We start from the raw sequence: 57,671 nt of genomic DNA on the forward strand, positions 1-57,671 counted from the left end.
GTCAGCGTCGGCGACCCCGAGGCGAGCGCCGCGGCGCTGCTCGCCGTCGTCGATGCCCCGAACCCACCTCTGCGTGTGTTCTTCGGTGAGGCGCCCCTCGCCATCGCCACCCACGACTACGAGCAGCGGCTCGCGACCTGGCGGGAGTGGGACCACGTGGCCCGGCTCGCGCACGGCACGCCGGCCGCGGCGACGGAGGCACGATGACCACCACGACCACCCGCTCCACGACGGCGGCCCGAGCCGCGTCGGCCACTCGCCCCACGAGCGCCGTCGACCGCGCGACCACCCCTGCCGACGCGCCGACCGCCGCCCGCGCGACACCCGTCGCCGCGGCTGCAGCCTCCGCGACGCCCGGTCCGGCGCCCGCCCCGGCCTTCCACGGGCTCGCCTACGACGCGTTCGACGCGCGGGCCGCCGCCGAGTTCTGGGCCGCGGTGCTCCGCGCCGAGGTCGCCCCGGGAGCGAGCGCGCTCGGTGCGGAGCTGCTGGACGGCTCCGCGGCGGGGATGCCCCGCCTCGTCTTCCGCCAGGTCACGGAGGGCCGCGAGCTGCGCACGCCCGTGCACCTCCAGCTCACGACCGGTGACCTGGACGGCGAGGTCCGCCGGCTCCAGGGCCTCGGCGCGCGCCGGCTCGGCGCGCTGACTGCGGGCGGACGTCGGTCCGTGACGCTCGTCGACCCGGAGGGCAACGCGTTCGACCTCGTCGCGACCTGACCGCCCGCCGGCACGCCCTGCTCCCGTCCGTCCTGCCGGCCCGCGCCGGCAGGTGGGGGACGGGCAGGGCGACGTCGCTCCCGGTGCTGATCCCGTCCGGCCGTCCGGCGGCCGGCTCGTGTGCGTTCGACCACACGAGCCGGTCGCCGTCCTGCGCTGCGGTTAGCCTCGATCGGTGCACCACCGCGGTGTGCGGCGACGATCGGAGCCCCGTCTTGACCTCCCAGCCTGGCAGCGCGAGCGCGAGCCGCACCCCCTCAGCAGCGCGCACGCTGCCCGCGGCGGTCCTCTGGGACATGGACGGCACGCTGATCGACACCGAGCCGTACTGGATGAGCGCGGAGACGGAGCTCGTCGAGGCGCACGGCGGCGTGTGGACCCGCGAGGACGCGCTCGGGATGGTGGGCAGCTCCATGGCGGTCTGCGCCCGGACCCTGCGCTCGCGCGGCGTGGCGCTGCCCGACGAGGAGATCAGCGGGTTCCTCAACGCGCGCGTCGCAGCCGGCGTCGCCGCGGGGATCCCGTGGCAGCCCGGCGCGCGTGAGCTGCTCGACGAGCTCGTCGCCGCGGGGGTGCCGCTCGCGCTCGTCACGTCGTCGTTCGCCGAGCTCGCCGAACCGTTCGCGCGTGCCGTCGGCGTGTTCGAGGTCGTGGTGAGCGGGGACGAGGTCACCCACCCCAAGCCCCACCCCGAGCCGTACCTGACGGCGGCCGCGAGGCTCGGCGTCGACGTCCAGGACTGCGTCGCGGTCGAGGACTCCCGGTCGGGCGTCGCCTCCGCGCACGCCTCGGGCGCGCGGGTGCTGGCGGTCCAGGTGCTCGCGCCGGTCGAGCCGCTCGACGGCGTGAGCATCACCGGGTCGCTGCGCTCGGTGTCCCTCGACGTGCTCGCGGCGATCGGCGGCGGCGAGGTCGTGGACCTGCGCGGCGCCGCGACCGCAGCGACCGCCGAGGGCTAGGCGGGGAGCGGCCCCGAGCCGGTCGCGGCGGCGGGGGAGCCCACGGCCCCGACCGGGGTGCCCACGGCGGGGATGGGGGCAGCGGAGCCGGAGCCCGACGGGACGACGCCGAGCACGAGCTCGACGGCCCCCTCCGGCACCTCGGGCGCCGTGCCGCCGAACGCCGGGCACCGGTCCTTGAACGAGCACCACCCGCACAGCTTCGACGGGCGGGGGCGCCAGTCGCCCGACCGCGCGGTGTCCTCGATGCCGGCCCAGATCGAGCGGACCCGCTGCTCGAACGTGACCATCTCGGCCTCGCTCGGCGCGTGCCGCACGATCTGCTGGTCCCCGAGGTACACGAGCTGCAGGAGCGCGGGCAGCACACCCCGCTCCCGCTGGATCACGTACGCGTAGAAGCGCATCTGGAACAGCGCCGAGCTCTCGAACCCCGGTCGCGGCGAGCGACCGGTCTTGTAGTCGACGACCCGGACCATCCCGTTCGGGGCGACGTCGATGCGGTCGACGATGCCGCGCAGCTGCGGGCCGTCCTCGAGCTGCGTGCGCACCATGAGCTCGCGCTCGCGGGGCTCGAGCCGGTTCGGGTCCTCGAGCGTGAAGTAGGTGTCGAGCAGCGTGCCCGCGCTCGCGAGCCACTCGGTGCGCTCCTCGTCGGAGGTGAACAGCTCCCGGTACGCCGGCGACTCCTCGAGGAGCGCAGCCCACTGGCCGTCGACCATCGCGCGCGCCGCCGCGGGCGTGCGCTCCCCGGCGGGGAGGTCGTAGAGCCGCTCGAGCACCGCGTGGACCAGCGTGCCGCGTGCGGCGGCCGGGCTGGCGGGCTCGGCCAGCCGGTCCACGACCCGGAGGCGGAAGAGCAGCGGGCACTGCAGGAAGTCGTTCGCCCGGGACGGCGACAGCCCGGGGACGGAGCGGCGCTCGGCCGGGGCCGGGACCTCGGTGTCGGTCGGGACGATCCCCGCGGTCTCCGCGTCGCCGACGGTCTCCGTGCCACCGGCGGCGTGCACCTCCCCGACGGTCACGGCTCCCGCGGACACAGCGCCGCCGACGTCACCCGCGACCTCGGCCGGGCCTCCCTCGGGCACGGGGAGCGGCGCGGCGAGGTCGGCCGCGTCGAGATCGGTCAGGTGGGTCGTCACAGCACGAGCGTAGGCGGCCCCACCGACACGACGACCTAGGCTGGCGGGCGTGAGCACCGCGGAGCGTCGGCAGGGCACCCAGGGCTGGGTCGTGGGCCGGGCCGCCGGCGCGCCGGTCGTCGTCACCCCGAGCTGGTTGCTCGCGGCCGTGGTGCTCACCGCGGTCTTCGCCCCCACGATCCAGGCCCGCGCGCCGGAGCTCGGTGGGCTCACGTGGGTCGTGGCCGGCGGGTTCGTCGTCATGCTGTTCGTCTCGGTGTTCGTCCACGAGCTCGCGCACGGCTTCGTCGCCCGGGCCCGCGGCCAGGTCGTCCGCGAGTTCGCGCTGACGCTCTGGGGCGGGCACACCGCGTTCGGCGGTGCCGCGCCGACCCCGGCGACGAGCGCGCTGGTCGCCGTCGTCGGCCCGCTCGCGAACGTCGCGATCGCCGCCGTGTGCTGGGTCGCCGCCCAGGCGGTGCCCTCGTCGGGCCTGCTCGGGATGCTGCTCTGGGCCGGCGCGTTCTCCAACGGCTTCGTCGCGCTCTTCAACCTCGTGCCCGGTCTGCCGCTCGACGGCGGGCGCGTGCTCGAGGCGCTCGTCTGGCGCGTCACGGGCGACCGGCACTCCGGCACCGTCGCCGCCGGGTGGGCCGGCCGCGTCGTGGCCGTCGGCGTGCTCGCGTGGGCGCTCGCCCTGCCCCTGCTCGAGGGCACGAGGCCGTCGCTGCTCACGGTCGGCTGGGCCGGGCTCGTCGGGGCGTTCCTGTGGAGCGGGGCGAGCGGGGCGATCCGCGAGGGGCGCACCGGGCGCCGGCTCGACCTCGTCACCGTGGCGAGCGTGGGGCTGCCGGCCACGGCCGTCCCGGCGGGCGCGACGCTCGCGGACGCCGACCGCGCCCGGAGCGTCGCCGGGGTCGACGACGTCGTGCTCGTCTCGCCCGACGGACGTCCCGAGGCGTACGTCGACCGGGCCGCCGCCGGCGGCGTGCCGTCCGAGCAGCGCGCGTCGACCCCCGTCGCCGCCGTCGCGGTCGTCCTCCCACCCGGTGCGGTCGTCGACGGGACGCTGCGCGGGGCCGAGCTGGTCGGGGCCGTGGGGCAGGCGACCCGCCTCTCGCCCGTGATGGCGGTCGTCGCCGACGGGCGCGTCACGGCGCTCGTCCGGGCCACCGACGTCGTCGCGGCGCTGCGCCACGTGGGCCCGGGTGCCGCGGCGCGCTCCTAGACTCGACCCCTGTGACCCACGAGACGATCCCCCCGACCGCGCCGACGAGCAGCACGGGAGCCGCGATGCGGCGCGGCCCGCTGCGCGAGGGGGACCGCGTCCAGCTCACCGACCCGCGCGGCCGCCTGCACACCATCACGCTGGCCCCCGGCGCGTCGTTCCACACCCACAAGGGGTACTTCACGCACGACGCGCTCATCGGGGCGCCCGAGGGCACGGTCGTCCGGAACACCGCCGGGATCGAGTACCTGGCCCTGCGGCCGCTCCTGAGCGACTACACGCTGTCGATGCCGCGCGGCGCCGCCGTCGTCTACCCCAAGGACGCGGGCCAGATCGTCGCGATGGCCGACATCTACCCGGGCGCGCGCGTCGTCGAGGCGGGCGTCGGGTCCGGGGCGCTCACGATGTCGCTCCTGCGGGCCGTCGGGGACGGCGGTGCCCTGCACTCGATCGAGCGTCGGGAGGACTTCGCCGCGATCGCGCGCGGGAACGTCGAGGCGTTCTTCGGCGCGCCGCACCCCGCATGGACGCTCTCGGTCGGGGACCTGTCGGACGTGCTCCCCGTGGCCTCCGAGCCGGCGTCCGTCGACCGCGTCGTGCTCGACATGCTCGCGCCCTGGGAGAACCTCGACGCCGTCGCGACAGCCCTGGCGCCGGGTGGCGTGCTCATCGCCTACGTCGCGACCACCACGCAGCTCTCGCGCCTCGCCGAGGACATCCGCGCCGACGGCCGCTACACCGAGCCCGAGGCGTGGGAGTCGATGGTCCGCGGCTGGCACCTCGAGGGCCTGGCCGTCCGGCCGCAGCACCGCATGATCGGTCACACCGGCTTCCTGCTCACGACGCGCCGGCTCGCGGACGGGGTCGACGCGCCGCTGCGCCGTCGTCGTCCCGCCAAGGGCGCCTACCCGGACGCCGACGCGGTCGAGGGCGTCGCGAGCGCCGCCGCGGTGCCTGACGAGGCGTGGTCACCCGAGGCGCTCGGCGAGCGGGCGATCTCCGACAAGAAGATCCGGCGCGTGCGGCGCGACGTCGGCCAGGCGCCGACGGCCGACTGACCTGGTCGCCCGCCCGCCTCGGGACGCCCCGGCCGACACGGACGCGCCACCTGGTGGCGCGCCGTGCGAGCGATTGACACGTGTGGTTAGGGTCGCTGCAAGCGCACACCGGCGTGCACCGTGGACGACTGCCAGGGCCCGCCAGGGTCAGGGGACGGAGGCTGACGCGATGACCGACTCGGGAGCACCAGGCCGGGACCTGCAGCGCGAGCTCGCGCTGCTGTCGGCCCGGAACGAACGGATCGCGGAAGCCCTCGTGGCCGCGCGCGAGCAGATCGTCGAGCTCAAGCGCCAGCTCGACGAGCTCGCGAAGCCGCCGGGCACCTACGCCATGTTCCTGTCCGCGCGCGAGGACGGCACGGTCGACATCGTCTCCGCCGGCCGCAAGATGCACGTCGGCGCCAGCCCGACGCTGGACGTCCACCGGCTGCGCCCCGGCCAGGAGGTCATGCTCAACGAGGCCCTCACGGTCGTCGAGGCCGGCGGCTACGAGGAGGTCGGGGAGCTCGTCACCGTCAAGGAGCTCCTCGGCACCGGTCGCGCGCTCGTCGTGGGCCGCGGCGACGAGGAGCGCGTCGTGCGCTTCGCCGGGCAGCTGCTCGAGGCGTCGGTGCGGGTCGGCGACGCGCTGACGATCGAGCCGCGCAGCGGGTTCGTGTTCGAGCGGATCCCGCGCGCCGAGGTCGAGGAGCTCGTGCTCGAGGAGGTCCCCGACATCGAGTACACCGACATCGGCGGGCTCGGGCCGCAGATCGAGACGATCCGCGACGCGGTCGAGCTGCCGTTCCTGCACCCGGAGCTGTTCCGCGAGCACGGCCTCAAGCCGCCCAAGGGCGTGCTGCTCTACGGCCCGCCCGGGTGCGGCAAGACGCTCATCGCCAAGGCAGTCGCGCACTCGCTCGCCGCGACCGCCGCCGCGGCACGCGGGGAGGACGCCGACGAGACCAAGTCGTACTTCCTCAACGTCAAGGGCCCGGAGCTGCTCAACAAGTACGTGGGGGAGACCGAACGGCACATCCGGCTGATCTTCGCCCGCGCCCGCGAGAAGGCGTCCCAGGGCCACCCCGTCGTCGTGTTCTTCGACGAGATGGAGTCGCTGTTCCGCACCCGTGGCACGGGCGTCTCGAGCGACGTCGAGACGACGATCGTCCCGCAGCTGCTCTCCGAGATCGACGGCGTCGAGCGCCTCGAGAACGTCATCGTCATCGGTGCCTCGAACCGCGAGGACATGATCGACCCGGCGATCCTGCGGCCCGGCCGCCTCGACGTGAAGATCAAGATCGAGCGGCCCGACGCCGAGGGTGCCCGCGAGATCTTCGCCAAGTACCTGACCGAGGGCCTGCCGATCCACGCCGACGACCTCGCCGAGCACGGTGGCAGCGCGCGTGCGGCCGTCGACGCGATGATCACCCGCGTCGTCGAGCGCATGTACACCGAGAGCGAGGAGAACCGCTTCCTCGAGGTGACCTACGCGAGCGGCGACAAGGAGGTCCTGTACTTCAAGGACTTCAACTCGGGCGCGATGATCCAGAACGTCGTCGACCGCGCGAAGAAGTCAGCCATCAAGGACTTCCTCGCGACCGGCCAGCGCGGCATCCGCGTCGACCACCTGCTGACCGCGTGCGTCGACGAGTTCAAGGAGAACGAGGACCTCCCGAACACGACGAACCCCGACGACTGGGCGCGCATCTCCGGGAAGAAGGGCGAGCGGATCGTCTTCATCCGGACCATCGTGCAGGGCAAGAAGGGCGCGGACGGCTCGCGCACGATCGAGACCGTCACGAGCACCGGCCCGTATCTCTAGGCGCCGGCCCGCTGCGTCACGGCGCGCCACCCGAGGTCCCCGCGGGGCGGACGGCGCACGGGCCCACCTCGGCGAGCACCGTAGGGTGGGCCCGTGAGCGTGCGCCGGGTCATGGGGATCGAGACCGAGTACGGGATCCTCCAGCCGGGGCGACCGAATGCGAACCCGATGCTGCTGTCGAGCCACGTCGTCGCCGTCCACGCGGCGGCGCGCGAGGGCGGCCGCACCCGGGCCCGCTGGGACTACGACGACGAGGACCCGCTGCACGACGCGCGCGGGTTCCGGCTGCAGCGGACCGCGGCCCACCCGTCGATGCTCACGGACGACCCCGAGCACGCCGCGCCGTCCGCCGACGGCCCGCAGGAGCTCGCCCGCCCTCTGGTCGAGGAGTACGAGGACCCGGGCGCCGCGAACGTCATCCTGACCAATGGCGCCCGCCTGTACGTCGACCACGCGCACCCCGAGTACTCCTCGCCCGAGGTCCGCGGCCCGCTCGACGCGGTGCGCTGGGACCGCGCGGGCGAGCTCGTGATGCTGGCCTCGGTGCGCGCGCTCGCGTCGACCTCCGCCATGCCCGACGTGTCGCTCTACAAGAACAACGTCGACGGCAAGGGCGCGACGTACGGCACGCACGAGAACTACCTCGTCGACCGCGCGGTGCCGTTCGCGGAGCTCGCAGCCCGGCTCATCCCGTTCCTCGTGACCCGGCAGGTGTACACCGGCGCCGGGCGCGTCGGGATCGGCCAGCGCGGCGAGGACCCCGGCTTCCAGCTGTCGCAGCGCGCGGACTACATCGAGGCCGAGGTCGGGCTCGAGACGACGCTGCGGCGCCCCATCGTCAACACGCGCGACGAGCCGCACGCCGACCCGGCCCGGTGGCGACGGCTGCACGTGATCATCGGCGACGCGAACCTGCTCGAGGTCGCGACCTACCTCAAGCTCGGAACGACCTCGCTCGTGCTGTGGGTGCTCGAGCACGCCGCCGGGGAGGGGCCTGCGGCGGCCGCCGCGCGGGCAGCCGTCCACGCGTGGGACCACCTCACGCTGCGCGACCCGGTCGAGGCGGTCCACACCGTCAGCCACGACCTCACGCTGACCGTGCCGCTCGAGCTCGCCGACGGCCGGCGGCTCACGGCGCTCGAGGTGCAGGGCGAGTACCTCGCGGCCGTCTCCGCGGTGCTCGAGGCCGTCGGGGGTGCGCCCGACGACGAGACGCAGGACGTCGTCGCGCGCTGGGGCTCGCTCCTCGGGCGCCTCGCCGACGACCCGGCGAGCTGCGCGCGCGAGGTCGAGTGGCTCGCGAAGCTGCGCCTGCTCGAGGGGATGCGCCGGCGCGACCAGCTGGACTGGGACCACCCGCGCCTCGCCGCCGTCGACCTCCAGTGGTCCGACGTCCGGCCCGAGCGCGGCCTCTACCACCGGCTGGCCGCGGCGGGCGCCGTCGAGCACCTGGTCCCCGCCGACGCCGTCGAGGAGGCCGTCGGGCACGCGCCGCACGACACCCGTGCCTACTTCCGGGGCGAGGTCATCGCTCGATTCGGGTCGCAGGTCTCCGCGGCGAGCTGGGACTCGGTGATCTTCGACGTGCCCGGCGCGCCGACGCTCCAGCGGGTGCCGATGAAGGACCCGACACGGGGGACCCGCGAGCACGTCGGCGGGCTGCTCGACCGCAGCGCCGACGCCGCGGAGCTCCTCCGCGCCCTCGGGGCCTGAGGCGCGGTCTGCCGCAGCGGGTCGGGTCGCATCGGTTCGGGTCGCCCCGGGGTCAGCGCATCGCGGCCACGAAGCGTGCGGCCTCCCGGGCCTCGCGCAGCCGCCGCTCGTAGGTCAGCCCGAGCCCGAGCAGCACCGCGCCGCCCAGCGCGAGCACGACCCACCACTCGACGACCTGCATCGCGGCGACCGCGGCGGGTGACGCCTGGACGACGGCGACGACGGCGAGCGCGGCGGCGCCGAGCACGAACGGCGCCTGCCAGCGTCGCACCGCGCCGACCACGACGGCGGCGGTGGCGCCCACGAGCACGAGCACGAGCCGCCACATCGTGGGCTCCCACCACCCGGTCGTGACGGGGACGACGAGCGCGAGGAGCAGCCCGGGCGCGAGGCACGCCCACGAGCTGGCGCCGGCGTCGCTGCGGAGCGCGAGGACCCCGACCGCCAGCAGGGTCGCGCCGAGCAGCACGAGCGGCGCGTCGACCGGCACCGTCCCGCCGCGCACGGCGGCCAGGAGGGCCGCCGCCGTCGCGAGCACGACACCGACGGCGCGCACCTGGACGGCCGGCACACCCCAGAGGGCAGCGGCGGACGAGGACGCGCCGGCACCGGCGGACGCCGAGACGCCGCTCGACCGTCCGGTGGTGGACCCGGCGGTGACGGCACCGGATCGTGCGACGCTCGTGTCGGCGGTCGAGGCACCCGGGTTTGCGCCGCTCGCGTCGGCGGGAACGGAACCCTGCCCGGCGACACGTGCGCCGGCGGGAACCCCTCCCAGTTCTTCGGTGCCCACCCCGGGAACCACAGCACCCGCGCGGAGCCCAGCCCCACGGTCGGCTCCCGCGGGCGCCACCGGGGCCGCCACGACGCGGCGACCTCGGGCTGCACGGGCCGCGCCCACGACGGCGAGGCCGGACCCGACAGCGAGCACCGCACCCGGACGAGCGAGGTCAGCGGGGGCGTCGACCGCGGCGGCGAGGCTCGGGGCGGCTGCGGCGAGGGCCACCGGCCAGGCGCCCCACGAGCGGGGCGACGGACCGGCGAACGGCCAGGACCAGGCCAGGAGCGCCGCGGTCGCGGCGAGCACCAGGGCGGCGGCGAGCGCGAGCAGCTCGACCCGGGGACCCGGCGCGGCGCTCGCGGCGTCCCCGGTGTGCCGCAGCGCGACCGCGGCCGCGAGCAGACCGGCGACCGCGAGCGGCACCGCGCGAGCGCGAGCGGTGACGCCGGCCCGCGCCAGACCCCGGCCGGCACCGAGCGCGACGGTCGCGACGAGGAGCCCCGCCACTGGCCCACCCCACGGGGCGGGCGTGAGGACGAGCGGCAGGACCAGGAACGCACCGAGGAACGCCCAGCTCGCGTCGCGGTCGGCGCGTGCCACGAGGACCGTCCCGACGCCGGTCACGAGCAGTCCTACCGCGGCGAGGACCACGCTCGGCGGCGGGTCGGACGGCGCTGCGGCGGCGGACGCGAGCCACGCGAGCCCGGCGACCGTCAGGCCGAGCGGGACGAGCGAGGTGGCGAGGACCCGACGGGGCGGGGCGGCGCCGGTCACGCCCACGACCGCGACGGTCGCGCCGACGGCGAGCAGGGCGAGCGTCCGGCCCAGCGACAGCGACGACGAGGTCGGTGCGGTGACGGCGACCGCGGTCGGTACGACGGCGACCGCGGTGACGAGCCAGACGCCGGGGCGGCGGGCGATGGCGGCGACGGGTGCCGCCTGGCGGGTGAGCTCACGCAGCGCTCCCGCGAGCAGCAGGGCCGCAGGCAGGGACCACATCTCGACGCCGGCGAGGGTCGCGCCCGGTCCGCCCGCAGCGGCCGTCGCCAACCGCGCCGGACCGAGCAGGGCCAGCGCGCCGGCGGTCGCGAGCAGGAGGACGTGGGTGTTCGGCGTGATTCCGCGCGACGACGTGCCCGGCGCCGCGGAGGCCGGGGCCGTCGGACCCGGTGTCCCGTCCGCTCCCGCCGGGTCGGCGCCTCCGGTGCGGACGAGCGCCGCGCACCCGACCAGCGCCGCCGCGACCCCGCCGGCCGTGACACCGCGCCAGACGTCGTCCTGGAGGGCGACGGGGAGCACCAGGAGCGCGCCGGCGCTGCCCCACCACGGGGCGGTCCCGGCGGCGGCGCGGCGTACCGCCACGGCGAGCGCCAGCAGGCCGAGCACCGCCACGAGCACGTCACCCGGCGGCTGGGTCAGTGTCGCCGCCCCGGCGAGGGTGGCGAGGCCGGCGATGACCAGACCGACGACGGCGAGATCGGCACGCTCGCGCGCCGCCGACGTCCGGCGGGCGGTCCCGAGCGCGAGCGCAGCGCCGACCGCGAGCACCACGAGGGTGCGCACCAGACCGGCTCCGGAGTCGCGCACCGCCACGACGGTCGGGACGACGGCGGCCGCGGCCACGACCCAGGCGCCCCACGCCGCGACGCGCAGGTGCGCGGCCGACGGGTCGCGTGCCAGACGCCAGGCGGCGGCCGCGACGACGGCTGCAGCGGGCAGCGACCACGCCTCGACGTCGACCATCAGCGGGTCGGCCGAGCCACCCACGGCGGGTGGCTGGGCGACGGCGAGGACGTGCCCCCACGGGCCCAGGAGGGCGAGCAGCGCGCCGAGGAGAGACAGGACGTGCCGGGGCTGCAGGGCCGCCGTCCCCGCCCCCGGTCGGCTCCGCACGGCAGGGACCTCCACGAGCCCGACGAGCACGGCGCCGACGAGCCCGGCGACGGCGTCCCGGGGGAGTCCGGCGGCGAGCTCGCCGCCGAGGAGCGCGCTCGGCACGCTCGCGAGCGCGAGCCCGGCACCCAGCAGCGCGACGTCACCGTCCGCAGCCGACCTCCAGCGCCGCGCGCCGACGACCGCGAGCACGAGTCCTGCCGGTGCGAGGTAGGCCTCGGGCGTCCCGACGTCCCCCGCGTCGAGGAGCACCCAGGACGCCACGGTGCCGAGCGCGAGCGTCCACCAGCGTGCCCATCGGCGGCCCGGCGCGAGGGACCAGGCACCGGCGGTGATCGCGGCGACCAGAAGCGCGAGCGCCGCCGTCGACGCCGACCCGGCCGGGGCAGGGCCGGACGCCGTCGCGACGGCGGCGGCCAGCACGGCCCACCCGCCGGCCTCGGCCGCGCGGCGCGCGTGCTCGTCGTGCCCGGACGCCTCGGCCGCCGCCCCGAGCCGCGGCGCGTCGTCCGCCGCAGCCCCCCGGGCGAGCACCGGGGCGAGCAGCACGCCGACCGCGCCCGCCGCGGCGACCCCGACCGCGAGCGTGCTGCCCTGAGCTGCGGACCCGAGGGCACGCTCCAGACTCACGACGGCGAGCGCGCCGAGCGGCGCGACCGCCCCGGCGGCGACGCGCGCCGAGCGCGGCACCACCCGGCGGCCGCGCACGGCGACCAGCACGGAGCCGGCGACCGCGAGCACGGCGAGCAGCACGAGCAGCACGCGCCGCGGGCCCGAGCCGTCCGGTGTCGACGCGGTCCACGCCCACGGCCACGCCGTGACGAGGGCGACGGCCGCTGCCGCCAGCCACGCCACCCGGTCCGCCGGCGCAGCCGCGTGCCGCCGCACGGCGAGCAGCGCGCAGCCCGCGACGACGACGCACGCCGTGGAGGTCCGCGCCACCGTCGGGTCGAGCCCGGCCGCGACGAGGGCGACGATCGCGGCGGACCAGCCGAGCAGCGCGCCCGCGGCGAGCGCGGCGGCGCGCAGGGCCACGGGGCGCGCGAGCCACCGCCGGGTCCCCACGCCGAGCGCCGCCGCCGCTGCGAGCGCCGCGGCGAGCGGCCCGAGCACCCCCTGGGACGCGGCGAGGGCGCCGAGCACCGCCACGACCACCACCGTGCGCGCGGGGGCGCTCACGTCGAGCACAGGCCGCACACCCGCCGCGTCACCCGCGAACGCGAGCGCCGCCAGGGCCAGCAGCAGGACGACGAGACCGGTGCCGACGAGTCCGGGCCACCCGCTCGCCAGCGCGACGGGGGTCGCGACGAGCACCACGACAGCGATCCACGACCCGGCCCGGGCCTGCCCGCCCGCAGCTCGTGCGAGGGCGACGGTCGCGCCCGCGCCGAGCACGAGCGCGACCACCGTCGCCGGCCCCGGGGAGACGTCCGGGTCGACGAGGAAGCCTGCGGTGACGAGGGGGAGCGCGAGGACCGTCGGGACGCTCGCGACCAGCGCGACCGCGTGCGCGCCCTGCACGGCCCACGGGCCGCCGCCGAGCCCGCCGCGAGCGAGGCGAGCGCGACGAGCGAGGCGCAGGCCGAGCGTGACCAGCGTCGGAGCCAGCGGCACCAGCGCCCACAGGGCCGCGGCCTCCACCACCCCGGCCCGGGCGAGCAGCACGACCACCGCGAGCGCGGCGACCGCCGCGAGGGCGCCCGACACCGTCGCCCAGGCGCGCGCCCCACCTCCGAAGCCGGCGAACGTGGGCGACGCAGAGGACGCTGCCGCGACGGTCCACGGCCCGGAGCCCGGGTCCGCGACGGTCCACGGCCCGGAGCCCGGGTCCGGGGCGGACGGCGCCGTCGCGCGGGTCCCGTCGGCCGGCGTCGCCGCGGCCGGGTCGTGCGCCGGCTCGGTGGTCGAGCCGGCATCGGCTGTGGCTCGGTGCTCGGCGACCGAGGGTGCGGTCCCGAGCACCTCGTCGGCGAGTGCGGTCGGGGTGCCAGGCGCACCGGACCCGGCGCTCCCCGACTCCGTACCGACCGGCGCGACCGGCCTCGCGCCGGGGCTCGCGACCGGGTCGCCGTCCGCGTGCACGGTGACCCGGGTCGCCGCGAGGCGGGCCTGGACGGCGGCGAGCACCGAGGCAGCCACGAGGGCCGCGACGGACCCCCACGCAGGGGCGTCCGGGGCGTCCCAGCCCGCGCCGTCGACGAGTGCTGCGACCGCGGCGACGAGTGCGACGACGGCGACGAGGGCCCAGGCCAGCGCGCCGAGGACCGCACGCTCGACCGCGTGGCGCTTCGAGGCGGTGGCCCGGCCCGCGAACCGGGCGGTGGTCAGCGCGAGCGCCACGCAGGCGAGCCCGGCGAACCCGGCCACCGAGGGCACGAGCGGTGCGAGCAGCAGCGGCGCGACCGGGACGAGGACCGCGCCGGAGAGCGTGCCGACCCGCAGCCGCGCGCGCACGCCCCACACCCCGAGCGCGGTGCCGCACACGAGCGCCGAGACGCCCGCGTACGCGGCCGGCTCGGCCGGTCGCACGAGCCCGGTCGCCGGCACGGCCCACGCGTCGAGCAGCAGCAGCACGGCGGCCAGCCCGCCGACGGCCTCGGCGCTCGACGTCAGGCCCGACCGGCGCAGCCGGCCGGCGACGGCGAAGACCACGACGGTGGCGACGGCGACGGCGAGGGCGCGGCCCGCCAGCGGGATCCAGCCCCAGCTGAAGAGGAGGAACACGATGCTCGCCGCCGCGAGCAGGCTCGCGCCGAGCACCTGCAGCACGGTCTGCACCCGCCAGCGCGGGCGCGGTGCACGCGCCGGCGGGGCGGTCCGCCGTGGCGGCCCGGCGTCGGCGGCACGGACCGGCACGCCCGCGGGCGCGGTGGGCCGGGGAGGGGCGGTCCGGGCGCGGGGTGGAGCGGGTGGTCCCGAGTACCCCAGGCGAGGCCCCGAGGGAGCGACCGAGGGCTGGTGCGCGGCGGACCGGGCCTGCGCCGCAGCGCCGCGACCCGCGGTCGCGTGCGCGGCCGCGGCTCGTCGCCGCGCGTCCGCCGCGGCCTGCTGCTGGCGGCCACGCATCCCGGCGAGGTGCGCCTGACGGGCGTCCAGCGCACCCACCGCACGCTGCGAGAGCGACCAGAGCTCGCGCGCGTCCGACCCCGCCAGGTCGAGCCCGCAGCCGCTGCAGCGCGCGGTCGTGAGCGTCGCGGCGCACGAGGGGCACGCGGTCGCGTCGGCCAGGAGGCGCCGGACGACGGCGTACGGGTCGGGGCTCGGGCTCGGGCCCTGCGCGAGAGGCATGGCGGCATCCTGGTCCATGCCGGGTCGCCGCCCGCGCCTGTGCACAGGCGCGGGCGTGCGCGTCCCCCGTCCGTGCCGCGCTCCCTCGGTCGGCCGCGCGTCCGGGGCAGGGCCTAGGGTGGAGCGAGCGGGCCGCACGCGGGGCGCTTCGGCACCTGCACGCGCACGACCCGTCCGAGCACGATCGAGACACACGGGAGGTCACGATGGCTGGTCAGGAACACGGGCGGGCCCGTCGCGAGGACGACGAGCCGGTCGACGCCCCGGAGCCGGCGCCCGCGACGCCCGCCGCGCAGGCCCGCGACGCCGAGGTCGACGCGCTGCTCGAGGAGATCGACGAGGTCCTCGAGTCCAACGCGGAGCAGTTCGTGCGCGGGTTCGTGCAGAAGGGCGGTCAGTGAGCCTCGATGGGTCCGGATCACGCTGCCTCCCCGGGGCGGCTCCCGAGCGCGTTCCTCACGCCCGGGTCGCCGTCCTTCGTCGACTTCCTCGCGGGGCACGCCCCGTCGCTCCTCCCCGGTAACCGCCCGCTGCCGCCCGCGGACGTCCCCGCCGCCCCGCACGCGACGACGATCGTCGCTCTGACGTTCGACGGCGGCGTCGTCATGGCGGGCGACCGTCGCGCCACGATGGGCCCGACGATCGCGAGCCGCGAGATCGAGAAGGTCTTCCCGGCCGACGAGTTCTCCGCCGTCGGCATCGCCGGCACCGCGGGGCTCGCGGTCGAGCTCGTCCGGCTCTTCCAGCTCGAGCTCGAGCACTACGAGAAGATCGAGGGCACGCTGCTCTCGCTCGACGGCAAGGCCAACCGCCTCGCGACGATGATCCGCAGCAACCTCGGCCTCGCGATGCAGGGGCTCGCGGTCGTCCCGCTGTTCTGCGGCTTCGACCTCGACCGCCTCCGTGGGCGGATCTTCTCCTACGACATCACGGGCGGGCGCTACGAGGAGCACGAGCACCACAGCGTCGGCTCGGGGTCCGTGTTCGCGCGCGGCTCGCTCAAGAAGCTGTGGCGCCCCGGGCTCGACGTCGCCGGCGGCGTGCGCGTCGCGGTCGAGGCGCTCGTCGACGCCGCGGACGACGACTCCGCGACGGGTGGGCCCGACGAGAGCCGGCGCATCTGGCCCGTCGTCGCGACCGTGACCGAGGCCGGCTACGTGCGGGTCCCGGACGACGAGCTCGCGCGTGTCGTGGCGGACGTGACCACCGCACGCCGGGCCGAGCACGACCGGAGCCGTCTCGCACGAGGAGGTGAGCAGCGATGAGCATGCCGTTCTACGTCTCGCCCGAGCAGCTCATGAAGGACCGCGCGGACTACGCCCGCAAGGGCATCGCGCGCGGGCGGTCGGTCGTGGTGCTGCAGTACGACGACGGCATCGCGTTCGCGACCGAGAACCCCTCGCGCGCGCTGCACAAGATCTCCGAGATCTACGACCGCATCGCGTTCGCGGCCGTGGGCAAGTACAACGAGTTCGAGAACCTGCGGGTCGCTGGCGTGCGGTACGCCGACCTGCGCGGGTACTCCTACGACCGTCAGGACGTCAACGCGCGCGGGCTCGCGAACGCGTACGCGCAGACGCTCGGCACGGTCTTCACCACGGAGTCCAAGCCGCTCGAGGTCGAGCTCGTCGTCGCCGAGGTCGGCGACCGCGCCGAGGCCGACCAGGTGTACCGCCTGTCGTACGACGGGTCGGTCGCCGACGAGCACGGGTACGTCGTGATGGGCGGCGAGGCCGAGCGGCTGGGCGCGCTGCTCGCCGACGGCTGGCGTCCCGGGCTGCCGCTCGCCGAGGTGCTCGACCTCGCGGTGCGCGTCCTGGGCACCCCGGCCGAGGGAGAGCCCCGGCGCATCCCCGCGAGCCAGCTCGAGGTCGCGGTGCTCGACCGGACCCGCCCCCGCCGGGCGTTCCGCCGGCTGTCCGGCGTCGCGCTGGAGGACCTGCTCGGAGCGGTCACGCACCCCTGACCGGGCCGGCCGGGCACGCCGTCCGCACGGCGTCCGGCGCCGCTCGCCGAGCGGCTGCGGCGGACCCTGAGGGACACTGACGACGAGGAGGCACCCATGGACCGTCGCATCTTCGGTCTCGAGACCGAGTACGGCGTCACGTGCGCGTCGGACGACGGGCGCGGCCTGTCCGCGGACGAGGTCGCCCGGTACCTGTTCCGCAAGGTCGTGGCGTGGGGGCGCTCGTCGAACGTGTTCCTGCGCAACGGCTCGCGGCTCTACCTCGACGTGGGCTCGCACCCCGAGTACGCGACCGCCGAGTGCGACGACGTGCGCCAGCTCGTCACGCACGACCGCGGCGGCGAGCGCATCCTCGAGGGTCTCGTCGCGGACGCGCAGCAGCGGCTCGAGCACGAGGGCCTCGCGGGGCGCATCCACCTGTTCAAGAACAACACCGACTCGGCGGGCAACTCCTACGGCTGCCACGAGAACTACCTCGTGCGCCGCCAGGGCGACTTCTCGCGGCTGTCGGACGTGCTCGTGCCGTTCCTCATCACGCGCCAGGTCCTCACCGGCGCGGGCAAGGTCCTCTCGACGCCGCGCGGCGCCGTGTACTGCCTGTCGCAGCGCGCGGACCACATCTGGGAGGCCGTCTCGAGCGCGACGACCCGGTCCCGGCCGATCATCAACACGCGCGACGAGCCGCACGCCGACGCGGAGCACTACCGGCGCCTGCACGTCATCGTCGGGGACTCGTCGATGTCGGAGACGACGACGATGCTCAAGGTCGGCTCGACCGACCTGATCCTGCGCATGATCGAGGCCGGGGTCCCCATGCGCGACATGGCGCTCGAGAACCCGATCCGCGCGATCCGCGAGATCTCCCACGACATGACGGGCACGCAGCCGGTCGCGATGGCCAACGGCCGGTCGATGACGGCGGTGGACCTGCAGGAGGAGTACCTCGCGCGCGTCAAGGAGTTCGTGGACGCCGAGGTCGACGCGACGCCGGTCGTCAAGCAGGTCCTCGACCTGTGGGAGCGCGGGCTCCGCGCGATCCGGACGGGCGACCTGTCGCTCGTCGAGCGCGAGCTGGACTGGGTGATCAAGTACCGGCTCATCGAGCGGTACCGCGCGAAGCACGGGCTCGAGCTGTCGGACGTGCGGGTCGCGCGGATGGACCTGGCGTACCACGACATCTCGCGCACCGAGGGGCTGTACAACCTGCTCGCGGCGCGCGGGCTCGTCGAGCGCGTGACGACGGACCTCGAGGTGTTCGAGGCGACGGCGGTCCCGCCGCAGACGACCCGCGCGAAGCTCCGGGGCGACTTCGTGCGGCGCGCGCAGGAGGCCCGGCGCGACTACACGGTCGACTGGGTGCACCTCAAGCTCAACGACCAGGCCCAGCGGACCGTGCTGTGCAAGGACCCGTTCCGCAGCGTCGACGACCGGGTCGAGAGGCTCATCGAGTCCATGTGAGCGCCGGCGCCGTCGCGCCGACCCCGGGTGGGCCGTCCTGCAGCGCGCCCCCCGGGCCTGCCCCGGAGCCGTCGGAACGGGCGGTCCCGGGGCGCGAACCCGTTCCCGGGCGCGCGGCGCGGCCCCGTACAGTGTGGGCCGACATGCGAGCGGAGAGGAGCGTCGTGCGACGTCTGGGAGCCGTGGCGGTGGCGGTCGCGCTGCTGGTCACCGGGTGCACGGCACCCGAGGAGGAGACGCTCGACGTGGTCGTCTCGGGCGAGCCGGGGGAGCGCCCGACCGTCACCTACCGCACGCCGCTCAGCGTCGACGAGACCGTCTCGACGGTGATCTGGCCGGGGTCCGGCCCCGAGCTCGTCGAGGGCCGCCCCGCGCTGGTCGACTTCTGGCTCGAGGACGCGACGGACGCGACGGTCGTCAAGGAGAGCTACTCGACCAACCCGACGGCGCGCATCCTCTCGGCCGAGGACCTCGGGGAGGACCTCTACGAGACGCTGCGCGGCCAGCGGGTCGGGGCGCGGCTGCTGCAGGTCAGTCCGGCGCCGGGCAACGGCGCGGCGGACTTCCCCACGGTGACGGTCCTCGACGTGCTCCCGACGCGCGCCGCCGGCGAGGCCGTGCCGCCGCGCGAGGGTCTGCCGACGGTCGCGCTCGCCGACGACGGCTCGCCGTCGATCACCCCGTCGGCCGCCGAGCCGCCCGCCGACCTCGTGACGCAGCAGCTGCTGCGGGGCACCGGCCGGCAGGTCGCCGAGGGCGACGTCATCACGGTCCAGTACACGGGGTTCTCGTGGACCACCGGCGCGCCGTTCGAGTCGACGTGGACGAGCGGCAGCCCGGTGTGGTTCTCGCTCGACAGCGTCCCGGCGTGGTCGGCTCTCGTCGAGCAGCCCGTCGGTAGCCAGGTCATGCTCGTCGTCCCGCCGTCCTACCCGCTCGGCGTCACGCAGAGCGAGGAGCTCCAGGGGCAGACCGTGGTGTTCGTGATCGACCTGCTCGCGAGCCGCGCGGCCACGACGCCCGAGGGGTCGGCACCCGACGCGACCGCTCCCGCCGGCGGCACCGACCCGACGACGGAGGGCTGAGCCGTGACGCTCGCGCTGCGCGTGATCCCGTGCCTCGACGTCGACGCGGGCCGCGTCGTCAAGGGGGTCAACTTCGAGAACCTGCGCGACGCCGGCGACCCGGTCGAGCTCGCGCACCGGTACGACACCGAGGGCGCCGACGAGCTGACGTTCCTCGACGTGTCGGCGTCGTCGGGCAACCGCGAGACCACGTACGACGTCGTGCGCCGGACCGCGGGGGAGGTCTTCGTGCCCCTGACGGTAGGCGGGGGCGTCCGGTCGACCGACGACGTCGACCGCCTGCTGCGCGCGGGCGCGGACAAGGTGGGGGTCAACACCGCCGCGATCGCCCGGCCGCAGCTCATCGCCGAGATCGCCGAGCGGTTCGGCAGCCAGGTCCTCGTGCTGTCGGTCGACGCCCGCCGGGTCACGGGCGGCACGCGCACCGACTCGGGGTACGAGGTGACGACGCACGGCGGCCGGCGGGGGACCGGGATCGACGCCGTCGCGTGGGCCGCGCAGGCGGCGGAGCTCGGCGCGGGGGAGATCCTGCTGAACTCCATGGACGCCGACGGGACGACCGCCGGCTTCGACCTCGAGATGCTCGGGGACGTCCGCCGGGAGGTCCGGGTCCCGCTCGTGGCGAGCGGCGGCGCGGGGATGCCGGAGCACTTCGTCGAGGCGGCCCGGGCGGGCGCGGACGCGGTGCTGGCCGCGAGCGTCTTCCACTTCGGGACCCTCACGGTCGGCCAGGTCAAGCAGGCGCTGCGCGACGCGGGCGTGACCGTCCGCTGAACGCCGCGCCCCGGCGTCGGACGGGCCGCGCGAGCGCCCCGTCCCCCCGCGGCCCGCGCCACCGGGCGCCGAGCGGCACGCTCCGCGGGACCGTCAGCGGAACGGCAGCGCCTCGCGCACGGCGTCGACGTCCTGCGCGGCCCCCTCGACCGTGACCTGCGTGGCGGTGCCCCGGCCGAAGCCGTGCAGCAGCAGGTCCGCGACCGACCCGCGCACGACGACCGTCCCGAACCCGCGCGCCGGCCGCTTGACGACCCGCCGCACGCCGTCGGGACGCACGAGCACGACGCCGGCGGCGACCTTGCGGTAGGTCAGCCGGGCCGCGCGCAGCAGCTGCGACCACAGGGCGTGCTCGCGCTCGGGCTCGAGCTCGCGGTCCGTCACGGTCCCGGACCCGCGCCGCACGTCCTCGGTGTGCACGAAGAACTCGACGAGGTTGGCCGCGTCGCCCGCCCACGTCATCGGGTGCCAGGCGGGCGGCTCGGCGGCGACGCGCGCGACGAGGTCACGGAACCCGCCCTCGCTCAGCCCGGCCTGCGCCAGGTCCTCGATGGCCCGCTCGGCGCGGCCGGCGAGCGGCGGCACGGCGAGCCCGGCGGGCACGACGAGCGAGCTCTCGCGCAGCACCACGTGCGCGGCCAGGTGGCGCGCCTGCCACCCCTCGCACAGCGTCGGGGCGTCGGGACCCGCGTCGGTCAGGGCCTGCGCGAGCTCGCGTCGTTCGAGGGTGTGCCACGTCATCCGGGCATCGTCGCACGTGCGTGAGACGATGGTGCGATCCCCGCCCGCCCCGGAAGGACCTGCTGTGCCCACGCGTGCCCGACCCCCCGCCGGGGTCGCCCTGACCGGTTCCGTCGCGCGCCGGTCGGTCCAGCTCCTCGTCCGGGGCATGGTGTCCCAGCCCTGGACGTACACCTGGGCGGTCCTGCTGTCCGCCGCCTTCGGCACGCTGACCGTCATGGTGAGCCGGGTGCTCGGCTGGGTCACCGACGGCGTCGTCGTCCCGGCGATCGACGGCTCGGCGGACGCGCGCGGACGGATCTGGCAGGCGGGCCTCGCGCTCGCCGCGGTCGCCCTCGCCCTCGCCCTCGCGGTGGCGGGCCGGCGCATCTTCGCGGGGATGGGCGTCGCGGACCAGCAGGCGACCAGCGCGTGCGGGTCACGCGTCAGTACCTGCGCCTGCCGATGTCGTGGCACCGCCGCCACCCCACCGGCCAGCTCCTCGCGAACGCGAGCTCGGACGTCGAGGCCTCGACGTCGGTGTTCAACCCGCTGCCGTTCGCGCTCGGGGTCGTCGTGATGATCCTGGTCGCGGCCGTCGGGCTGCTGCGCACCGACGTGTGGCTCGCGCTCGCGGCGCTCGTCGTCATCCCGCTCGCGGTCGTCGCGAACGTCGTGTTCCAGCGCCGGATGTCGCCGGCGATCACGCGCGCGCAGCAGCTGCGCTCCGAGGTCTCCGACATCGCGCACGAGAGCTTCGAGGCGGGCGTGCTGGTCAAGTCGCTCGGGACCGAGGACCGCGAGGTCGTGCGGTTCGCCGAGCGCGCGGGGCAGCTGCGGGACGCGAACATCCGGGTCGGTGTGGTCCGGGCGCTGTTCGACCCGGTGATCGACGTGCTGCCCGGCATCGGGACGCTGCTCGTGCTGCTCGTCGGCGCGGTGCGCGTGGCCGACGGCGCGGTCGGCACGGGTGACGTCGTGGCCGCCGCGTACCTGCTCACGATGCTCGGGGTGCCGGTCCGCGCGTTCGGGTGGGTGCTCGGTGAGCTGCCGCGCTCGCTCGTCGGCTTCGACCGCGTCGCGCGCGTGCTCGACTCCTCGGCCGTGCCCGTCGACGGACGCACGGAGCTGCCCCGCGGGGCGGCGGGCGCCCACGCCCGGATGCGGGGCGTCGGGGTCCGGGTCGGCTCGGGCGAGACCGCGGCCGACCTGCTCGTGGACGTCGACCTCGACGTCGCGCCCGGTCGGACGGTCGCGGTCGTCGGCTCGACGGGTGCGGGCAAGACGACGCTCGTGTCGCTGTTCAGCCGGCTGTCCGACCCGACGACGGGGACCGTGCTGCTCGACGGGCAGGACCTGCGCGACGTGCGGCCCGCCGACATCGCGGCGCAGGTGGCCCTCGTCGCGCAGTCGACCTTCGTCTTCGAGGACTCGGTGCGCGCCAACGTCACCCTGTGCGACGACGACGACCCCCAGGCGCCGACGGACGCGCAGGTCTGGGCGGCGCTCGCCGCCGCGCACGTCGACGACGTGGTGCGCGCGCTGCCCGGCGGGCTCGACGCCCGGCTCGGGGAGCGCGGGTCCAACCTCTCGGGCGGCCAGCGCCAGCGGATCGCCCTCGCGCGTGCCCTCGTGCGGTCCCCGCGCCTGCTCGTGCTCGACGACGCGACGTCCGCGGTCGACCCCGGCATCGAGCAGGCGATCCTCACGGGCCTGCGCCCGCGGGAGGGCGGCGCGCCGGGGTCTGTGAGCGTGCTCATGGTGGCGTACCGCATGTCGTCGGTGCTGCTCGCCGACGAGGTGGTGCACCTCGAGAACGGCCGCGTCGTCGACCAGGGGACGCACGGGGAGCTGCTCGCGCGCGACCCCGGCTACCGGGCCCTGGCGACGGCGTACGAGCAGGAGTCGCTGCGCCGTGCGCGCGCGGCGGCCGACGCGCTCGACGACGAGGCCGACGCGGGGGTGGCCCGATGAGCCCGCGGGGGCGTGCGCCCGAGCCGGGCCCGCAGGCGTCGGCGCGCGGCATCTCCGCGACCGAGCTCGGCGTCCTCGCGACCCTGCGCCGCGGTGTCCAGGTCTCGCCGCAGCTGCTCGACGGCCTCGCGCTGACCGTCGTCCTCGCGGTCCTCGCCGCACTGGGCCGCGTGCTCGTGCCCGTGACCGTCCAGCAGACGATGGACACCGGGATCCTCGCCTCCGGCGGCCCCGACGTCCGGCGCGTCGTGATGCTCGTGGTCGTCGCCGCGACCGGCCTGCTGCTCGGCGCCGCGTGCTCGGCGCTGGTCAACGTGCGGCTCTTCCGCGCGAGCGAGCGGGGCCTCGTCGCGCTGCGCGTGCGTGCGTTCCGGCACGTGCACGACCTGTCGGCGCTCACGCTCGACGCCGAGCGGCGCGGTTCGCTCGTCTCGCGCGTGACGTCCGACGTCGACACCATCTCGATGTTCGTGCAGTGGGGCGGCATCATGCTGCTCGTCTCGCTGCTGCAGATCTCGGTCGCGACGGTCCTCATGGCCGTCTACTCGTGGCAGCTCACGATCCTCGTGTGGCTGTCGTTCCTGCCGCTCGTGCTCGTCCTGCGCCCGCTGCAGAAGCGGGTCAACGCCGCGTACACGCTCGTGCGCGCGCGGGTCGGCGCGATGCTGGGTGCCGTGTCGGAGGCCGTCGTGGGCGCCGAGACCGTGCGGGCCTACGGGGTCCAGGAGCGCACCGGCCGGCGGATCGACGCGTCGGTCCGCGCCACGCGTCAGGCGATGGTGCGCGCGCAGAACGTCGTCGCCGTCGTGTTCTCGAGCGGGGTGCTCGTCGCCAACCTCGTGCTCGCGGTCGTCGTGGTGGCCGGCACGTACCTCGGCGTCGCGGGCGACCTGACGGTCGGGCGGCTGCTCGCGTTCCTCTTCCTGGTCCAGCTCTTCACCGGCCCGGTCCAGATGGCGACGGAGATCCTCAACGAGCTGCAGAACGCCGTCGCCGGCTGGCGGCGGGTGCTCGCCGTGATCGAGACGCCGGTCCTCGTCCCCGACCCGGGCGAGGACGGCGTCGACTCCCCGCGCGGGCCGGCGACCGTCGAGCTGCGGGGCGTCGGCTTCGCCTACCCGGAGGGTCCGCCGGTGCTGCACGGCATCGACCTGACGATCCCCGCGCGCACCTCGGTCGCGGTCGTCGGTGCGACCGGCTCGGGCAAGACCACGGTCGCGAAGCTCGTCGCCCGCCTCATGGACCCGACGACCGGGCAGGTGCTGCTCGACGGCGTGGACCTGCGCCGGATCCGGTCCGCGAGCCTGCGCGAGCGCGTCGTGATGGTGCCGCAGGAGGGCTTCCTGTTCGACGCGACGCTCGGGGAGAACCTCGCGTACGGCTGGCGCGGCGGCTCCGGGCCCGACGGCGTCGACGAGGTGCACCTGCTCACGGCGCTCGACGACCTCGGGCTGCGCGACTGGCTCGCGGAGCTCCCGCAGGGGCTGGCGACGCCGGTCGGCCAGCGCGGGGAGTCCCTCTCGGCGGGGGAGCGCCAGCTCGTCGCGCTCGCCCGCGCCTATCTCGCGGGCGCCGACCTGCTCGTGCTCGACGAGGCCACGTCGGCGGTCGACCCCGCGACCGAGGTCCGCATCGCGCGCGCGCTCGACTCGCTCACGCACGGGCGCAGCACCATCACGATCGCGCACCGGCTCTCGACCGCCGAGGCCTCCGACCTCGTCGTCGTGGTCGACGCGGGGCGCGTCGTGGAGACCGGGTCGCACGCCGAGCTGCTCGCGCTCGGGGGCGTCTACGCGGGCATGCACGGCTCCTGGGTGGCCCAGACGCGCTGACCGGGACGTGCGTCCGCAGGCGCGGCCGCTGCGGCGGCGTCGCGCGGCGTCGTGGGAGGATTCCGGCGTGGTCGCCTCGTCCGCGCCGTCCGTCGGCGCCCCCGTCCCCCCGTCCGCGCTGGACCCGCAGGTCGCCGCGCGCCTGAGCCGTGACGGCGCGGGTCTCGTCGCGGCGGTCGTGCAGCAGCACGACACCGGCGACGTCCTCATGGTCGGGTGGATGGACGACGAGGCGCTCGCCCGCACGCTGACGTCGGGCCGCGTGACGTTCTGGAGCCGGTCGCGCCAGGAGTACTGGCGCAAGGGCGACACGTCCGGCCACGCGCAGTACGTGAAGTCCGTCAGCCTCGACTGCGACGGCGACGCCCTGCTCGTGCAGGTCGACCAGGTCGGCGCGGCCTGCCACACCGGGACCCGCACGTGCTTCGAGGCGGGCGGCCCGCTGCCCGCCGTCGTCGGCGTGCGCCCCGACACCACCCCGAGCACCGGAGGAGCGCGATGAGCACCGCCACGACCCCGCCCCAGGCACCTGCGGTCCAGGTCCCGTGGGGCACGACGTGGCCGGTGCTCGAGGAGTTCCGCGCGCTCGCCGCGGACCGGCGGGTCGTCCCGGTCGTGCGCCGCCTGCTCGCGGACGACGTCACGCCCGTAGGGCTGTACCGCACGCTCGCGCAGGGCCGCCCGGGCACGTTCGTGCTCGAGTCGGCCGAGTCCGACGGCACGTGGTCGCGCTACTCGTTCGTCGGGGTCCGCTCGCGCGCCACGCTCACCTCGCGCGACGGCCGTGCGGTGTGGACGGGTGACGTGCCCGTGGGCGTCCCGCTCGACGGCGCCCCCCTCGACGTCCTCGCCGGGACGCTCGAGGTCCTGCGGACGCCCGCCGTCCCCGGCCTGCCGCCGCTCACGGGCGGGCTGGTCGGCGCGCTCGGCTGGGACATCGTCCGGCAGTGGGAGCCGACGCTGCCCGCCGAGGCGCCCGACGAGCTGGGCGTCCCCGAGCTCACGCTGTGCCTCGCGAGCGACCTGGCGGTCGTCGACCACGTCGACGGGTCGGTCTGGCTCGTGGCGAACGCCATCAACTTCGACGACACCGACGAGCGCGTCGACGAGGCCCACGCCGACGCCGTCGCGCGCCTCGACGCGATGCAGGCCGCGCTGGCGACCCCCGCGCCCCCCGCGACCGCGGTGCTCGCCGACCTCGCCGAGCCCGAGCTCGAGTTCCGCTCGACCCGCGAGGAGTTCGAGCAGGCGGTGCGCGTGGGCCAGGAGGCGATCCGCGACGGCGAGGTCTTCCAGATCGTCCTCTCGCAGCGCCTCGACCTCGACTGCCCGGCGGCCCCGATCGACGTCTACCGGGTCCTGCGGACGATCAACCCGAGCCCCTACATGTACTACCTGCAGCTGCAGGACGCCGACGGCGGCGACTTCGCGGTCGTCGGCTCGAGCCCGGAGACTCTCGTCAAGGTCACGGAGGGGCGCGTCGTGACGTTCCCCATCGCCGGGTCCCGGCCCCGCGCCGCGACGCCCGAGGCGGACCGCGAGCTCGGCGAGGAGCTGCTCGCCGACCCGAAGGAGCGGGCCGAGCACATCATGCTCGTCGACCTGTCGCGCAACGACCTCGTGAAGGTGTGCGAGCCGTCGAGCGTCGAGGTCCTCGAGTTCATGGCGGTCAAGCGCTTCAGTCACATCATGCACATCTGCTCGACGGTCGTCGGGCAGCTCCGCGCGGGCGCCACGGCTCTGCAGACCCTCACGGCGACCTTCCCCGCCGGCACGCTCTCGGGGGCCCCGAAGCCCCGGGCGATCGCCCTCATCGACGAGATCGAGCCCGCGCGGCGCGGGATCTACGGCGGGACCGTCGGGTACTTCGACCTCGCGGGCGACATGGACATGGCGATCGCGATCCGCACCGCGCTCATCCGCGACGGCCGGGCCTCCGTCCAGGCCGGCGGTGGCATCGTGGCCGACTCGGTGCCCGCGCTGGAGTACGAGGAGTCGCGCAACAAGGCCGCGGCTGCCGTCCGCGCCGTGCAGGTCGCGGCCCGGCTCCGGCCGGCGACCGGTGGCTGACGCGGGCCCCGGCGCGCCGGGGGGCACGGGGGACCGGGCGGGACGCGCGCCCGACGGCGCCACGCCCGACGCCGGCGCGCCCGCCGGGACGCCGTCCGGCGCGCACGAACCGGACCCGGCCACGACCGCGGCGAAGCCAGGGGCGCGACGGCGCGGGCGCACCGCGGGCCTGCTGGTCCTCGCCGCGCTCCTGACCGCCGCGTCGAGCGTGCCGGTCTGGTTGCGGGCGACCGGCTCGAGCGCCGTCCGGGGAGAGGTCGACGTCCCGGTGACGGGCACGCAGGCGGCCCCGGCGGTGCTGGCCGCCGCCGTCGCCCTGCTCGCGGCCGCCGCTGCGGTCGGGCTCGTCGGTCGCGTCGGCCGGTGGGTCGTCGCGGGCGTCGTCGCGGCGGCCGGGGCCACCGTGGTCGTCTCCGCGCTCACGGTGCTCGGCGACCCCCAGGGCGCCGCGCGCACGGTCGTCGCCGCGGTGACCGGCGTCGGTGCGCTCGCGGGCCCGGCGACCCCGACGCCCTGGCCCGTGGTCGCGGTCGTCGTCGGCGTCCTCGACCTGCTCGCCGCGGCCGTCGTCGTGGTGTCGTCGCGACGCTGGGCCGCGCCGACGGCCCGGTACGGGACCGCCGAGGCGCGCGGCCGGGGGACCGCCGCCCCGCCGCCGGGCCCCGACGACGACCGCTCGGCGTGGGACGCGCTCAGCCGGGGCGACGACCCGACCTGACGGGAGCCGTCGTCGGGCGGCCCCGGACCCCTGTCCCGCGGGTCACCCGGACGAGCGCCCGCGCACCGGCCCGCCCCGCCCGGGCACGCGTCCAGCCTGCTCAGCAGCGGCGTTCCGCTAGGGTTGACCGCAGAAACACGATCGAAAGGCGCTGGCATGGCCGAGCACTCCGTCGAACGCCGGCACACCGGCTCGACCCCCACCGGGACCCACTCCAACGAGGTCGCGTACCTCCCGCTGAGCAGCCCTCCGCGCAACCACGGCCACACCACCGCAGCCTGGACGCTCGTCGTCCTCGTCCTGGTCGGCTTCACGATCTCGGCGCTCGCCGTGACGTTCGCCGTCGTCTGGCTCTTCTGGGCCGGCCTGGGCGTGTGCCTCCTCGGCATCATCGCCGGCAAGGTGCTCCAGGCCATGGGCCACGGGCAGGGCGGGGCAGCGACCCTCGCGAAGCAGTCCGGCTCCGGTCACTGACACCCCTGAGCCCGCGCACGACCCCCGACCCGGCGGACCCCCCGCCCGGCCCGACCCCTGGAGAGAGCGATGTCGACCCCGAACGAGCCGCAGGACCCGTACGCCGCCGGCAACCAGCCCGAGCAGCCGACGACCCCCGGCTCGCCCCAGTACCCGTCCGCCCCGCAGTACGGCGCGCCGCAGTCCGGCGGCTACCCGCAGGCGCCGCAGTACGGCAACGCGCCCGCGTACGGCGGCGGCTACGGCGGCACCTACCCGAAGAACAACCTCGGGGTGTGGGCGCTCGTCCTGGGCATCGTCTCGTTCTTCCTCTGCTCGATCCTCACCGGCATCCCGGCGATCATCGTCGGCAACAAGGGCCGCAAGGCCGCCGCCGCCGGTGAGGCGAACAACGGCGGGCTCTCGCTCGCGGGCGTCATCCTCGGTTGGGTCTCGGTCGCGTTCTTCATCCTGACGCTCATCTGGCTCTTCGCGCTCGGCGGCTTCGCGGCGTACATGGAGAGCATCGACCAGCTCAGCACGAGCACCTACTGAGCGAGGACCTGCCGGTGCACGGCACCGTCCGACCGCACGGCCCGGCTCTCCACGCAGGGCCGGGCCGTGCGTCGTCGTGGGGCGCGGGACGGTCCCGCGGCAGGGCGGTGCTCCCGCCGCTCGCCGTCGGGGGGCTCACGGCTGCGGCGGTGCTCGTCGTGGGGTCGGTGGACCCGCACCGGCCGGGCAGCTACGGGGTGTGCCCGGTGTACGCGCTCACGGGCATGCTCTGCGCCGGCTGCGGCGGGCTGCGGGCCACGCACGACCTCGCGCACGGTGACCTCGCGGGCGCGTGGGCCATGAACCCGCTGTGGGTCCTGCTCGTCCCGGTGCTGGTCGCCGCCTGGGCGACGTGGCTCGCGCGGCGCTGGCGAGGCGTGCCGGACCCCGCACCGGGGCCGGCGGGCCCGGCCGGCGCGGCGCGGACGACCCGGCGCGCGGCACCCGGGGTCCTCCTCGTCGTCGTGCTCGTCTACTCGGTCGCGAGGAACGTCCCGGCGCTCGCTCCCTGGCTGGCGCCGTGACGAGCCCCGCCGAGCCGTGCCGGGGACCGCTCGGTGCGCCGGTAGAATCGCGCCGCCCCGTCCGCACCACCGTGAGGAACCACCATGACGACGCCCGTTGAGCCGACGCCCGACGAGCGGGCGACAGGGCCGGCGGCTCCGTCCGGGCCGTCGGGCTCCGCTCCGGACGCCGCACCCGTGGACCTCTCGAAGCCGCGCGCGGCCGAGCAGCAGCCCGCCGCACCCGGCGCCGAGCCCGCCGCACCCGGCGTCCAGCCCGCGCCGTACGGCGCCGCCGCGCCGCCGTACCCCGCGCCGGCGCCCTACCCCGCGCAGCCGTACGCGGGTCAGCCCTACCCGGGTCAGCCGTACCCCGGCCAGCCCTACCCGGGCCAGCCGTACCCGCCGGCGTACGCGTACCCGAAGAACCAGCTCGGCGTCTGGTCGCTCGTGCTCGGGATCGTCGGCATCGTGGTGGGCTGCGTGTTCCTCACCGGCATCCCGGCGGTCATCCTGGGCAACAACGCCAAGCGGGCCGTCGCCGCGGGGGAGGCCAACAACCTCGGCGTGGCCCAGGCGGGCATCGTGCTGGGCTGGATCTCGATCGCGCTCGGCGTGGTGGCCGTCGGCTTCTTCGTCCTCTACCTCGTCGGCATGGCGGGCGTCCTGGGGCTGTCCTTCCTGTCGACGGGGAGCGGGTACTGAGCCTCCTGTCCGCCCGGTGACGTCGGGTCCTGGCTCGACGGTCGAGGACCCGCGCCGGCGGCCCGGCGGAGCCCCGCCGGGACCGGTCGCGCGGTCCTGCACGGTCCCACGACCTGGCGCGTGGTCCTTTCGTCCCGTGTGCGCCCCTACGATGACCTGAAGACCACCGGTCGCCCCGGCGACGAGGCTCGAGGGAAGGTGACGAGACGATGACCGTGCTCGACGACATCGTCGCCGGCGTCCGTGAGGACCTCGCCCAGCGCGAGGCGGCGACGCCCCTGGCCGCACTCAAGGAGCGGGCGGCACGTGCGCCCGAGGCCAAGGCGTGCGTGAACCGGCTGCGCGTCGCCGACGCGGTGACCGTGATCGCCGAGGTGAAGCGCTCGAGCCCCAGCCGGGGAGCGCTCGCCTCGATCGCGGACCCCGCGAAGCTCGCGGCGGAGTACGAGAAGGGCGGCGCGTCCGTCATCTCGGTGCTCACCGAGCAGCGGCGGTTCAACGGCACGCTCGCGGACCTCGACTCCGTGCGCGCGGCGGTCGACATCCCGGTGCTGCGCAAGGACTTCGTCGTCACGCCGTACCAGGTGTGGGAGGCGCGGGCGCACGGCGCCGACCTCGTGCTGCTGATCGTGGCGGCGCTCGAGCAGACGGTGCTCGAGTCGCTCGTCGAGCGGGTGCACTCGCTCGGCATGACGGCCCTCGTCGAGGTGCACGACGCCGAGGAGGTCGCGCGGGCGGTCGACGCCGGGGCGACGGTGATCGGCGTCAACTCCCGCGACCTCAAGACGCTCGACGTCGACCGCGGCACGTTCGCGCGCGTCGCGCCGTCGATCCCCGCCGGCATCGTCAAGATCGCCGAGTCGGGCGTGCGCGGCCCGCACGACGTCATGGACTACGCCCGGGCCGGGGCCGACGCGGTGCTCGTAGGCGAGGCCCTCGTGACCGACGACGCACCGCGCGAGTCGGTCGCCGACCTCGTCGCGGCGGGCTCGCACCCGTCGCTGCGGGCGGTGCGCCAGTGACCGGCCGCCCGGACCTGCCCGAGGGCGGCGCCGCGCAGGCGCTGCGCGAGGCGATGGCGGTCGCCGGTCCGCTCAGCACGCACCAGGGGCCCTACTTCGGCGACTTCGGTGGCCGGTTCGTCCCCGAGGCGCTCATCGCGGCCCTCGACGAGCTCGACACGGCGTACCACAAGGCGGTCGCCGACCCGGCGTTCGGCGCCGAGCTCGCACGCCTGCACAAGACCTACACGGGCCGCCCGAGCCCGCTGACGGAGGTCCCGCGCTTCGCGCGCCATATCGGCCAGGGCGTCCGGGTGTTCCTCAAGCGCGAGGACCTGAACCACACGGGCTCGCACAAGATCAACAACGTGCTCGGGCAGGCGCTGCTCGTCAAGCGCATGGGCAAGACGCGCGTCATCGCCGAGACCGGCGCCGGCCAGCACGGCGTCGCGACCGCCACGGCGGCGGCGCTCATGGACCTCGAGTGCACGGTGTACATGGGCGAGGAGGACACGCAGCGCCAGGCCCTCAACGTCGCGCGGATGCGGCTGCTCGGCGCCGAGGTCGTCCCGGTGACGATCGGGGCGCGCACGCTCAAGGACGCGATCAACGAGGCGCTGCGCGACTGGGTCGCGAACGTCGACACCACGCACTACCTGCTCGGCACGGTGACCGGCCCGCACCCGTTCCCCGAGATGGTGCGCGACTTCCACAAGGTCATCGGCGAGGAGGCCAAGCTCCAGCTCGCCGACGAGATCGGCCGGCTGCCCGACGCCGTCGCGGCGTGCGTGGGCGGCGGCTCGAACGCGATGGGCATCTTCAACGCGTTCCTCGACGACCCGGGCGTGCGGCTCTTCGGCTTCGAGGCGGGCGGCGAGGGCGTCGACTCCGGCCGGCACGCGTCGCGGTTCAACGGCGGCACGCCGGGCGTCCTGCACGGCGCGAAGTCCTACCTCCTGCAGGACGAGGACGGCCAGACGCTCCCGAGCCACTCGATCTCCGCCGGCCTGGACTACCCGAGCGTCGGTCCCGAGCACTCGTGGCTGCACGACATCGGGCGCGCCGAGTACCGGCCCGTCACCGACGTCGAGGCCATGGACGCGTTCCGGGTGCTGTGCCGGACGGAGGGGATCATCCCCGCGATCGAGTCGGCGCACGCGCTCGCGGGGGCGATCAAGCTGGGCCAGGAGGCGCGCGGGTGGGACGTGCCCGACGGCGCGGACCCGGTGATCCTGGTCAACCTGTCCGGTCGCGGGGACAAGGACGTCGCGACCGCGGCGCGCTGGTTCGGGCTGCTCGACGACACCACGGCGTCGGGCTACTCGGGCAAGGACCAGGCACTGAACGAGGGCAGGGGAGGGCTGGCGCCGTGAGCGAGACCACCGTCCGCGCGACGACGGGCCCGCTGCTCGATGGGCTCGCCGCAGGCTCGGCCGAGGCCCCGGGCCGGGCCGCGCTGATCGGCTACCTCCCGGTCGGCTACCCCGACGTACCCGGCTCGGTCGAGGCCGTGCGCACGCTGATCGACGCGGGCGCCGACGTGATCGAGCTCGGCATGCCGTACACGGACCCGGTGCTCGACGGCCCGCTGATCCAGCAGGCGGTCGGCCACGCGCTCGCGCAGGGGACCCGAGTGACGGACACGCTGCACGCGCTCGAGCAGGTCGCGGGACGCGGCGCACCGGTGCTCGTCATGACGTACTGGAACCTCGTGCTGCGCTACGGCGTCGAGGCGTTCGCCCGGGACCTCGCGTCCGCCGGGGGCGCCGGGCTCATCACGCCCGACCTGATCCCCGACGAGGCGGCCGACTGGAGGGCGGCGTCGCAGGCGCACGACCTCGACCGCGTGTTCCTCGTCGCGCCGAGCTCGACGCCCGAGCGGCTCGCCGCGACCGTCGGGGCGTCGCGCGGCTTCGTGTACGCGGCCTCGACGATGGGCGTCACCGGCGTGCGGGCGAGCGTCGGCTCGCAGGCCGAGCGGCTCGTCGCGGACACCCGAGCCGCGGGCGCCCGGCGCGTGTGCGTCGGTCTCGGGGTGTCGACCGCGGAGCAGGCCGCCGAGGTCGCGCGCTACGCCGACGGGGTGATCGTCGGGTCGGCCTTCGTCCGTCCGCTGGTCGAGGCCCCGGACCTCACCTCCGGCCTCGACGCGCTCGCCCGCGTCACGTCGACGATCGCGGCCGGGGTGCGCGGGGCGCGCGCGTGACGTCAGTCGCGTCGGTGCTCGCCGCGGTCCCCGCGTCGGTGCTCCCCGCGTCGATCCCGAGCCCGCCGGCGTCCGTCTGGTACCTCGGTCCGTTCCCGCTGCGCGCGTACGCGCTCGCCATCCTCGCCGGGATCGTCGCCGCCGTCCTGATCACGCGGCGACGCTGGGTCGAGCGCGGCGGTGCCGCGGACGACGTGCTCGAGATCGCCTTCTGGGCCGTCCCGTTCGGGATCGTCGGCGGGCGGGTCTACCACGTGCTGAGCTCGCCGGACGCGTACTTCGGCCCCGGGGGGGACCCGTGGCGCGCCGTGGCGATCTGGGAGGGCGGCCTGGGGATCTGGGGCGCGGTCGCGCTCGGTGCGGTCGGTGCCTGGATCGGGTGCCGCCGGCAGGGCGTGCGCCTCGCGCCGTTCGCCGACGCGCTCGCGCCGGGCCTGCTCGTCGCGCAGGCGGTCGGACGGCTCGGCAACTGGTTCAACCAGGAGCTGTTCGGCGGCCCCACCACGCTGCCGTGGGGCCTGCAGATCGACGACGCGCACCTGCCCGCGGGCTACGACCCGGGGACGCTGTTCCACCCGACGTTCCTCTACGAGCTGCTCTGGAACCTCGCCGCCGCCGCGGTGCTCGTCGTGCTGGACCGCCGTCTGAGGCTCGGCCACGGTCGCGTATTCTGGCTCTACGTCGTCCTCTACACCGCAGGACGGCTCTGGATCGAGCTGCTGCGCATCGACCCCGCCGAGACGATCGGACCGTTCCGCCTCAACGTCTGGACGTCGATCATCGTGGGTCTCGGGGCGCTGGTAGCGTTCGTCGTGGTCGGACGCCGGCATCCCGGACGCGAGACGACTCTCCTGCTGGATCCACCGGCGCCGCAGGAGCACGAGGAGAGCTCACCGACGACCGACCGCTGACCGCGGTCCGGTGTGTGAGCCACCTCACACTGCGCGACGAGTCCGCCCGGAGAAGCGGCGGGTATCGTCGCCACGCGTTTGGGCCAACGACGTCCCACGTTTCCCCCATGTTCGTGCTACACCCCGGTTACGGGGTTCGTGAGGACGGTACTGATGCCCACGTCGCCCGTGAGCCACGGCGCTCTTCGTGCGCCGTCGTCGCAGGGTCTGTACGACGCTGCCGCCGAGCGTGACGCCTGCGGTTTCGCGTTCGTCGCCACCCTGCGCGGCACGCCGGGGCGCGACATCGTCGACGCCGGCCTGACCGCCCTGCTCAACCTCGACCACCGTGGCGCGGTCGGCGCCGAGGAGAACAGCGGCGACGGCGCGGGGATCCTCACGCAGATCCCCGACGCGTTCCTGCGCGACGTCGTCGACGCCGAGCTGCCGCCCGCGGGTCACTACGCGATCGGCATGGCGTTCCTCCCGGTCGACGCCGACGAGCAGTCCGCCGCCGTGCGGGCCATCGAGGCGATCGCGGTCGAGGAGAAGCTCGACGTCCTCGCGTGGCGCGACATCGCCGTGACGCCCGAGCTCGTGGGCCCCACGGCGCGCGGCTCCATGCCCGTGTTCCGTCAGCTCGTCGTCGCCGACCCGTCGCGTGAGCTCGCGGGCGTCGACCTCGACCGTCGTGCGTTCCGCCTGCGCAAGCGCGCCGAGCGCGAGGTCGACGTGTACTTCGCGTCGCTGTCCGCGCGCACGCTCGCGTACAAGGGCATGCTCACGCCCGGTCAGCTCGAGCCGTTCTTCGCGGACCTGTCCGACCCGCGCTACGCCTCCGAGCTCGCGCTCGTGCACTCGCGCTTCTCGACGAACACGTTCCCGTCGTGGCCGCTCGCCCAGCCGTTCCGGCTGCTCGCGCACAACGGCGAGATCAACACGGTGCGCGGCAACCGCAACTGGATGGCCGCGCGCGAGGGCACGCTCGCGAGCGAGGCGCTCGGCGACCTCGCGCCGCTCCTGCCCATCTGCACCCCGGGCGGGAGCGACTCGGGCAGCTTCGACGAGGTGCTCGAGCTGCTGCACCTCGCGGGCCGCTCGCTGCCGCACGCGATCATGATGATGATCCCGGAGGCGTGGGAGAACCACGCCCAGATGGACCCCGCACGGCGCGCGTTCTACGAGTACCACTCGACGCTGATGGAGCCGTGGGACGGCCCGGCGGCGATGACGTTCACCGACGGGACGCTCGTCGGCTCGGTCCAGGACCGCAACGGGCTGCGCCCGGGCCGCTTCTGGGTCACCGAGGACGGGCTCGTCGTGATGGCCAGCGAGGCCGGCGTGCTCGACATCGACCCCGCGACGGTCGTCCGCAAGGGCCGCCTCGAGCCCGGCAAGATGTTCCTCGTCGACACCGGCCAGGGCCGGATCATCGAGGACTCGGAGATCAAGGCCCAGCTCGCCGCGCAGCGCCCGTACGACGAGTGGATGCGCGAGCACTCCGTGTCGCTCGACCAGCTGCCCGAGCGCGAGCACGTCGCGCACTCGGCCGCGTCGGTGCGCCGTCGCCAGCGGGCGTTCGGGTACACCGAGGAGGAGCTCAAGATCATCCTGTCGCCGATCGCGGCGACAGGCGCCGAGCCGCTCGGTGCGATGGGCTCCGACACGCCGGTCGCGGTGCTGTCCAGCCGTCCGCGCCTGCTGTTCGACTACTTCACGCAGATGTTCGCGCAGGTCACGAACCCGCCGCTGGACGCCATCCGCGAGGAGCTCGTGACGTCGATCGGCGGGGCGATCGGCCCCGAGCCGAACCTGCTCGACGACACCCCGCTGCACGCCCGCAAGCTCATGCTGCCGTTCCCCGTGATCGACAACGACGAGCTCGCGAAGATCGTGCGCATCGACAAGGACCCGCGCCTCGCGGGGATCTTCCGCGCGATCACCGTCCGGGGCCTGTACCGGGTCGACGGCGGGGGAGCGGCGCTCGAGGCGCGCCTCGAGGAGATCTTCGCGGAGGTCGACGCCGCGGTCGCGAACGGCGTGAGCTTCATCGTGCTGTCGGACCGTGACGGCGACGCCGACCTCGCGCCGATCCCGTCGCTGCTGCTGTCCAGCGCCGTCCACCACCACCTCCTGCGCCGGCACACGCGCACGCAGGTCTCGCTCGTCGTCGAGGCCGGCGACGTGCGCGAGGTGCACCACGTTGCGCTGCTCATCGGGTACGGCGCCGCCGCGGTCAACCCGTACCTCGCCATGGAGACCGTCGAGGACCTCGCGCGCAGCGCGTACGTGCCGGGCGTGGAGCCGGAGCAGGCGGTCAAGAACCTCATCAAGGCGCTCGGCAAGGGCGTCCTCAAGGTCATGTCGAAGATGGGCATCTCGACCATCGCGTCCTACCGCGGCGCGCAGGTCTTCGAGGCCATCGGCCTGTCGGCGGCGCTCGTCGACCGGTACTTCGCAGGCACGACGAGCCGGCTCGGCGGCATCGGCCTGGACGTCATCGCGGCCGAGGTCGCGGCGCGGCACGCCGACGCCTACCCGGCGAGCGGGAACCGTCTGCCGCACCAGCGCCTCGCGGTCGGGGGCGAGTACCAGTGGCGCCGCGACGGCGAGGACCACCTGTTCGACCCGGAGACGGTCTTCCGGCTCCAGCACGCGACCCGCACGCGCCAGTTCGACGTGTTCCGGCAGTACTCGGACCGCGTCAACGAGCAGGCGTCGCGCCTCATGACGATGCGCGGGCTCCTCACGTTCAAGGAGGGCGCGCGCCCGCCGGTGCCGCTCGAGGAGGTCGAGCCGGCGTCGGAGATCGTCAAGCGGTTCAGCACGGGCGCCATGTCCTACGGCTCGATCTCGGCCGAGGCGCACGAGACCCTCGCGGTCGCGATGAACCAGCTCGGTGCGAAGTCGAACACCGGTGAGGGCGGCGAGGACGCCGAGCGCCTGCACGACCCGGTGCGCCGCAGCGCGATCAAGCAGATCGCGTCGGGCCGGTTCGGCGTGACGTCGGAGTACCTGACCAACGCGGACGACATCCAGATCAAGCTCGCGCAGGGCGCCAAGCCCGGCGAGGGCGGGCAGCTGCCCGGTCACAAGGTGTACCCGTGGGTCGCCAAGACGCGGCACTCGACGCCCGGCGTCGGGCTCATCTCGCCGCCGCCGCACCACGACATCTACTCGATCGAGGACCTCGCGCAGCTGATCCACGACGCCAAGAACGCGAACCCGTCGGCGCGCGTGCACGTCAAGCTCGTGAGCGAGTTCGGCGTCGGCACGGTCGCGGCCGGTGTCGCGAAGGCGCACTCGGACGTCGTGCTGATCTCGGGCCACGACGGCGGCACGGGTGCCAGCCCGCTCACGTCGCTCAAGCACGCCGGGACGCCCTGGGAGATCGGCCTCGCCGAGACCCAGCAGACGCTCGTGCTCAACAACCTGCGCGACCGCGTGGTGGTGCAGGTCGACGGCCAGCTCAAGACGGGCCGCGACGTGCTCGTCGGCGCGCTGCTGGGCGCCGAGGAGTTCGGCTTCGCCACGGCCCCGCTCGTGGTCTCGGGCTGCATCATGATGCGCGTCTGCCACCTCGACACGTGCCCGGTCGGCGTCGCGACGCAGAACCCGGAGCTGCGTGCGCGGTTCAACGGCCGGCCGGAGTTCGTCGTCAACTTCTTCGAGTTCATCGCCGAGGAGGTCCGCGAGCTGCTCGCACGCCTGGGCTTCCGCACGCTGCTCGAGGCCGTCGGCCACGTCGAGATGCTCGACACCCGGCCGGTCATCGACCACTGGAAGGCCGCAGGGCTCGACCTGTCGCCCGTGCTGGCCGTCCCGGAGCCCGAGCCGGGCTCGGCGCTGCACAACACGCAGGGCCAGGACCACGGCCTCGAGCGCGCGCTCGACAACCAGTTCATCGCGCTCGCCGGCGACGCCCTTGAGCGGGGCGAGCCGGTGCGCATCGCGCTGCCGGTCCGCAACGTCAACCGCACGGTCGGCACGATGCTCGGGCACGAGGTCACCAAGCGCTACCACGGTGCCGGACTGCCCGACGACACGATCGACGTGACGCTCACGGGCTCGGCCGGCCAGTCGTTCGGCGCGTTCCTGCCACGCGGCATCACGCTGCGGCTCTTCGGCGACGCGAACGACTACGTCGGCAAGGGCCTGTCGGGCGGGCGGATCGTGGTGCGCCCCGACCGCAACGCGGTGCTCACCGGCGAGAACAACGTCGTCGCGGGCAACGTCATCGGGTACGGAGCCACCGGCGGGGAGATCTTCCTGCGCGGGCTCGTCGGCGAGCGCTTCGGCGTGCGCAACTCGGGTGCGTCGCTCGTCGTCGAGGGCGTGGGCGACCACGGCTGCGAGTACATGACGGGCGGCACCGTGCTCGTGCTCGGCACGACGGGCCGCAACTTCGCCGCGGGCATGTCCGGCGGCACGGCGTACGTCCTCGACCTCGAGCCGGCGCTCGTGAACACGGCCTCGGTCAAGAGCGGCGAGCTCACGCTCGCGCCGCTCGACGACGAGGACGCCGCGGTCGTCGAGACGCTGCTGCGCCGGCACCACGCCGAGACGGACTCGCCGGTCGCGGCGGAGCTGCTCGCGGACCTCGACGCGACGCGCACCCGCTTCACGCGCGTCCTGCCGAGCGAGTACGCGCGGGTCCGCCGCGCGCTCGCGCAGGCCGAGGCCGACGGGCTCGACCCGGCGGCGCCGGGAGTGTGGGACCAGATCCTGGAGGTGGCACGTGGCTGACCAGCGAGGCTTCCTCAAGGTCCGGGACCGCGAGCTCCCGCCGAGCCGCCCCGTCCCGGTCCGGCTCATGGACTGGCGCGAGGTGCACGAGCACCGCACCGCGGACGGCACCGCCGTCGACGAGGCGATGCTGCACCGCCAGGCGGGCCGCTGCATGGACTGCGGCATCCCGTTCTGCCACAACGGCTGCCCGCTCGGGAACCTGATTCCCGAGTGGAACGACCTCGTGTGGCGGGGTCAGTGGGCCGACGCGTCCGAGCGCCTGCACGCGACGAACAACTTCCCGGAGTTCACGGGGCGCATCTGCCCGGCGCCGTGCGAGTCGAGCTGCGTGCTCGGCATCAACCAGCCGCCGGTCACGATCAAGAACGTCGAGGTCTCGATCATCGACGAGGCGTTCGACCGCGGCTACGTGACACCGCAGGTGCCCCAGCGGCTCACGGGCTTCACGGTCGCGGTCGTCGGCTCGGGCCCCGCCGGGCTCGCCGCCGCGCAGCAGCTCACGCGCGCCGGCTACACGGTCGCGGTGTACGAGCGCGACGACGAGATCGGCGGGCTCCTGCGCTACGGCGTCCCCGACTTCAAGCTCGAGAAGCACCACATCGACCGCCGGCTCAAGCAGATGAAGGCCGAGGGCACGCGGTTCCGCCCGGGCGTCGAGATCGGTCGCGACATCACGTGGGACCAGCTGCACAGCCGGTTCGACGCGATCGTCGTCGCGACCGGCGCGACCGTCCCGCGCGAGCTGTCGCTGCCCGGGCGCGAGCTCGAGGGCGTGCACGTCGCGATGGACTACCTGCACCAGGCCAACGCCGTGGTCGCGGGCAAGGAGGTCACCGACCAGATCACGGCGACCGGCAAGCACGTCGTCATCATCGGCGGCGGCGACACCGGGTCCGACTGCCTCGGCACGGCGCTGCGCCAGGGGGCGGCGTCGGTCACGACGCTCGCGATCGGCAAGCAGCCGCCCACCGAGCGCCCCGAGAACCAGCCGTGGCCCACGGACCCGCTGGTCTTCGAGGTCTCGAGCTCGCACGAGGAGGGCGGCGAGCGCACGTACCTCGCCTCGACCGTCGCGTTCGTGGGCGGCGAGGGCGACGACGCCCGGCACGTGCGGGGGCTGCGCCTCGCGACGACCGAGTACCTGCCCGACGGCCGCCGCGTGCCGGCGTCCGGCACGGAGCGGGACGTCCCGGCCGACCTCGTGCTCATCGCCATGGGCTTCACGGGCCCGGAGACCGACACGCTCGTCTCCCAGGCCGGGACCGAGCTGACGTCGCGTGGGCTCGTGCAGCGCACGGACGACTTCGCCTCGTCCGTGCCGGGCGTCTTCGTGGCCGGCGATGCCGGACGCGGGCAGTCGCTCATCGTGTGGGCCATCGCGGAGGGGCGCGCCGCGGCCGCGGCCGTCGACCGGTTCCTCTCGGGTGGCACGGAGCTCCACGCGCCGGTCACCGCGGGGACGGTGGCGCTGCGGCCCTGAAGTGCCTCCCACGTCGCCGCGGTGCTCACGGAGCGGGCCCGGGACGTCGGTCCCCATCCCGTCCCCCACGAAGGGCCTAGGTTTCCCGATGCGCGCTCACCGCTCGGCGACGCGCGCCTGCGTGACCCGTGAACCGTCCCCAGCGCGCGACCGGGCCACCGTGCCCGGCCGCACCGCCCGAGCGCGGCGACGGAGCCGTGCGGGGTGGGGGACCCGACCAGTGGAGGTGCACCGTGGCTGACCCCCGCGGCTTCATGAAGACGCGGGAGCGCGAGCTCCCGACGAACCGGCCGGTGCCCGTCCGGATCCTCGACTGGGCGGAGGTGCACGAGCACCGCGCGGGCGACCCGGACGACCTCGCGATGCTGCACCGGCAGGCCGGGCGCTGCATGGACTGCGGGGTCCCGTTCTGCCACAACGGCTGCCCGCTCGGGAACCTGGTGCCGGACTGGAACGACCTGGTGTGGCGCGGGCGGTGGGAGGAGGCCGCGGAGCGCCTGCACGCGACGAACAACTTCCCCGACTTCACCGGCCGCCTGTGCCCGGCGCCGTGTGAGTCGAGCTGCGTGCTCGGCATCAACCAGCCGCCCGTGACGATCAAGAACGTCGAGGTCGCGATCGCCGACGAGGCGTTCGACCGGGGGTACGTGGTCCCTCAGGTCCCGCAGTGGCTCACGGGCAAGACCGTCGCGGTCGTCGGCTCCGGCCCCGCCGGGCTCGCCGCCGCGCAGCAGCTGACCCGGGCCGGGCACACCGTCGCGGTGTACGAGCGGGCCGACCGCGTCGGTGGGCTGCTCCGCTACGGGATCCCCGAGTTCAAGATGGAGAAGAAGCACGTCGACCGTCGCCTGGCGCAGATGGAGGCCGAGGGCACGCGGTTCCGCCCGGGCGTCGAGGTCGGTGTCGACGTCACGGGCACCGAGCTGCGCGAGAGCTACGACGCGGTCGTGCTCGCGGTCGGCTCGACGACACCGCGCGACCTGCCCGTGCCCGGGCGGGCGCTGGGCGGGGTCCTGCAGGCGATGGAGTACCTGCCGCCCGCCAACCGGGCCGCCGTCGGCGACGCCGTCGAGGGCCAGGTGCTCGCGACGGACAAGGACGTCATCGTGATCGGCGGCGGGGACACCGGCGCCGACTGCGTCGGGACCGCGATCCGCCAGGGTGCCCGCTCGGTGACCCAGCTCGAGATCATGCCGCGCCCCCCGCACGAGCGCCCCGAGGCGCAGCCGTGGCCGACGTACCCGATGCTGTACCGGGTGGCGAGCGCGCACGAGGAGGGCGGCGAGCGCGTCTACGCGGTCAGCACCCAGGAGCTCGTGGGCGACGACGCGGGCGACGTGCGCGCGATCCGGCTCGTCGACGTCGAGCTCGTCGACGGGCGGTTCGGGCCCGTCGAGGGCACCGAGCGCGAGGTCCCGGCGCAGCTCGTGCTCCTGGCGATGGGCTTCACCGGCCCGGAGCAGGGTCCGCTGCTCGACCAGCTCGGGGTCACGGTGACCCCGCGCGGCGTCGTCGGCCGGTCCGAGGACTTCGCCACGGACGTCCCCGGCGTCTTCGTGGCCGGCGACGCGGGCCGCGGCCAGTCGCTCATCGTGTGGGCGATCGCCGAGGGCCGCGCCGCGGCCGCCGCGGTCGACGCCTACCTCTCGGGGAGCACCGAGCTCCCCGCCCCGGTCACCGCCAGCACGGTGGCGCTCCGCCCCTGACCCCTCCCGGACCGTCGCTACCGCTGCTCCGTCCGGGGCTGCGGGACGTTCGGTCCACACCCTGTCCCGAAGGAAAGGCCTAGGCTTCACCCATGCGTAGAGCGAAGATCGTCTGCACCATCGGTCCCGCGACCGAGTCCCCCGAGCAGATCCAGGCGTTGGTCGACGCCGGCATGGACGTGGCTCGGCTGAACCGGAGCCACGGTGACACCGAGGTGCACCAGCGCGTGTACGACAACGTGCGTGCCGCCGCCCAGGCCTCCGGCCGGTCGGTCGCCGTGCTCGTCGACCTCCAGGGCCCCAAGATCCGCCTCGGCCGTTTCGCCGAGGGCAAGCACGAGCTCGCCGTCGGCGACACCTTCACCATCACGACCGAGGACGTCCCCGGCACCAAGGAGCTCGTCTCCACGACCCACAAGGGCCTGCCGAACGACGCGCGCGTCGGCGACCCGATCCTCATCGACGACGGCCGTGTGCTCGTCCGCATCACCGACGTCGACGGCCCCCGCGTCGTCACGCGCGTCGAGGTGGCCGGCCCGGTCTCCAACAACAAGGGCCTCAACCTCCCGGGCGTCGCCGTGTCGGTGCCCGCGATGAGCGACAAGGACGAGGCCGACCTGCGCTGGGCGCTGCGCACCGGCGCCGACATCATCGCGCTGTCGTTCGTCCGCAACGCCTCCGACTACGACGACGTCCGCCGCATCATGGAGGAGGAGGGCCGCGTCCTCCCCGTCATCGCCAAGATCGAGAAGCCGCAGGCCGTCGAGAACCTCGTCGAGATCATCGACGCGTTCGACGGGATCATGGTCGCCCGCGGCGACCTGGGCGTCGAGCTCCCGCTCGAGCAGGTCCCGCTCGTCCAGAAGCGTGCGGTCGAGCTGGCCCGTCGCGCCGCGAAGCCGGTCATCGTCGCGACGCAGGTGCTCGAGTCGATGATCTCGGCCCCGCGTCCGACGCGCGCCGAGGCCTCGGACTGCGCCAACGCGGTGCTCGACGGCGCCGACGCGGTCATGCTCTCGGGCGAGACCAGCGTGGGCGACTACCCGATCGAGGCCGTGCGCACGATGGCGCGGATCATCGAGAACACCGAGGAGCTCGGCCGGGAGCGCATCGCGCCCCTCGGCTCGACGCCCCACACGCGCGGTGGCGCCATCACGCGTGCCGCCGCGGAGATCGGCGAGACGCTCGGGGTCAAGTACCTCGTGACGTTCACGCAGTCGGGCGACTCGGCGCGGCGCATGTCGCGCCTGCGCTCGGGCATCCCGCTGCTCGCGTTCACGCCCGAGACGCACGTGCGCAACGTCCTGTCGCTGAGCTGGGGCGTGCAGACGTACGAGGTCTCGCAGGTCGAGAGCACCGACGCGATGGTCAAGCTCGTCGACGCGACGCTGCGCGCCAACGGGCTCGCCGAGCTCGGTGACTACGTGGTCGTCGTCGCGGGCGCGCCGGTCGGGGTCGTCGGCTCGACGAACTCGATCGTCGTGCACAAGATCGGCGACGAGGAGTCGACGTCGGGCCGCGTCGCCTGACGCGCACGCACGCACGCCGCGGGCCCCGGAGGATCACCTCCGGGGCCCGCGGTGCGTCCGGCGCCGGTCGGCCGGTCAGCGCGTCGGCCGGTCAGCGCGCGGGCACGTGCCGCAGCGCGGGGCCCGTGTAGTGGCTCAGCGGGCGGATGAGCGCGTTGTGCGCGAGCTGCTCGCGGACGTGCGCGGTCCAGCCGACGACGCGGCTCGCGGCGAACAGCGGCGTGAACGTCGGGGTGTCGAAGCCCATGAGGTGGAACGCCGGCCCGGTCGGGTAGTCGAGGTTCGGCAGGATCCCGGTGCGGGTCCGCATCTGCTCCGCGAGGGCGTCGTAGAGCGCGAGCAGGTCGGGCCGGTCCGCGTGCGCGACGAGGCGGTCGAGCGCCTGCTTCATCGTCGGCACGCGGGAGTCGCCGTGGCGGTACACCCGGTGGCCGAACCCCATGACCTTGTGGTGCGCGCCGAGCAGCTCGTCGAGCCACGGCCCGACCCGGTCCGCGGTCCCGATCTCGGCGAACGTCGCCATGACGGCCTCGTTCGCGCCGCCGTGCAGGGGGCCCTTGAGCGCGCCCACCGCGCCGGTGACGGCCGAGTGCAGGTCGGACAGGGTCGAGGCGATGACGCGGGCGGCGAACGTCGAGGCGTTGAACGAGTGCTCGGCGTACAGGACCATCGACGTCTCGAAGGCGTCGACGACGACGTCCTCGGGCACGTCGCCGAACGTCCGGGCGAGGAACGCGGCGGACCAGCCGAGGTCGTCGCGGGGGTCGAGCGGCTCCTCGCCCCGGCGGCGGCGCTGGTCGAGCGCGACGACGCCCGGGAGCTGGGCCAGCAGACGGACCGAGCGCCGCAGGTCGGCGTCGGGGGAGCGGTCGTCGGGCTCGGGGTCGTGCGCGCCGAGGACGCTCACCGCGGTGCGGACCACGTCCATCGGGTGGGCGCTCAGCGGGAGCGAGCGCACGGCGTCGACGAGGGCGCCGGGGAGCTCGCGGGCCGCCCGCTCCTGCGTCTCGAGCGCCGCGAGCTCCACGGCGTCCGGAAGCTCGCCGTGCCACAGCAGGTACGCGACCTCCTCGAACGAGCAGGACGCGGCGAGCTCCTGGACGGGGTAGCCGCGGTACAGCAGCGAGCTGCTCGCCTCGTCGACCGACGAGATCGCGGTCTCGTCGACCACGACGCCCGCGAGGCCACGGTGCAGCTCGGGCGGGGCGGGGTGGTCGGGCGCGGGCTGGTCGGGTGCCTGGTGGGCGGTGGTCGGGTCGCTCGTCATCCGGGTGCCTCCATCGTCGTTGACGGGGTCGGGGTCGTGCGTGGCGCCGGGGTGTCCGGCCTGCCGGGTGGTGCGGGAGTGGTGCAGGGAGCGGTGGTGCGGGTGGTGCGGTGACGCGCCGTGCGGGTGGTGCCGGTCGGCGGTGCGGTCCTAGAGCGTGAAGTCGTACACCCCCTCGTCGAAGCGTCCGTAGCCCGCGTAGTCGACGAGGTCGTAGAGCTCGGCGCGCGTCTGCATCGCGTGCACCACGCCGGCCTGGGTGCCGGTCGCGAGGATCTCGTCGAGCCCGCGCTCGGCGGCGCCCATCGCGAGGCGCAGGAGCGTCACCGGGTAGAGCGCGATGGCGTACCCGAGCTCCGCGAGCCGGTCCGTGGTCAGGAGCTCGCCCTTGCCGAACTCGGTCAGGTTGGCGAGCAGCGGGACGTCGACCGCGGCGCGGAACGCCGCGAGCTCGTCCTCCCCGAGCAGCGCCTCGGGGAACAGCGCGTCCGCCCCCGCTTCGACGAGCGCCTGCCCCCGCTCGATCGCGGCGTCGAGCCCGTGCACCGCGCGCACGTCGGTGCGGGCCATGATCAGGAAGTCGGGGTCGCGCCGGGCCTCGACGGCCGCGCGGATGCGCTGCACCGCCGTCGCCTCGTCGACCACCTGCTTGCCGTCGAGGTGGCCGCAGCGCTTCGGGTTGACCTGGTCCTCGATGTGGCAGCCGGCGACCCCTGCGTCCTCGAGCGCCTGCACGGTGCGCGCGACGTTCATCGGCTCGCCGAAGCCCGTGTCGGCGTCGACGAGCGTCGGCAGGTCGGTCACCCGCGCGATCTGGCCGGCGCGCTGGGCCACCTCGGTCGCGGTCGTCAGGCCGATGTCCGGCAGCCCGAGGTCGGCGGCGACGACGGCCCCCGAGACGTAGACGGCGTCGAAGCCCTTGGCCTCGATGAGCCGGGCCGAGAGCGGGTTGAACGCGCCGGGGACGCGCAGGACCTCCCCGCTCGCGAGCCGCTCGCGCAGCGCGACGCGCTTGTCGTGCGGCGACCGGGTCGAGTAGAGCATCAGAACAGCCCTCCGGGTGCGGGGACGGGGTCGAACAGGCCAGGTCGCGCCGTGAGGTGCACGGCGTCGAGCGCGCCGCCCGCGTCGAGCTCGGGCAGCGCGGTCGCCGCCGCGAGGAACCGGTCGAGCTCGGTCTCGCCGACGGCTTCCGTCGCGAGCGTGCGGAGCTTGGCGACGTACTGCGCGCGTCCGAACGGCCGGGCGCCGAGCGGGTGCGCGTCGGCGACGGCGATCTCCTCGACGAGCCGGGACCCGTCGACGAGCTCGACCTCGAGCCGCCCGCCGAACGCCTTCTCGGCCGGGTCGTCGGCGTGGTAGCGGCGGGTCCACCCCGGGTCCTCCTGCGTCGTGATCCGCTGCCAGAGCGCGACCGTGTCGGGGCGCGCCGCCCGCTCGGGGGCGTACGAGCGCTCGTGGTGCCACGTGCCGTCCTGCAGCGCGACCGCGAGGATGTACGGGATCGAGTGGTCGAGGGTCTCGCGGGTCGCGTGCGGGTCGTACTTCTGCGGGTCGTCCGCGCCCGTGCCGATCACGTGGTGCGTGTGGTGCGACGTGTGCAGGACGATCGCCCGCACGCGCTCGGGGTCCGCGAGCTCCGGGTGCTCGTGGTGCAGCCGCCGGGCCAGGTCGATGAGCGCCTGCGACTGGTACTCCGCCGAGTGCTCCTTGGTGTACGTCTCGAGGATCGCGCGCCGCGGCTCGCCCGGGCCGGGCAGGTCGACCTCGTAGCGCGCGTCGGGCCCGTCGAGCAGCCAGGCGATCACCCCGTCGGCCCCCTCGTAGATCGGGGTCGGGGACGTCTGGCCGCGCATCGCCCGGTCGACCGCCTCGATCGCGACCTTCCCCGCGAAGGCCGGGGCGTACGCCTTCCACGTCGAGATCTCGCCCTTGCGCGACTGCCGCGTCGCTGTGGTCGTGTGCAGCGCCTGGCCGATCGCGTGGAAGACGACGTCCGCGTCGAGGTGCAGCAGGGTGCCGAGGCCGGCCGCGACGGCCGGGCCGAGGTGCGCCACGTGGTCGATCTTGTGCCGGTGCAGGCTGATCGCCCGCACGAGCGAGACCTGGACCTCGTACGCCGTGACGACGGCGCGCACGAGGTCGGCGCCGCTCGCGCCGACGTGCTGCGCGACCGCGAGCAGCGGCGGGATCGTGTCGCCGGGGTGGGAGTAGTCGGCGGCGAGGTAGGTGTCGTGGAAGTCGAGCTCGCGGACCGCGACACCGTTCGCCCACGCGGCCCACTCCGGGCTCGTGCGGCGGGCCGACCCGACCCCGGTGACGAGCGAGCCCCGGCCCCCGCTCGAGGGTCCGTGCGCGAGCGCCTGGGCCCGCGCTGCGACGACGGGCGCCCGCACGAGCGACGCGGCGGCGACGGCGGCGTCGTCGAGGACGCGGTTGACCACCATGTCCGTCACGTCCGGGTCGACCGGCACGGGGTCGCAGGCGAGCTCGGCGAGGGCCCAGGCGAGCTGGTGCTCGCGGGGGAGGGGCGCGTCGCTCGGCTGGGGGCGCACCTCGTGGCGGACGCTCATGCGCGCACCCCCGCCGAGGTCCTTGTGGTGACCGTCGTCCGTCGGCCACCCCGGTGCGGGGCGCGCGCTCCGCCGGTGGCGGGGTGCGCCGGGCTCCGGCCTGTCGAGAGCTGCGGCGGTGTGGGCTGCGTCGTGCGCACGTGACCTCCTCGCGACCCGCCTCGTCGCGGGCCACGCCAGGCTATCGCCGGGTCGGCTCCGCGCGCGGGGGCGGCGGTGGTTGCTTATGGTCGAACGATGACCCGCGCACCCGCGACACCCCGCTCCGGCGCGCCCGGGGCCGGTCGTCGCCACGCGGGCGCCTCCCCGCACGAGGGGCGGTCGCCCGGCGCGGAGGCCGCACCGGCGCACGCACCGCGCCTGCGCGCGATGGACGCGCTGCGCCTGCTCGCGGCCCTGTCGGTCGTCCTCTTCCACTTCACGGCGCGCGAGCAGCACCGCTGGGGGATGGATCCCGACGAGGCGTTCCCGCGCCTGTCGGAGGTCACGCCCTACGGGTACACCGGCGTGCACCTGTTCTTCGTGATCAGCGGGTTCGTCATCCTGATGTCGGCGTGGGGGCGCTCCGTGCCGCAGTTCGTCGCGTCGCGCGTGAGCCGGCTGTACCCCGCGTTCTGGGCCGCGGTGCTGCTCACGGCGGTGCTGCGCTGGGCCTGGCCGACGTTCGAGACCCGGACGCCCGGCGAGGTGCTCGCGAACCTCACCATGCTCTCGGAGCCGTTCGGGGTGCCCGCGGTCGACGGGGTCTACTGGACGCTCTGGGTCGAGATCCAGTTCTACGCCGCCGTGCTCCTGCTGCTGCTCGTCGGGATCACGCGGCGCCGCGTGCTGCTGCTCGCGGGCGCCGGGCCGCTCGTCTGCACGGCGCTCACGCTCGCGGTGCCCGAGGCGCGCGGCGTCCTGACCGGGCTGCCGTGGGCGTCGATGTTCGGCGCCGGGATGGTGCTGTTCGTGATCTACCGCGAGGGCCACTCGCGCGGGACGTGGGCGCTCGTCGCGCTCAACACGCTGCAGGGTGTCGTCGTCGCGGTCGACCAGAAGGCGCCGGCGATCGACGCGCTCACGACGGGTGCGCCGGTGTGGCCCCCGCTGCTCGCGCTCGCGGTCGTCGGCGCGGTGGGGGCCGTCGCGGCCGTCGCGTTCGTGCCCGCGGTGCGCGACCTGGACCTGCCCGTGCTGACGACGGCCGGTGCGCTGACGTACCCGCTGTACCTCACGCACGAGTACTACGGCTGGGCGCTGATCCAGGCGCTGCACCCGGCGCTCGGGCGCGTCACGACGCTCCTCGTCGTGGTGAGCGTGTGCCTGGCCCTCGCCTGGGTGCTGCACCGGTGGGTCGAGCGGCCGCTGCAGCCGCCGCTGCGCCGCGCGGTCGCGCGCGCGCTGACGCGCCCCGGCCGGCGCGCCGCCGAGCCGGAGCGTGGTCCGGTGGCCGCGTCGCCCGTTCGGGCACCGGTGCTGGTCAGCGCGGGCGACCGGCGCTGAGGGGAGCCCCGGCGAGCTCCGTCCGGCTCGGCCCGGGTCCGGTCCTGTTGACAGTCGATCTTCGCGCTGCCTAGTGTGTGCACGTTCACACATTCTCGACGGCGAGACGACCTGGCTCTCTATGTGCACGTGCACACACCGACCGGACCGGCTCCCGCCGCACGACGGGCAGGGAGCACATGGACTCGCCGGACGCAGGTCTCCGCACGGAGGACGCGACGACGCGCACGATCGCGTACGGCTGCGACTACAACCCCGAGCAGTGGGACCGCGACGTCTGGCGCGAGGACGTCGCCCTCATGCGCGAGGCCGGGGTCGACCTGGTGGCGGTGAACATCTTCGGCTGGTCCCACGTCGAGCCCCGGCCCGGCGAGCACGACTGGTCCGGTCTCGACGAGGTCGTCGATTTGCTCCACGCGCACGGCATCCGGGTCAACCTCGGGACCGGCACGTCGTCGCCGCCGCCGTGGCTCACGACCCTGCACCCCGAGATCCTGCCCGTGATGGCGGACGGCACGACGCGGTTCCCGGGCGGGCGCCAGGCGTGGTGCCCGAGCTCGGCCGAGTTCCGCCGCCGGGCCCTGGCGCTCGTCGAGCAGGTCGCGAAGCGCTACGGCGAGCACCCCGCGGTCGCCCTGTGGCACGTCTCCAACGAGCTCGGCTGCCACAACGCGCTGTGCTACTGCGACGAGTCCGCCGCCGCGTTCCGGGTCTGGCTCGAGCGGCGCTACGGCACGGTCGACGCGCTGAACACCGCGTGGGGGACGAGCTTCTGGAGCCAGCGCTACACCGACTGGGCCGAGATCCTCCCGCCCCGCGCCACGATCTCGCTGGGGAACCCCGCGCAGGCCGTCGACTTCCACCGGTTCAGCTCCGACGCGCTGCTCGACCACTACCGCGCCGAGGCCGACGTGCTGCGCCGGCACTCGAGCGCGCCCGTCACCACCAACTTCATGGTCACCGCGCACATCCGGAACCTCGACTACTGGTCGTGGGCGCCCGAGATGGACGTCGTCGCGAACGACCACTACCTCGACCACCGGCTCGACGACCCCCGCTCGGAGCTGTCCTTCGCGGCGGACCTGACGCGCGGGCTCGCCGGGGGCGCGCCCTGGCTGCTCATGGAGCAGTCGACGAGCGCCGTGAACTGGCAGCCGGTCAACGTCGCCAAGGAGCCGGGGCAGATGACCCGCAACTCCCTGACCCACGTCGCCCGCGGCGCCGACGGCGTGTGCTTCTTCCAGTGGCGCGCCTCGGTGCAGGGCTCCGAGAAGTTCCACTCGGCGCTCGTCCCGCACGCCGGCACCGACACGGCCGTGTGGCGCGAGGTCGTCGAGCTCGGCGCGACGCTCGACCGGCTCGACGAGGTCGCCGGCACGCGCGTCGTCGCGGACGCCGCGCTCGTCTTCAGCTGGGAGTCGTGGTGGGCCGCCGACGGCGAGGCACGCCCGTCGCACGCCGTCCGCTACCTCGACCAGGTGCACACCGCGTACCGCGCGCTGCACGAGCTCGGCGTCACGGTCGACGTCGTCGGCCCCGACAGCGACCTGAGCGGCTACGGCCTCGTCGTCGTCCCCTCGCTCCACATGGTCACGGATGCGCAGGCGGCGCGGGTCGCCTCCTACGTCGAGGCCGGCGGGCACGCGCTCGTGACGTTCTGGTCCGGGATCGTCGACCAGGACGACCGCGTGCGGCTCGGTGGCTACCCGGGCGCGTTCCGCGAGCTGCTCGGCGTCGTCGCCGAGGAGGTCGCACCGCTGCTGCCCGGCGTGCGGGTCACGCTCGACACCGGCGCGCACGCGTCGCTGTGGACGGAGCGGCTGCGCACGACCGATGCCGCCACGGTCGCGTCCTACGCCGACGGGCCGCTCGCCGGGGTCCCCGCGGTCACCCGTGCGGAGCGCGGCGACGGCGTCGCGTGGTACGTCGCGACCGCGCTCGACCCGGCCGACCTGCGCGACGTGCTGCGCTCCGCGGTGCTGGGCGCCGGTGTCACGCCGACCGGGCCCGAGGGCGACGGCTCGGTCGAGGTCGTCCGCCGCGCGGGGGACGGCCGCAGCTACCTCTTCGTCGTCAACCACGCGCACCGCGACCTCGAGCACCCGGCCACGGGGCACGAGCTCGTCACCGACCGGCCGGTCGCCGGCCACGTCCACGTGCCCGCCGGAAGCGTGCGGGTCGTCCGGGAGGACACACCATGACGAGCACCCAGGTCGTCGCGCCCGCACTCGTGCGGGGCGCACCGCCGGCGCGCCGGCTCCCCGTGCCGCACAAGCGAGCGATCGCGTTCTTCGTGCTGCCGTTCGGCGTGCTGTTCGCGCTGTTCTACGCGCTGCCCGTCGGCTACGCGGTGTGGCAGTCGCTGCTGGTCGTCGAGCGCGAGGGCACGTTCGGGCCGGCCCGGCAGGTGTTCGGCGGTCTGGCGCAGTACGAGCAGGTGTTCCAGAACGGGCCGTTCTGGGCCTCGGTCGGGCGGGTGCTGCTGTTCGGCGTCGTCCAGGTCCCCGTGATGCTGCTGCTCGCGCTCGTGTTCGCGCTGCTGCTGGACTCGCCCCTGCTGCGCGGCAAGCGGTTCTTCCGGCTCGCGTTCTTCGTGCCCTACGCGGTGCCCGGGGTCGTCGCGGCGATCATGTGGGGCTTCCTGTACTCGCCGAACCTCTCGCCGTTCACGGCCGTCACCGGCTCGGTCGACCTCCTCTCCGCCGACCTCGTGCTGTGGGCCATGGCGAACGTCGTGACGTGGGTCTACGTCGGCTACAACATGCTGATCATCTACTCCTCGCTGCTCGCGATCCCGACCGAGGTGTACGAGGCTGCGCGGCTCGACGGCGCGGGCCAGCTCCGCATCGCGTGGTCGGTGAAGATCCCGCTCGTCCTGCCGGCGATCGTGCTGACGACCGTGTTCTCGATCATCGGGACGCTCCAGCTCCTCGCCGAGCCGCAGGTGTTCCGCTCGTTCAGCTCCGCGGTCACGAGCACCTTCACGCCGAACCTCACCGTCTACTCGACGTCGTCGGTGCCGAACTTCAACCTCGCCGCGGCCTTCTCCGTCGTCCTCGCGCTGGCGACGTTCGTGCTGTCGTTCGCGTTCCTCAAGCTGACCCAGAAGAAGGGCGTCCAGTGAGCGCCGCCGTCCGCACCGCCCCCGCCGCGACCGCCACCACGGGCACGCGCGGCGTCCGGGAGAACCCGCTGTCGCGCGTCGGCGCGATGCTCGTCATGGGCGTCTTCACGCTCTACTTCCTGGTCCCGATCTGGTGGCTGCTCGTCTCGGCGACGAAGGACCGCGGCCAGTTCACGAGCACGCACCCGCTGTGGTTCGCGGACATGAACCTGGTCGAGAACATCGGGGCGCTGCTGCGCTACGACGGCGGGATCTTCGTGCGCTGGGTCGGCAACTCGATCGCGTACACCGCGGGCGGCGCGCTGCTCGGCACCGTGCTCGCTGCGATGTGCGGGTACGCGCTCGCGAAGTACCGGTTCGCGGGTCGCGACGTGCTGTTCAACGTCGTGCTCGGCGGCGTGCTGGTGCCGGCGACCGCGCTCGCGCTGCCGCTGTTCCTGATCTTCAGCCAGGTCAACCTGACGAACACGTTCTGGGCGGTGTTCCTGCCGAGCCTCGTGAGCCCGTTCGGGGTGTACCTGACGCGGATCTACGCGGCGGCGAGCGTGCCCGACGAGCTGCTCGAGGCCGCGCGCCTCGACGGGTCGAGCGAGGTCCGCACGTTCTTCACGGTCTCCGTCCGGCTCATGTTCCCGGCGCTCGTGACGGTGTTCCTGTTCCAGTTCGTCGCGATCTGGAACAACTTCTTCCTCCCGCTCATCATGCTCCGCGACGAGGCCGTCTTCCCCGTGACGCTCGGCCTCTACTCCTGGAACACCCAGGTGAACCAGATCCCCGAGCTGCGCGGCTACGTGCTCGTCGGGGCCCTCCTGTCGATCGTCCCGCTGATCCTCGTCTTCCTGCTGCTGCAGCGCTTCTGGCGCAACGGTCTGGGCGCCGGCTCGGTCAAGTGACCGCCGGCACGAGCACGCGTCGACCGACCCCCTCCCGCTCGGCAGCCCCCTGCCGAGCCGTCCCCCCACAGAAAAGGACAACCATGCGTCTCACCTCGAAGGCTGCCAGCGTCGGCACCCTCACGGCGGTCGCCCTCCTCGTCGCCGGCTGCTCGTCGTCGGGCGACGACACCCCGGCCGGTGGCGACACCGCCGGTGCCTGCGAGCCGTCCGACGGCGCGGTCGAGCTCACGTTCACGACGTGGATCCCCGGGATCGAGGAGGTCGTCGACGTCTGGAACGAGGCGAACCCCGACATCCAGGTGACCGTGCAGACCGGCCCCAACGGCAACGGCGGCACGTACCAGAACTTCTTCAACCAGCTCAAGGCCGGCAACGCCCCCGACCTCGGGCAGATCGAGTACGACGCGCTGCCGAACTTCCGCGTCCAGGACGGGCTGACGGACCTCGGCGCGTGCGCCGACGTGATGGCCGCGCAGGACGACTTCGTCGACTGGACCTGGGACCAGGTCAGCTTCGGCGAGGACGGCCACGCCTACGCGATCCCGCAGGACGCCGGCCCGATGGCGCTCTTCTACCGCAAGGACCTGTTCGAGGCGAACGGCATCGCGGTCCCCACGACGTGGGCCGAGTACGCCGCGGCAGCGGAGCAGGTCAAGGCCGCGGGCGGGTACATCACCAACTTCTCGCAGAGCGACGTCAACCAGTTCGCGGGCCTCGTGTGGCAGGCCGGGGGGACCTGGTTCACGAACGACGGCGAGGCGTGGGGCGTCGACCTCGCGGGCGAGGAGTCGGCGGAGGTCGCCGAGTACTGGCAGGACCTCGTCGACCGCGACCTCGTCTCGAGCGTCCCGCCGTGGACGAGCGAGTGGGACAACGCCTACAACACCGGCGCCGCGTGGACCTGGGTCTCCGCGGTGTGGGGCGCCAACTCGATCGCGAGCGGCGCGCCCGACACCGCCGGGAAGTGGGCCGTCGCCCCGATGCCGCAGTGGGAGGCGGGCGACGAGGTCGCCGGCAACTGGGGCGGGTCGTCGACCGCGGTCTTCCGGGGCTCGGAGCACGTCTACGAGGCCACGAAGTTCGCGCTCTGGCTCAACACGTCCGACGAGGCGCTCACGCTGCTCAACGAGGGCGCGAACCTCTACCCCGCGACGAAGGCCGGCGCCGAGCTCCCCGCGCTCGCGGAGGGCGTCGAGTTCTACGGCGGCCAGGCCATCTATGACGTGTTCGCGGAGGCCTCGACGCAGGTCCCCGAGGGCTTCACGTGGGGCCCGACGATGACGCAGGTCTACGCCGACGTCTCGGACGGCTTCAAGGGCGCGGTCTCCGGCTCGGGGACGCTGCTCGAGTCGCTCGAGTCCGCGCAGGAGTCGACGGTCTCGACGCTCGAGTCGCAGTCGATCCCGGTCGCCGAGTGACGCGTGGTCCTGCACCCGCGTGCGGCGGGGTGACCGTGCACCTGCGGGCGGCGGGTACGAGCCTGCTGCTCGACACCCCGGTGCAGGACGGTGGACTGCCCGCCGTCCTGCACTGGGGGCGTGACCTGGGGCCGCTCGACGACGACGCGCTCGCGGCGCTCGCCGGGGCGCTCGTGCCGGCCGTCCCGCCGAGCGCGATCGACACCCCGCTGCGCGTGTCGGCCCTGCCGACGCGCGAGCAGGGGTGGACCGGGCGGCCCGGGGTCGAGGGGTTCTGGTCGGGCTCGGGGGAGCCGGCAGCGGGCCTCGCGCTCACCGGGGTCGAGCACGTGGGCGACCGCGCGGTCCGGCTGCACCTCACGGGCTCGGGCGGGCGGCTCGCGGTCGTGACGGACGTCGAGCTGTCCGAGCACGGCGTGCTCCGCGTGCGGCACGCGCTCGAGAACGGCGGGGCCGACACGTTCGTGGTGGGATCGCTCGACGCGACGCTGCCCGTGCCGGACCGCGCACGCGAGGTGCTCGACTTCACCGGCCTGTGGGCGCACGAGCGGCGTCCGCAGCGCACGACGCTCGGCCACGGCGCCTGGACGCGCGAGACGCGGCACGGCCGCCCCGGCCACGACGACCCGTACCTCGTCGTGGCGGGGACGCCCGGCTTCGGCTTCCGGTCCGGCGAGGTCTGGGCGACGCACGTCGCGTGGAGCGGCGACAAGCGGCAGTGGGCCGAGCGTCAGCCGCTCGGCGCGGCGGTGCTCGGCGGCGGCGAGCTGCTCGCGCCCGGCGAGGTGCGCCTCGCGCCGGGGGAGCGGTACACCGCGCCGTGGCTCGTCGCGGCCTGGTCCGACGCCGGGCTCGACGGGCTGTCCGACCGCCTCCACCCGTGGGTCCGGTCCTGGTCGACGATCCGGCGCGCCCGCCCCGTCGTGCTCAACACGTGGGAGGCCGTCTACTTCGACCACGACGCGGCGACGCTCGACCGGCTCGTCGACCTCGCCGCCGACGTCGGCGTCGAGCGGTTCGTGCTCGACGACGGCTGGTTCCGCGGCCGCACCGACGCCACGCGGGCGCTCGGCGACTGGACGGTCGACCCCGTCGCGTGGCCCGACGGCCTGCACCCGCTCGCCGCGCGCGTGCACGCGCGCGGCATGGAGCTCGGGCTGTGGGTCGAGCCGGAGATGGTCAGCCCCGACTCCGACCTCGCCCGCGCGCACCCGGAGTGGGTCGTCGGCGGGGACGCCCTGCCGACCTGGCGCGACCAGCGCACGCTCGACCTCGGTGACCCGGGCGCGTACGCGTGCGTGCGGGACGCGCTCGCGGCGCTGCTCGACGAGTACCCGGTCGCCTACCTCAAGTGGGACCACAACCGTGACCTGCTGCACGGCTCGGCGCACCGGCAGACGACGGCGCTGTACCGGCTCCTCGACGAGCTCCGCGCGCGGTTCCCCGGCGTCGAGATCGAGTCGTGCGCCTCGGGCGGGGCGCGCATCGACCTGGGGATCCTCGAGCGCGTCGACCGCGTGTGGACGTCCGACACCAACGACCCGCTCGAGCGCCAGCACATCCAGCGCTGGACCGGCGTGCTCGTGCCGCCCGAGTACCTCGGCGGGCACCTCGGAGCCCCGCGCGCCCACACCACCGGTCGCACCGCGAGCACCGGCTTCCGGTGCGCGACCGCGATGTTCGGCAGCGCCGGCATCGAGTGGGACCTCACGACGGCGTCGCCGGACGAGCTCGCGGTCGTGCGCGACTGGGTCGCCGAGCACGTGGCCCGGCGCGGGCTGCTGCACACCGGGCGCGTGGTCCGCGCGGACACCGCCGACCCCGGCGTCCTGGTGCACGGCGTCGTCGCGCACGACGGCGTGGAGGCGCTGTTCGCGGTCGTCGCGCTCGCGGCGGCCGAGGCCGCGCTGCCCGCCCCGGTGCGGCTCCCGGGCCTCGACCCGGACCGCACGTACCGCGTGCGGACGGTCGGTCCTGCGCCGCTGCAGGTCCAGGCCGCGCCGCCGCCGTGGTTCGCGCGCGGCGAGGTCACGCTCCCCGGGCGGCTGCTCACCGACGTCGGCCTCGCGGCGCCGCTGCTCGCACCCGAGAACGCCGTGCTGCTCGCGGTCGAGGCCGTCGCGCCGCACGGGGCGGCCGCGGCGGCGCGAGCGGGCGCCGCGGCTACATTCGGCGCATGACTCCTCCTCCGGGCCGGCGCCGCGCCACGATCCACGACGTCGCGGCCGAGGCGGGCGTCTCGCGCGGCACCGTGTCGCGCCTGCTCAACGGCACCTCGTACGTCTCGTCGGACGCGCGCGAGGCCATCGAGAAGGCCATCGCCAAGGTCGGCTACGTGCAGAACACCGCCGCGCGCAACCTCGTGACGCGGCGCTCGCGGGCCGTCGGCTTCGTGGTGCATGAGCCGCACGAGCTGTTCCTCGACGACCCGAACATCGGCGCGATCCTGCTCGGCGCCAACGAGGTCGTCTCCGAGGCGGACTTCCAGCTCGTCGTGCTCGTGCTCGACTCGGAGCGCGACAGCCAGCGCGTCGCGGACTACCTCCAGGGCGGGTTCGTCGACGGCGCCGTGCTCGTCTCGGCCCGCCAGCACGACACGATCGCGGGTGCCGTCGAGCGGCTCGGGCTGCCCGCCGTGTTCATCGGCCACCCGCCGGGCCACCCCGCGATCCCGTACGTCGGCATCGACAACCGCTCGGCGGCGCGCTCGGTCACGGAGGAGCTCCTGCGGACCGGGCGGCGGCGGGTCGCCATGGTCGCGAGCGCGCTCGACCGCGACTCGGGCTCGGACCGGCTCGCCGGGTTCCGCGACGCGCTGGGCGAGCGCTTCGACCCGCGCCTCGTCGTCGACCACCCCCTGTACTCCTACGCCAGCGGGCTCGAGGGCGCGCGCGAGCTGCTGCGTCGGGAGCCGGCGATCGACGGCATCTTCGCGGCCTCGGACGCGGTCGCCGCCGGGGTGCTCGAGGCGCTGCGCCAGGCCGGGCGGTCCGTCCCGGGTGACGTCGGCGTGGTCGGGTTCGACGACTCCGCATGGGCGGTGCGCTGCGTCCCGGCCCTGTCCACCGTGCGCCAGCCCGCGCGGCTGATGGGGCGCCGGGCCGCGGAGATCGTGCTCGGGCAGATCGAGGGTGCCGAGGTCGTGCCCGGTGGGGCGCTGCTCGACACCGAGGTGGTGTGGCGGGCGTCCGCCTGACCGCGTCCGGAGCCGCGTCAGCGGAGGGCAGGGCCGGCCAGGCGGAGCGACCCGTCGGCCACACGGCTGTCGATCACGTCGGCGACCGCGACCGGGTCCGCCGCAGCGTCCGTCAGGGGATGGCGGGCGGCGATGCCGGACGTCGCGAGCTCCCGGTGCATCCGTCGGGCGGCTCCTGGGTCCGTGAAGCCGTGCCCGGTGCGGGCCGCGACCCGCGCGACGCACGTCTCCACCGGCGGCAGCAGGACCGCGTAGTGCAGGTCCGGCACGACCTCGGCGAAGAGGTCGAGGAACCACGGCCCGACGACACCGTCGTAGACGACGTGCAGCCCGCCGGCGACCAGGTGCGTCGTGGCCGCTGCGGCGGCCTCGAGCACGACCCGGTTCTGCGTGTGCGCCTCGGGCCGCCACGGCGCGATCGCACCCCGGCGGAGGAACGCGAAGAAGGTGTCGCCGACGACGAGCGCCGAGGGGTCGCGGCGCTCGGCGAGGAGGGCGGCCACGGTCGACTTGCCCGCACCCGGCGGACCGGTCACGACGAGGAGCTCGGGCACGCACCGATACTGCCCGTCCGGGTGCGCGGCGGTCGCGCTCATTCTCGTGTCGGCGTCCAGACGCGCGGGCACGTCGGGGACCGGGCGACCCGGCTCCCGTGCGCCTGCGCGTCAGCGCGTGCGCGAGTCGTGCGCGCGGATCGCGAGCTGGACGCGGTTCTCGAGCCCGAGCTTCGCGAGCGCGCTCGACAGGTGGACCTTCACGCTACCGACCGACAGGAAC

45 protein-coding genes (2 of these 45 cut by a window edge) are annotated in these 57,671 nt (G+C 75.0%); 37 read left to right on the top strand and 8 right to left on the bottom strand.

Going from position 1 to position 57,671, the window contains the following annotated elements; translation table 11 throughout:
- The 3 genes from NXY84_RS09920 to NXY84_RS09930 form a co-directional block, all read left to right on the top strand.
- A protein-coding gene (locus tag NXY84_RS09920; RefSeq protein WP_258726913.1) for an SDR family oxidoreductase crosses the window boundary here: on the top strand, positions 1-207 show its final stretch. 639 nt of this gene lie to the left of the window's left edge; 207 of the gene's 846 nt are visible here — the last part of the coding sequence; its start codon lies off the left edge, out of view; the stop codon is at positions 205-207.
- Positions 204-719, top strand: a complete 516-nt coding sequence (locus NXY84_RS09925; RefSeq protein ID WP_258726914.1) for a VOC family protein — start codon at positions 204-206, stop codon at positions 717-719. The genes NXY84_RS09920 and NXY84_RS09925 overlap by 4 nt, the downstream gene beginning before the upstream one ends.
- Positions 720-934: 215 nt before the next feature.
- Positions 935-1,678 carry an HAD family hydrolase gene (locus NXY84_RS09930; protein ID WP_258726915.1) on the top strand — a complete coding sequence of 248 codons (744 nt, stop codon included), beginning with the start codon at positions 935-937 and terminating at the stop codon, positions 1,676-1,678.
- Here the strand turns inward: NXY84_RS09930 and NXY84_RS09935 are convergent.
- Positions 1,675-2,634, bottom strand: coding sequence for a RecB family exonuclease (locus tag NXY84_RS09935; RefSeq protein ID WP_258727170.1), 960 nt, complete (start codon positions 2,632-2,634; stop codon positions 1,675-1,677). The two genes, NXY84_RS09930 and NXY84_RS09935, sit on opposite strands and share 4 nt — an antisense overlap.
- Before the next feature lie 232 nt (positions 2,635-2,866).
- Here NXY84_RS09935 and NXY84_RS09940 point away from each other — a divergent pair, with 232 nt between their 5' ends.
- The 4 genes from NXY84_RS09940 (at position 2,867) to dop (ending at position 8,599) form a co-directional block, all read left to right on the top strand.
- A complete protein-coding gene (locus NXY84_RS09940; RefSeq protein ID WP_258726916.1) occupies positions 2,867-4,024 on the top strand; it encodes a site-2 protease family protein in 1,158 nt (385 codons plus the stop codon).
- A gap of 65 nt (positions 4,025-4,089) precedes the next feature.
- Positions 4,090-5,082 carry a tRNA (adenine-N1)-methyltransferase gene (locus NXY84_RS09945; RefSeq protein WP_258727171.1) on the top strand — a complete coding sequence of 331 codons (993 nt, stop codon included), beginning with the start codon at positions 4,090-4,092 and terminating at the stop codon, positions 5,080-5,082.
- Positions 5,083-5,251: 169 nt separating this feature from the next.
- The gene (gene arc / locus NXY84_RS09950; protein ID WP_258726917.1) at positions 5,252-6,886 is read left to right on the top strand and encodes a proteasome ATPase; all 1,635 of its coding nucleotides are present in this window, start codon (positions 5,252-5,254) and stop codon (positions 6,884-6,886) included.
- Between the two features lie 93 nt (positions 6,887-6,979).
- Positions 6,980-8,599: a depupylase/deamidase Dop gene (gene dop, locus NXY84_RS09955; RefSeq protein WP_309485077.1), complete on the top strand. Its 1,620-nt coding sequence runs from the start codon at positions 6,980-6,982 to the stop codon at positions 8,597-8,599.
- A 52-nt stretch (positions 8,600-8,651) separates the two neighbouring features.
- Here dop and NXY84_RS09960 read toward each other — a convergent pair whose 3' ends face one another.
- Positions 8,652-14,561 (bottom strand): SCO7613 C-terminal domain-containing membrane protein, encoded by a 5,910-nt coding sequence (locus tag NXY84_RS09960; RefSeq protein WP_258726918.1) that lies wholly within the window; start codon positions 14,559-14,561, stop codon positions 8,652-8,654.
- 206 nt (positions 14,562-14,767) lie between these two features.
- Here NXY84_RS09960 and NXY84_RS09965 point away from each other — a divergent pair, with 206 nt between their 5' ends.
- From NXY84_RS09965 to hisF, 6 genes are all read left to right on the top strand, one after another.
- A complete protein-coding gene (locus NXY84_RS09965; protein ID WP_034634353.1) occupies positions 14,768-14,962 on the top strand; it encodes a ubiquitin-like protein Pup in 195 nt (64 codons plus the stop codon).
- Positions 14,963-14,968: 6 nt separating this feature from the next.
- Positions 14,969-15,826, top strand: a complete 858-nt coding sequence (prcB, locus tag NXY84_RS09970; protein WP_258726919.1) for a proteasome subunit beta — start codon at positions 14,969-14,971, stop codon at positions 15,824-15,826.
- Complete coding sequence (gene prcA / locus NXY84_RS09975) at positions 15,823-16,527, top strand: proteasome subunit alpha (RefSeq protein WP_258726920.1); 705 nt, start codon at positions 15,823-15,825, stop codon at positions 16,525-16,527. Before prcB ends, prcA begins: the two co-directional genes overlap by 4 nt.
- A gap of 96 nt (positions 16,528-16,623) precedes the next feature.
- Positions 16,624-17,985: a Pup--protein ligase gene (gene pafA, locus NXY84_RS09980; RefSeq protein WP_258726921.1), complete on the top strand. Its 1,362-nt coding sequence runs from the start codon at positions 16,624-16,626 to the stop codon at positions 17,983-17,985.
- A 164-nt stretch (positions 17,986-18,149) separates the two neighbouring features.
- Positions 18,150-19,070, top strand: a complete 921-nt coding sequence (locus NXY84_RS09985; protein WP_258726922.1) for an FKBP-type peptidyl-prolyl cis-trans isomerase — start codon at positions 18,150-18,152, stop codon at positions 19,068-19,070.
- 3 nt (positions 19,071-19,073) lie between these two features.
- Positions 19,074-19,844: an imidazole glycerol phosphate synthase subunit HisF gene (gene hisF, locus NXY84_RS09990; protein ID WP_258726923.1), complete on the top strand. Its 771-nt coding sequence runs from the start codon at positions 19,074-19,076 to the stop codon at positions 19,842-19,844.
- A gap of 93 nt (positions 19,845-19,937) precedes the next feature.
- Here the strand turns inward: hisF and NXY84_RS09995 are convergent, their stop codons facing one another.
- Positions 19,938-20,585 carry a TIGR03085 family metal-binding protein gene (locus tag NXY84_RS09995; RefSeq protein WP_258726924.1) on the bottom strand — a complete coding sequence of 216 codons (648 nt, stop codon included), beginning with the start codon at positions 20,583-20,585 and terminating at the stop codon, positions 19,938-19,940.
- Positions 20,586-20,996: 411 nt separating this feature from the next.
- On the opposite strand from NXY84_RS09995, the gene NXY84_RS10000 reads away from it, so the two are divergent.
- From NXY84_RS10000 to pyk, 17 genes are all read left to right on the top strand, one after another.
- Positions 20,997-22,538 (top strand): ABC transporter ATP-binding protein, encoded by a 1,542-nt coding sequence (locus tag NXY84_RS10000; protein WP_309485078.1) that lies wholly within the window; start codon positions 20,997-20,999, stop codon positions 22,536-22,538.
- Complete coding sequence (locus NXY84_RS10005; protein ID WP_258726925.1) at positions 22,535-24,370, top strand: ABC transporter ATP-binding protein; 1,836 nt, start codon at positions 22,535-22,537, stop codon at positions 24,368-24,370. The genes NXY84_RS10000 and NXY84_RS10005 overlap by 4 nt, the downstream gene beginning before the upstream one ends.
- Before the next feature lie 67 nt (positions 24,371-24,437).
- Positions 24,438-24,872 carry a phosphoribosyl-AMP cyclohydrolase gene (gene hisI / locus NXY84_RS10010; RefSeq protein ID WP_258726926.1) on the top strand — a complete coding sequence of 145 codons (435 nt, stop codon included), beginning with the start codon at positions 24,438-24,440 and terminating at the stop codon, positions 24,870-24,872.
- Positions 24,869-26,440, top strand: coding sequence for an anthranilate synthase component I (locus tag NXY84_RS10015; RefSeq protein WP_258726927.1), 1,572 nt, complete (start codon positions 24,869-24,871; stop codon positions 26,438-26,440). Before hisI ends, NXY84_RS10015 begins: the two co-directional genes overlap by 4 nt.
- Entirely contained in the window at positions 26,433-27,158 is a 726-nt protein-coding gene (locus tag NXY84_RS10020) for a Trp biosynthesis-associated membrane protein (protein WP_258726928.1), read from the top strand. Before NXY84_RS10015 ends, NXY84_RS10020 begins: the two co-directional genes overlap by 8 nt.
- 156 nt (positions 27,159-27,314) lie before the next feature.
- On the top strand, positions 27,315-27,632 hold the full coding sequence (locus tag NXY84_RS10025; protein WP_258726929.1) for an HGxxPAAW family protein: 318 nt from the start codon (positions 27,315-27,317) through the stop codon (positions 27,630-27,632).
- A 69-nt stretch (positions 27,633-27,701) separates the two neighbouring features.
- The gene (locus NXY84_RS10030) at positions 27,702-28,166 is read left to right on the top strand and encodes a DUF4190 domain-containing protein (protein ID WP_258726930.1); all 465 of its coding nucleotides are present in this window, start codon (positions 27,702-27,704) and stop codon (positions 28,164-28,166) included.
- Between the two features lie 107 nt (positions 28,167-28,273).
- Positions 28,274-28,690, top strand: a complete 417-nt coding sequence (locus tag NXY84_RS10035) for a DUF2752 domain-containing protein (protein ID WP_258726931.1) — start codon at positions 28,274-28,276, stop codon at positions 28,688-28,690.
- 84 nt (positions 28,691-28,774) lie between these two features.
- The gene (locus NXY84_RS10040; protein ID WP_258726932.1) at positions 28,775-29,374 is read left to right on the top strand and encodes a DUF4190 domain-containing protein; all 600 of its coding nucleotides are present in this window, start codon (positions 28,775-28,777) and stop codon (positions 29,372-29,374) included.
- Positions 29,375-29,583: 209 nt separating this feature from the next.
- Entirely contained in the window at positions 29,584-30,396 is an 813-nt protein-coding gene (gene trpC / locus NXY84_RS10045) for an indole-3-glycerol phosphate synthase TrpC (RefSeq protein WP_258726933.1), read from the top strand.
- 53 nt (positions 30,397-30,449) lie between these two features.
- Entirely contained in the window at positions 30,450-31,748 is a 1,299-nt protein-coding gene (gene trpB / locus NXY84_RS10050) for a tryptophan synthase subunit beta (RefSeq protein ID WP_258727173.1), read from the top strand.
- Positions 31,745-32,581 carry a tryptophan synthase subunit alpha gene (trpA, locus tag NXY84_RS10055; protein ID WP_396126379.1) on the top strand — a complete coding sequence of 279 codons (837 nt, stop codon included), beginning with the start codon at positions 31,745-31,747 and terminating at the stop codon, positions 32,579-32,581. Before trpB ends, trpA begins: the two co-directional genes overlap by 4 nt.
- Positions 32,578-33,492: a prolipoprotein diacylglyceryl transferase gene (gene lgt, locus NXY84_RS10060; protein WP_258726934.1), complete on the top strand. Its 915-nt coding sequence runs from the start codon at positions 32,578-32,580 to the stop codon at positions 33,490-33,492. Before trpA ends, lgt begins: the two co-directional genes overlap by 4 nt.
- A 153-nt stretch (positions 33,493-33,645) precedes the next feature.
- On the top strand, positions 33,646-38,217 hold the full coding sequence (gltB, locus tag NXY84_RS10065) for a glutamate synthase large subunit (protein ID WP_258726935.1): 4,572 nt from the start codon (positions 33,646-33,648) through the stop codon (positions 38,215-38,217).
- Positions 38,210-39,700 (top strand): glutamate synthase subunit beta, encoded by a 1,491-nt coding sequence (locus NXY84_RS10070; protein WP_258726936.1) that lies wholly within the window; start codon positions 38,210-38,212, stop codon positions 39,698-39,700. The genes gltB and NXY84_RS10070 overlap by 8 nt, the downstream gene beginning before the upstream one ends.
- A gap of 233 nt (positions 39,701-39,933) precedes the next feature.
- Positions 39,934-41,406 (top strand): glutamate synthase subunit beta, encoded by a 1,473-nt coding sequence (locus tag NXY84_RS10075; protein ID WP_258726937.1) that lies wholly within the window; start codon positions 39,934-39,936, stop codon positions 41,404-41,406.
- Between the two features lie 92 nt (positions 41,407-41,498).
- Complete coding sequence (gene pyk / locus NXY84_RS10080; protein WP_258726938.1) at positions 41,499-42,935, top strand: pyruvate kinase; 1,437 nt, start codon at positions 41,499-41,501, stop codon at positions 42,933-42,935.
- Positions 42,936-43,026: 91 nt separating this feature from the next.
- Here the strand turns inward: pyk and NXY84_RS10085 are convergent, their stop codons facing one another.
- The 3 genes from NXY84_RS10085 to NXY84_RS10095 all read right to left on the bottom strand — a co-directional run bounded on the left by NXY84_RS10085 (position 43,027) and on the right by NXY84_RS10095 (position 46,775).
- Positions 43,027-44,202, bottom strand: a complete 1,176-nt coding sequence (locus NXY84_RS10085) for a bifunctional 2-methylcitrate synthase/citrate synthase (RefSeq protein ID WP_258726939.1) — start codon at positions 44,200-44,202, stop codon at positions 43,027-43,029.
- Positions 44,203-44,352: 150 nt separating this feature from the next.
- Entirely contained in the window at positions 44,353-45,246 is an 894-nt protein-coding gene (prpB, locus tag NXY84_RS10090; protein WP_258726940.1) for a methylisocitrate lyase, read from the bottom strand.
- On the bottom strand, positions 45,246-46,775 hold the full coding sequence (locus tag NXY84_RS10095; protein ID WP_258726941.1) for an MmgE/PrpD family protein: 1,530 nt from the start codon (positions 46,773-46,775) through the stop codon (positions 45,246-45,248). The genes prpB and NXY84_RS10095 overlap by 1 nt, the downstream gene beginning before the upstream one ends.
- Before the next feature lie 237 nt (positions 46,776-47,012).
- Between NXY84_RS10095 and NXY84_RS10100 the strand changes: the two genes are divergently transcribed.
- The 7 genes from NXY84_RS10100 (at position 47,013) to NXY84_RS10130 (ending at position 56,894) form a co-directional block, all read left to right on the top strand.
- On the top strand, positions 47,013-48,260 hold the full coding sequence (locus NXY84_RS10100; RefSeq protein ID WP_258726942.1) for an acyltransferase family protein: 1,248 nt from the start codon (positions 47,013-47,015) through the stop codon (positions 48,258-48,260).
- A 179-nt stretch (positions 48,261-48,439) separates the two neighbouring features.
- Positions 48,440-50,461 (top strand): beta-galactosidase, encoded by a 2,022-nt coding sequence (locus NXY84_RS10105; protein ID WP_258726943.1) that lies wholly within the window; start codon positions 48,440-48,442, stop codon positions 50,459-50,461.
- Positions 50,458-51,384: a carbohydrate ABC transporter permease gene (locus NXY84_RS10110; protein ID WP_258726944.1), complete on the top strand. Its 927-nt coding sequence runs from the start codon at positions 50,458-50,460 to the stop codon at positions 51,382-51,384. Before NXY84_RS10105 ends, NXY84_RS10110 begins: the two co-directional genes overlap by 4 nt.
- 68 nt (positions 51,385-51,452) lie before the next feature.
- The gene (locus tag NXY84_RS10115) at positions 51,453-52,277 is read left to right on the top strand and encodes a carbohydrate ABC transporter permease (RefSeq protein WP_396126395.1); all 825 of its coding nucleotides are present in this window, start codon (positions 51,453-51,455) and stop codon (positions 52,275-52,277) included.
- 83 nt (positions 52,278-52,360) lie between these two features.
- Entirely contained in the window at positions 52,361-53,698 is a 1,338-nt protein-coding gene (locus tag NXY84_RS10120; protein ID WP_258726946.1) for an ABC transporter substrate-binding protein, read from the top strand.
- Positions 53,699-53,727: 29 nt separating this feature from the next.
- A complete protein-coding gene (locus NXY84_RS10125) occupies positions 53,728-55,878 on the top strand; it encodes an alpha-galactosidase (protein WP_258726947.1) in 2,151 nt (716 codons plus the stop codon).
- Positions 55,875-56,894, top strand: coding sequence for a LacI family DNA-binding transcriptional regulator (locus NXY84_RS10130; protein WP_258726948.1), 1,020 nt, complete (start codon positions 55,875-55,877; stop codon positions 56,892-56,894). Before NXY84_RS10125 ends, NXY84_RS10130 begins: the two co-directional genes overlap by 4 nt.
- Before the next feature lie 17 nt (positions 56,895-56,911).
- On the opposite strand, the gene NXY84_RS10135 is transcribed toward NXY84_RS10130, so the two are convergent.
- Entirely contained in the window at positions 56,912-57,448 is a 537-nt protein-coding gene (locus tag NXY84_RS10135) for an AAA family ATPase (RefSeq protein ID WP_258726949.1), read from the bottom strand.
- 111 nt (positions 57,449-57,559) lie between these two features.
- On the bottom strand, positions 57,560-57,671 hold the 3' end of the coding sequence (locus NXY84_RS10140; protein WP_258726950.1) for a response regulator. 569 nt of this gene lie beyond the right edge of the window; the window shows 112 of its 681 coding nt (coding positions 570-681); its start codon lies off the right edge, out of view; its stop codon occupies positions 57,560-57,562.

Source organism: Cellulomonas sp. NS3 (assembly GCF_024757985.1).
Classification (GTDB): Bacteria; Actinomycetota; Actinomycetes; order Actinomycetales; family Cellulomonadaceae; genus Cellulomonas_A.

Coding starts and splice junctions, on each gene's coding strand:
- NXY84_RS09925 (WP_258726914.1), top strand. CDS start 204: ATGACCACCACGACCACCCGCTCCACGACGGCGGCCCGAGCCGCGTCG.
- NXY84_RS09945 (WP_258727171.1), top strand. CDS start 4,090: ATGCGGCGCGGCCCGCTGCGCGAGGGGGACCGCGTCCAGCTCACCGAC.
- arc (WP_258726917.1), top strand. CDS start 5,252: ATGACCGACTCGGGAGCACCAGGCCGGGACCTGCAGCGCGAGCTCGCG.
- NXY84_RS09960 (WP_258726918.1), bottom strand. CDS start 14,561: ATGCCTCTCGCGCAGGGCCCGAGCCCGAGCCCCGACCCGTACGCCGTC.
- NXY84_RS09965 (WP_034634353.1), top strand. CDS start 14,768: ATGGCTGGTCAGGAACACGGGCGGGCCCGTCGCGAGGACGACGAGCCG.
- prcB (WP_258726919.1), top strand. CDS start 14,969: ATGGGTCCGGATCACGCTGCCTCCCCGGGGCGGCTCCCGAGCGCGTTC.
- prcA (WP_258726920.1), top strand. CDS start 15,823: ATGAGCATGCCGTTCTACGTCTCGCCCGAGCAGCTCATGAAGGACCGC.
- pafA (WP_258726921.1), top strand. CDS start 16,624: ATGGACCGTCGCATCTTCGGTCTCGAGACCGAGTACGGCGTCACGTGC.
- NXY84_RS09995 (WP_258726924.1), bottom strand. CDS start 20,585: ATGACGTGGCACACCCTCGAACGACGCGAGCTCGCGCAGGCCCTGACC.
- NXY84_RS10005 (WP_258726925.1), top strand. CDS start 22,535: ATGAGCCCGCGGGGGCGTGCGCCCGAGCCGGGCCCGCAGGCGTCGGCG.
- NXY84_RS10015 (WP_258726927.1), top strand. CDS start 24,869: ATGAGCACCGCCACGACCCCGCCCCAGGCACCTGCGGTCCAGGTCCCG.
- NXY84_RS10025 (WP_258726929.1), top strand. CDS start 27,315: ATGGCCGAGCACTCCGTCGAACGCCGGCACACCGGCTCGACCCCCACC.
- NXY84_RS10030 (WP_258726930.1), top strand. CDS start 27,702: ATGTCGACCCCGAACGAGCCGCAGGACCCGTACGCCGCCGGCAACCAG.
- NXY84_RS10040 (WP_258726932.1), top strand. CDS start 28,775: ATGACGACGCCCGTTGAGCCGACGCCCGACGAGCGGGCGACAGGGCCG.
- trpC (WP_258726933.1), top strand. CDS start 29,584: ATGACCGTGCTCGACGACATCGTCGCCGGCGTCCGTGAGGACCTCGCC.
- trpB (WP_258727173.1), top strand. CDS start 30,450: ATGGCGGTCGCCGGTCCGCTCAGCACGCACCAGGGGCCCTACTTCGGC.
- gltB (WP_258726935.1), top strand. CDS start 33,646: ATGCCCACGTCGCCCGTGAGCCACGGCGCTCTTCGTGCGCCGTCGTCG.
- pyk (WP_258726938.1), top strand. CDS start 41,499: ATGCGTAGAGCGAAGATCGTCTGCACCATCGGTCCCGCGACCGAGTCC.
- NXY84_RS10085 (WP_258726939.1), bottom strand. CDS start 44,202: ATGACGAGCGACCCGACCACCGCCCACCAGGCACCCGACCAGCCCGCG.
- prpB (WP_258726940.1), bottom strand. CDS start 45,246: ATGCTCTACTCGACCCGGTCGCCGCACGACAAGCGCGTCGCGCTGCGC.
- NXY84_RS10095 (WP_258726941.1), bottom strand. CDS start 46,775: ATGAGCGTCCGCCACGAGGTGCGCCCCCAGCCGAGCGACGCGCCCCTC.
- NXY84_RS10100 (WP_258726942.1), top strand. CDS start 47,013: ATGACCCGCGCACCCGCGACACCCCGCTCCGGCGCGCCCGGGGCCGGT.
- NXY84_RS10105 (WP_258726943.1), top strand. CDS start 48,440: ATGGACTCGCCGGACGCAGGTCTCCGCACGGAGGACGCGACGACGCGC.
- NXY84_RS10110 (WP_258726944.1), top strand. CDS start 50,458: ATGACGAGCACCCAGGTCGTCGCGCCCGCACTCGTGCGGGGCGCACCG.
- NXY84_RS10120 (WP_258726946.1), top strand. CDS start 52,361: ATGCGTCTCACCTCGAAGGCTGCCAGCGTCGGCACCCTCACGGCGGTC.
- NXY84_RS10130 (WP_258726948.1), top strand. CDS start 55,875: ATGACTCCTCCTCCGGGCCGGCGCCGCGCCACGATCCACGACGTCGCG.